This window comes from Pseudomonas sp. LAIL14HWK12:I7 (genome assembly GCF_000483465.1).
GTDB classification, from domain to species: domain Bacteria; phylum Pseudomonadota; class Gammaproteobacteria; order Pseudomonadales; family Pseudomonadaceae; genus Aquipseudomonas; species Aquipseudomonas kermanshahensis.
Genome location: NZ_KI519605.1, coordinates 659,596 through 714,184 on the forward strand (window position 1 = coordinate 659,596; position 54,589 = coordinate 714,184).

The window sequence follows — 54,589 nt, forward strand, 5'->3', positions numbered from 1 at the left end:
CGCCGGGGGTGGTGGCGCGCAAGCTGACCCCGGCGCACCGGGTGCTGGTGGCAGCGCCTGCCTACCTGGACCAACAAGCGCCGATTGAGGACCCACAGGCGCTGCAGCGCCACGCCGGCATTCTGATTCGCTCACCGCAGACCGGCCGGGTGCGCTCCTGGCCGCTGACCAGTCGCTGGCAGGAGCAGCAGCCGTTGGTGCTGCGCCAAGCAATGACCATGAGCGATTCGGATGCGGCCTGCGCGGTGGCGCAGCAGGGGTTGGGGGTTGCCTTGGTCAGTCTGCCGTTTGCCGTGCCTTACCTGCAGGCCGGGCGGCTGCGGCGGGTGTTGCCGGATTGGTATGTGGACGATGGGCATATCAGCGTGTATTACGCCCAGCACAAATTGTTGCCCGGGAAGACGCGGGCGTTTATCGATTTTGTCGTGGAGCAGTTCGCGCAGCAGGGGTTGGCGGGGCAGTTCGATGCGCTGCAGGGCCTTTAGATTGATGCTACCTGATCCGGCCTCTTCGCGGGTAAACCCGCTCCCACAGGGATGGCGCAATACCTGGGCACAGATTTCAGGCCTGCAGTGATCCTGTGGGAGCGGGTTTACCCGCGAAGAGGCCTGTTCAGACAACATCAACAATGAAGAATACCTGCGTCCCCAAGCTCACCTCGTCATCCACCCGCTTGCCCACCAGCTGCTGCCCCAGCGGCGAGCGCGGTGTGATCACGGTCACCAGTTCATCTCCTTCACCCACTTTCAACCCCGCCGCCTCAGGCCCGAGGAACAGCCTACGTTGCTGGCCATCCTCGTCCTCAAGGGTCACCAGGTTACTCACCTGCACGCCACGCGCAGGGTCGTAGTCACGCAACAGCAGTTGCTGGTAAATCTGCAACGCCTGGCGAATCTCGGCAGTACGCCGCGCCTGGCCGGTGGCCAGGTACGAAGCTTCAAGGCCCAAGGTGTCATACTTGTTTTCGGCGATGTTCTCTTCCGCGGTGGCGGCTTCGTACGCGGTCTGGGCGGCGCGGCTCAGCACGTCTACGTCATGTTCGAGGGTCGCGACGATGCGCGTGAGTAGCAGGGGCTTGTCCATCTTCAGTAACAGAACTCCAGCACATGGGCCTGGCTTTTTTCGGTGGGCGCGGTGCGGTTCTGTTGCAGCCAGAACTGGCACTTGGGGCTGTTGAGGTTGCGAGGGTTGCCTTGGGCAGCCTCGGCGGCCTGTTGCAGTTGCTGCTGGTGCAGGATGTCCTTGTAGCGCTCGAACATTTCGCCCTGGGCATCTACCGGTGGCGGCGCGGCGGGTTGGCTGCGGGCAGGGGCCACGGCCTGGGCGACCGGCTGCACCTGCTCTGGCCACAGCTGCAACGCCAACCACAGGCTCATGGCGATGGCCACGGCGCCCAGCCACAGGCCAAAGGCCACGCAGAGGATCAGTTGCAACGGCTTGAGGGTGATTTTCAGTTCACGGTGGCGGGGCATGGCAGCCTCCTGGCAGGGCAGTTCGAGGTGCATTGTCGCACGCTGTCGGCGAATTTTACCTGTGGGTGCTTTTGTCCACGGCAATTAATCCGCAGAATTCGCGGTTTTGGGCACCATGAGGGGGAGGGCACATGAAGGCCACCTGGGACATCTTTTGCACCGTCGTCGACAATTATGGCGACATCGGCGTCACCTGGCGCCTGGCGCGGCAACTGGTGGACGAGCACGATCTGGCGGTGCGCCTGTGGGTGGACGACTTGAACGCCTTCGTGCCGATGTGCCCCGGCGCCGATGCCACGGCGCTGCAACAATGGCAGCACGGTGTCGATGTGCGCCAGTGGCCTGCCGAGTGGCTGCCGGTGGAGCCTGCCGAGGTGGTGATCGGCGCGTTCGCCTGCCAGCTGCCGGCGCACTATGTCGAGGCCATGCGTGCGCAGCCCAAGCCGCCGCTGTGGCTGAACCTCGACTACCTCAGCGCCGAGGACTGGGTTGAGGGTTGCCACGGTTTGCCGTCGCCCCAGCCCAACGGCTTGCGCAAAGTGTTCTTCTTCCCAGGCTTTACCGAGAAAACCGGTGGCCTGTTGCGTGAGGGCGATTTGCTGGCGCGGCGCGAAGCCTTCGCTCAATCTGCCGAAGCCCGGCAGGCGTTCTTGCAGCGCCTGGGTGTACACCCCGAGGCGCAAGCGCGGCTGATCTCGCTGTTCGCCTATGAGAACACCCAGCTGGGCAACTGGCTGGATGCGTTGGCAGCAGATACCCAGCCGACCCACTTGCTGGTACCGCAAGGGCGCATCCTGGCTGACGTCGCCCATTGGCTGGGCGAGCCGGGGCTGGCGGTGGGCGATGTGCGCCTGCGCGGGTCGCTGACGGTGCAAATTTTGCCGTTCGTCAGCCAGGACGATTATGATCGCCTGCTGTGGGCCTGCGACTTCAATGCCGTGCGCGGGGAAGACTCGTTCGTGCGTGCGCAGTGGGCCGGGCGGCCGATGCTGTGGCACATCTACGTGCAGGACGAGAACGCCCACTGGGAAAAACTCGAAGCGTTCCTTGCGCATTATCGACAAGGCCTGTCAGACGATGCCGCTGACGCACTGGTTGCGTTGTGGCGTGCCTGGAACATGGACAACGACGTCGGCCAGGCGTGGCAAGCGGCCCAGCGGCACTGGCCAGAACTGCAGCAGCATGCCCGAGATTGGGCGGCCCGGCAGGCCACTCGGCCGGACCTTGCCATGACGCTGGTACAGTTTTACCGAAATTGGCTATGATATGCGGCCTCGATTTTTATAAATCCATCCAGATTCGGATACTTCGTAATGAAAACTGGTAAAGAACTGAAACCCGGTACCGTACTGCGGATCGACAACGACCCGTGGCTGGTTCAAAAAGCTGAGTTCACCAAATCGGGCCGTAACAGCGCGATCATGAAAACCAAGCTGAAGAACCTGCTGACCGGCTACAAGACCGAAACCGTCTACGGTGCGGACGACAAGCTGGACGACGTGATCCTGGATCGCAAAGAAGCGACCCTGTCGTTCATCAGCGGTGACTCGTACACCTTCATGGACACCACCGACTACACCATGTACGAACTGAACGCCGAAGACATCGACGCCGTTCTGCCGTACATCGAAGAAGGCATGGATGACATCTGCGAAGCCGTCTTCTTCGAAGGCCGCCTGGTCTCGGTAGAACTGCCGACCACCATCAGCCGTCAAGTTTCCTACACCGAAAACGCTGCCCGCGGCGACACTTCGGGCAAGGTCATGAAGCCTGCCAAACTGAAGAACGGTACCGAGATTCAGGTTGCCGACTTCATCCAGATCGACGAGTGGATCGACATCGACACTCGCGACAACAGCTTCAAAGGCCGTTCCAAGAAGTAATTCTTCTTGTGATGCGCACAAAAAACCCGGCCTCGGCCGGGTTTTTTTATGCCTGCATTCAGACCGTCACGTGCAGCCTTACATCCACATTGCCGCGGGTGGCGTTGGAGTAAGGGCAGACCTTGTGCGCCTTCTCCACCAAACCTTCGGCATCGGCCTGGGCCAGGCCCGGCAGGTTGATGTGCAGGTCGATGTCCAGGCCGAAACCACCCGGGATCTGGCCAATGCCCACGTTTGCAGTGATCGAGGCATCGGCCGGCAGGGCTTTTTTCTCTTGCCCGGCGACAAATTTCAGTGCGCCGATGAAGCAGGCCGAGTAACCGGCCGCGAACATCTGTTCAGGGTTGGTGCCGTCACCGCCCGCGCCGCCCAGTTCTTTGGGGGTGCTCAGCTTGACTTCCAGCTTGCCGTCGCTGGAGCGGGATTTACCGTCGCGCCCGCCAGTGGAGGTGGCTTCTGCGATGTACAGCGGAGTGACCTTTTGCATCTTGAGCCTCGCTAATGTGCTGTGCGCAACCGGGTGTCGGTGGCGCTGGGTAGGTGTGGGATTTAAATTAGCGCGCAATTAGTTTGCGCGCAAGATAAATCATCACCGTTCATCCGAACGGCCATCACACAGCATAGCGCTCAGAGGTTTTTCTGCAGGTTATCGCGCAGTTCGAGCAGGTCGGCTTGCAGCTGTTTCAGGCGTTCCAGGCTGCGCCCGCTGGCCTTGAGGATGCACGGGGGCACCTGTTTGGCCTGTTGTTGCAAATCACGGCCCTTGTCGGTCAGTTGCACCAGTACCACCCGTTCGTCCTCGCGGCTGCGGGTGCGCTTGAGCAGGCCTTCGCTTTCCAGGCGCTTGAGCAGCGGGGTCAGCGAGCCAGGGTCGGTGAGCAGGTGCTGGCTGATCTCGCCCACGGTCAGGCCATCCCGCTCCCACAGCACCAGCATGGCCAGGTACTGCGGGTAGGTCAGGCCCAGCGCTTGCAGCAGCGGCTTGTAGACCTTGGTCATCAGCAACGAGGTCGAATGCAGGGCGAAGCAGACCTGGTTGTCCAGCAGCAGCTCGTCACAGGAGGCTTGGGTGTCGGCGTTCATGCAGGTCCTTGGAATAATCAATGGGGAAATCTAGCACGCTGATCATTAGTGCGTTCATTGCCAGCGCAGTTCACTGCGCAGGGCCAGGTCCCAGGGTGGAATGGGGCTGAAACGGCTCTTGAGAAATTCGAGCAGCAAACGGCTGCGAGAGTTCGTTTCATGTGCCAGGCGTAACGCATAAATGCCACTGGACTCGGCGGCTGGCAGGCCACCTTCGCAAAACAGCGGGACCAGTTCGCCGCGCAGCAGGTAGTCGCTGATCAGCCAGGTGGGCAGGTGGGCAATGCCCAAACCTGCCAGGGCGCCGAACAGCAGGGTTTCGGCGTTATTGGCGGCCATGCGCATGCGCGATGGCCGGTACAGACGGGCCTGGCCGGCCACGCTGAAGCGCCAGGCAAACGGCGGCGCCAGGCCGTCCCAGTCGAGGCCGTCGTGCGCAGGCAACTCGCTGGGGCACGCCGGTACGCCTCGGCTGGCCAGGTAGGCCGGGCTGGCGCAGGCGATGCGGACCATGTAGGCCAGCGGTGTGGCGACCAGGCGCGTGTCGGCCAGGGGGCCTGCACGCAATACCAGGTCGACTTCGCCGAGGTGGCTGCCTTGCAAGTCGACGAAGCTGTCGATCAGGCGCAGGTGCACGTCAAGCCCGGGGTAGGCCACGAGGAAGTCGGCGATGGCCGGGGCGAGGTGGCGGCGGCCAAACGCGGCGGGGGCGTCGATGCGGATGAGGCCTTCTGGGGCGCTGCTCAACGAGACGGCTTCGGCGCGGGCCAGGCGCAGCTCCTCGATGATGCGTCGTGCGCGTTCGGCAAAGGCGTTGCCGGCCGGGGTGGCACGCACAGCGTGGGTGCTGCGGGTGAACAGCCGGCTGCCCACGGCGCTTTCGAGGTTGTCGATGCGCCGGGCCACGGCCGAGGGCGTCAACGGGTGGCGCCGCGCGGCGGCAGAGAAGCTGCCGGTTTCCAGCACGTCGAGAAACAGGCTGAGTTGGTCGGTGAGGATATCGGGGTTCATGGTGGCTCGGCTTTGCATAAAACGCACAGCCATTGTGCGCTGCTGTGCGTTTCCCCACCAGCCCCGACTCGGTAGCATGCCCACCATTGCAAGCGAGAGGCGCAGAGGCCCCTGATGATTGAGTGGTTGTTGTATATCGCGTTGGGCGCTGCCCTGGGCACCATGGGTGGTTTGTTCGGCATAGGCGGCGGGTTGATTGCAATCCCGGCGCTGGGGGTGTTGTTCGGCTTGGACCAACAGCTGGCGCAGGGCACTGCGTTGGTGATGGTCGTGCCGAATGTGTTGCTGGCGCTGTGGCGCTACCACCAGCGCAACCGCATCGAGCTGCGCCATGCGCTGCCGTTGGCACTGTGCAGTTTCCTGTTCGCCTGGCTGGGGTCGATTTGGGCGGTGGGCATCGATGCCCAGTCCATGCGGCTGGGCTTTGTCGGCTTTCTGGTGGCGCTGGCGGTGTGGAACGTGGCGCGGATGTTCCTCAAGGTCGCGCCGCCCAGCCCTGAACTGCGTTACGCCTGGCCGTGGCTGGGCGTGCTGGGCAGTTTTGCCGGGACCATGGGTGGGTTGTTCGGGGTAGGGGGCGCGGTGGTCGCCACGCCTATTCTGACCAGTGTGTTCGGGACCACGCAGGTGGTGGCGCAGGGGTTGTCGCTGGCGTTGGCGGCGCCCAGTACGACGGTGACCTTGTTGACCTATGGCGTGCACCAGAGTGTTGACTGGGGGATAGGGATCCCCTTGGCGGTGGGTGGGCTGCTCAGCATCAGCTGGGGGGTGAAGTTGGCGCATGCCCTGCCAGAGAAGGTGCTGCGGGCGATGTTTTGTGCGTTTCTGGTGGTGTGTGCGGTGATGTTGGGGTTTGAGCTTTAAGCGCACATGCAGCAGCCGTCTCCCTGTAGGAGCAGCCTTGCGCTGCGAAGAGGCCCGTTCAAGCTTCGCAAAATGTCGCTGAAATCACCGGCCTTTTCGCAGCACAAGGCTGCTCCTACACAAAGCGATGGCTGCCACTGATCTATTTGAACCCTTCGACGATGTAGTCGGCCATGCAATCGGTGATCGGGGACGGGTGCTGCGTGCTGCGCACCAGCATCACATTGGCCACCGGCAACTGCGGCAGCCCGTCGCTCTCCCCCAAAATCCGTATGTTGCCGCCGATCAGGCTCTGTAACTGCGCGGTTACCGCCAACCCGGCAGTGACGATGGCAAAGATCGCCGCCAGGCTTGGGCTGGTGTAGGCAATGCGGTAGTCGATGCCTTGCGCTTCTAGCGCATTGCAGGTCCAGGCGCGGCAAAAACAGTCGGTGTTGAACAGCGCCACCGGCATGGGCCGTTGCTCCTGCGGGCAAAACCCTTCGGCTGCTGCCCACACCAGCCGTTCCTGGCGCAACAGCTGGCCGACTTCGTTGCCCGGTTCGCGGGTGACGATGGTCAGGTCCAGGTCCTGACGCAGCATCAATTGCTTTGACGAATCGCAATGCACCTCCACCTGCACCAGCGGGTAAGCCTGGGCAAAACTCGACAGGATGGTCGGCAGAAAGCGCATGGCGTAATCGTCGGGTGTGCCGATGCGTACAACCCCGACCATGTGCGGCATGCGCAAGGTATTGAACACTTCGCCGTGCAGCTTGAGGATGCGCCGGGCATAGCCAAGCAGTACCTGCCCTTCAGCGGTGAGGCGTACCTGGCGGCCCTCGCGCTCGAACAGCTGGCGCTGCAGGATGTCTTCCTCCAGGCGTTTCATTTGCATGCTGACCGCCGACTGGGTGCGGTTGACCACCTCGCCGGCGCGGGTGAAACCGCCTTGCTCGGCAATGGCGACGAAGGTGCGCAACACGTCGGCATCAAGGCTTTGATACTGGGACATTGCATCAATCTCCGAGATGCATGGCATCAGAAACATTCGTTGGATTGATCTTAAGCCCGGCGCGAGACTGGAGCCATCAACACGGAGGGCTTCACGATGAAAGGTCATGTCAGCAGCATCCAGCAACCTGCCTTTTCCCTGAACCACCTGTGGCACGCAGCCCTGCAGCGCCCGGCGCGTTGGTGGGAGCTGTACCGTCAGCGCCAGGAGCTGGCCAGCCTCAGCGATGCGACATTGCACGACCTGGGCTTGAGCCGGGCGGATATCCAGCAAGAGGCCGAGCGGCACTTCTGGGATGATCCGCTGCGCAAATAGGCCGCTTTTTTGTAGGTACAGCGGTTTAGCGGCGCACCTGCTTGAGGGTTTCGGCAATCAGAAACGCCAGTTCCAGCGACTGATCGGCATTCATGCGCGGGTCGCAGTGGGTGTGGTAACGGTCCGACAGGCCGTCTTCGGTGATCGGGCGGGCGCCGCCGATGCATTCGGTGACGTTCTGCCCAGTCATCTCGATGTGGATCCCGCCCGCATGGCTGCCTTCGGCCTGGTGCACCTGGAAGAACTGCTTCACCTCGTCGAGGATCTGCGCAAAGTCACGGGTCTTGTAGCCGCTGCTGGCCTTGATGGTGTTGCCGTGCATGGGGTCGGAGCTCCACAGCACCTTGCGCCCCTCGCGCTCGACAGTGCGGATCAACCCTGGCAGGTGGTCGCCGACCTTGTTGGCGCCCATGCGCACGATCAGGTTGAGCCGGCCGGGGTCGTTGCTCGGGTTGAGGGTGTCGATCAGGCGGATCAGTTCTTCGGGGTTCATGCTGGGGCCGACCTTGACCCCGATGGGGTTGTGCACGCCGCGCAGGAACTCGACATGGGCGCCGTCGAGCTGGCGCGTGCGGTCGCCGATCCACAGCATGTGCGCCGAGCAGTCGTAGTAGTCGCCGGTCAGGCTGTCCTGGCGCACGAAGGCTTCTTCATAGTTGAGCAGCAGCGCTTCGTGGGCGGTGAAGAAGCTGGTCTCGCGCAGTTGCGGCGCGCTGTCCAGCCCGCAGGCACGCATGAAGGCCAGGGTCTCGTCGATACGGTTGGCCAATTGATGGTACTTGTCGGCCAGCGCCGAGTTGGCGATGAAGTCCAGGTTCCACTTGTGCACCTGGTGCAGGTCGGCAAAGCCACCTTGGGCAAAGGCGCGCAGCAGGTTGAGGCTGGCGGTGGCCTGGTGGTAGGCCTGCAGCAGGCGGTCCGGGTCGGGGATGCGGCTTTTTTCGTCAAAACCGATGCCGTTGACGATATCGCCACGGTAGGCGGGCAGGGTGACGTTGCCGATGGTCTCGTCGCCCGCGGAGCGCGGCTTGGCAAATTGCCCGGCCATGCGACCGACCTTGACCACCGGGCAGCCGGCAGCAAAGGTCATGACGATGGCCATCTGCAGCAGCACCTTGAACGTGTCGCGGATCTTCGCGGCGGAAAACTCGGCAAAGCTCTCGGCGCAGTCGCCGCCCTGCAACAGGAACGCGCGGCCTTCGGTGACTTCGGCGAACTGCCGGCGCAGCTCGCGGGCCTCGCCCGCGAACACCAGCGGCGGGTAGCTGGCCAAGGTCTGTTCGACCTTGAGCAGGTGCGCGGCGTCGGGGTAAGTCGGTTGCTGCTGGATAGGCAGGGCACGCCAGCTGTCAGGGCTCCACGGTGCGTTCATTTCGGGCTCGATCTTGTGGGTTGTAGGCTTTGGGTCATGGTAACAGTTGCCGCCGCGCTTGTTGCATCGGGGGTGTTGGCGGACAATGCGCGTTTTTGCACGGGCGAGTGGCGAACATGACGGCGGAACGGGAAGAGCGGCTACTGGCACGGGTCGAAGATGCCTTTGGCGTCATCAGCGTGTACGAGGTGGACGACTACCGTTTTCTCGAATTCGGCGATGCGATCGAGCAGAGCTGCGTATTCACTGCCGACCCCAGCTGGCTGGAATATGACTACACCCGCGCCATGCTGCTCGGCGCCTTGTGCCACGCGCAGCCCGAGAGTGCGCTGTTTCTGGGCCTGGGCGCCGGCACGCTGACCCAGGCCTGCATGAAGTTTCTGCCGCTGGACGATATCGAAGCCATCGAGCTGCGCCCGGACGTGCCGCGCCTGGCCATGGAATACCTGGGCCTGGACGATGACCCGCGCCTGTATGTGCGGGTGGGCGATGCCATTGAGCTGCTGCCCAGCGCAGAAAAGGCCGACCTGGTCTTCGTCGACCTGTACACCGACTTTGGCCCGGGTGTCGGGCATTTGGCCTGGGGGTTTCTGGACAACTGCCAGAAGCAGCTAAACCCTGGAGGGTGGCTGGTGATCAACCAGTGGGCCAGTGATGACGGCAGGCCGCTGGGCGCGGCGCTGCTGCGCGGCTTGTACCACCGGCATTATTGGGAGTTGCCGGTGAAGGAGGGCAACGTGATCCTCTTGGTGCCGGCGGACCTTGAGCAAACGCTGGACATGCAAGGGCTGCGGGCGCGGGCCGAGGCGCTGGCGCCGCAGTTGGGGTATAGCCTTGACGGGCTGATCAAAGAAATTCGGCCTGCTACCTGAGCTGCTGACATCCCTTGGAGCAGCCTTGCGCTGCGAAGAGGCCATTGCAGGCTGCGTAGATGCTTGCTGCTTTCACCGGCCTCTTCGCAGCGCAAGGCTGCTCCTACAAGGGGATGTGAATTAACGATTCAGCCCGTCGTCGCTAGTGGCTACCTGGTGGCTCCGGTCTACCGAAAATTTTCCTCACGTAACCCGTTAATTCGGGTATAGTACGCGCCGGTCTTTTAGCGGACCTCAAAATCAGGTGGTGCAAATCCTCCGAGTCCAGCTTCGGCTGCACGTCCGCTAGGCGGACCTTCCCAAGTTTTTCTTTTTCAATCGTTTTCGCAAATCCCCGCCGCCAAAGCTGCCTGGGTGACCTTCTGGTCTTTCAAGGCATGTGCAGCTTTGGAGCATGGGTCTTTGCGGATGCACCTAGAGGCAGACCCATGACCCAGGAAACCGGCGGATTCGCCGCTCTCGATCTCAATCCGAATATTGTTGCTGCTGTACTGGCTACCGGCTATGAAGAGCCGTCCGCCATTCAGCATCAGTCGATCCCGATCATCCTCGCCGGTCACGACATGATCGGCCAGGCGCAGACTGGCACCGGCAAGACCGCTGCCTTCGCCCTGCCGATCCTCAACAAGATCGACGTGAGCAAGCGCGAACCGCAAGCCCTGATCCTGGCGCCAACCCGTGAGTTGGCGCTGCAAGTTGCTACCGCTTTCGAAACCTACGCCAAGCAGATGCCGGGCGTTAACGTGGTCGCTGTTTACGGTGGTGCCCCGATGGGCCCACAGCTGCGTGCCATCCGTAACGGCGCGCAAATCGTCGTCGCTACCCCAGGCCGTCTGTGCGACCACCTGCGTCGTGACGAAAAAGTCCTGTCGACCGTACAGTACCTGGTACTGGACGAAGCCGACGAGATGCTCAAGCTGGGCTTCATGGATGACCTCGAAGTGATCTTCGACGCAATCCCAGCTAGCCGTCAGACCGTTCTGTTCTCCGCAACCCTGCCGTCGTCGATCCGCTCGATCGCCGAACGTCACCTGCGTGAACCCAAGCACGTCAAGATCCAGAGCAAGACCCAGACCGTTACCGCGATCGACCAGGCTCACCTGATGGTCCATGCCGACCAGAAGATCCCGGCTGTTCTGCGTCTGCTGGAAGTTGAAGAGTTCGACGCGCTGATCGCCTTCGTGCGTACCAAGCAAGCCACCCTGGACCTGGCCGCCGCGCTGGAAGCCAAGGGCTACAAGGCTGCTGCGCTGAACGGCGACATCGCCCAGAACCAGCGTGAGCGCGTTATCGACTCGCTCAAGGATGGCCGCCTGGACATCGTCGTCGCCACCGACGTCGCTGCCCGTGGTCTGGACGTACCGCGCATCACGCACGTGTTCAACGTTGACATGCCGTACGACCCAGAGTCCTACGTTCACCGTATCGGCCGTACCGGCCGTGCCGGTCGCGAAGGCCGTGCACTGCTGCTGGTCACCCCGCGTGAGCGCCGCATGCTGCAAGTGATCGAGCGTGTTACCGGGCAGAAAGTTGCCGAAGCACGCCTGCCGAATGCCCAGGCCGTTCTGGATGCTCGCATCAAGAAACTGACCTCGAGCCTGGCGCCGCTGGTGGCCGAATCGGAAGCCAGCCATGGCGACCTGCTCGACCGTCTGACCACCGACCTGGGTTGCAGCCCGCGTGCCTTGGCTTCGGCCTTGCTGCGCAAAGCCACCAATGGTCAGGCGCTGGACCTGGCTGCCGTAGAGCGCGAGCAGCCGCTGGTACCGGGCGTTGGTGCACCGCGTGAGCGTACCGGTGAGCGTGCCGAGCGTGGCGAGCGCAGTGACCGTGGTGACCGTGAGCGTCGTGCGCCAATGCCGCTGGCTGAAGGCCGCGTGCGTTGCCGTACTGCCCTGGGTGCCCGTGACGGCATTGCTGCCAAGAACCTGTTGGGTGCCATCCTCAACGAAGGCGGCCTGGCCCGTGACGCTATCGGCCGTATCCAGGTACGCGACAGCTTCAGCCTGGTTGAGCTGCCGGAAGATGGCCTGGAGCGTCTGCTGTCCAAGCTCAAGGACACCCGCGTGGCTGGCAAGCAGCTGAAGCTGCGTCGCTACCGCGAAGATTGATCCTGGCGTAATAAAAAAATCCCCGGCCTGAGCTGGGGATTTTTTTTGCCTGCATGAAGCGCACACGGCCCCTTGTAGGAGCAGCCTTGCGCTGCGAAGAGGCCAGTGCAAGCAGCGAGCATTCACTGTGCTTGCACCGGCCTCTTCGCAGCACAAGGCTGCTCCTACAGGGGATCGGTGTTTCAGTCGAACCTGTAGATATCCATCCCCAGTGCGCCCAAGGTGAACCCCTGGTGGACGATGCTGAACGTGCCCCCAGCCCCGAGGGCAAAAAACAGCGGTAGCAAATGCTCATCACTGGGATGGTTACGCACCGCAAACGGTGCCGCTTGCCGGTAACCCACCAGCGCATCCCGGTCATCCTCCTGCAGCCGCGCCACCACCCAATCCCGAAACGCCAGCGCCCAAGGCTCTATCACATCCGGCCCGGCGTGCCAGTCCAGTTCGCCTAGGTTATGGGTAATGCTTCCCGAGCCCACCAGCAGTACCCCCTGCGCGCGCAACCCTGCCAGTGCCTGGCCAACCTTGAGCTGCAAGGCAGGCCCTAGCTGACTGGGTAGCGACACCTGGAGCACCGGGATGTTGGCGCCCGGGTACATCAGCGATAACGGCACCCAGGCGCCATGGTCGAACGGCCGGTGCGCATCGGTGCGCGCCGGCAAGCCGGCAGCGCCCAGCAATGCGCACACCTGCTCGGCCAGCGCAGGGGCACCCGGTGCCGGGTACTGCACGGCATACAGCGCCTGGGGGAAACCGTGGAAGTCGTGCCAGGTCTCGGGCTGTTGGCTGCCGGTCACCAGCAGCTCACGGCTTTCCCAGTGCGCCGACACCACTACGATCGCCTTGGGTTGCGGCAGGGCGTTGGCCAACCCGGCCAGGGCCGGCCCGCTGGCGCCCGGCTGCAGGGCAAGCATGGGGGAACCATGGGAAATGAACAGGCTGGGCAGCATGGTGATGTCCTGAGGGTTAAGATGCAGTCATCTTCGATCAGTTACCGATCGAAATCCAAACCAAGTTTTCTGCGCTATGTATCGAAGCGCTTGATAAGTACGGGAGCAACCATGGAGCCAGCGTTCTGGCACAAACGATGGGCCGACAACCAGATCGGCTTCCATCAAGCGCAGGTCAACCCCTACCTGCAAGCGCACTGGCCAGCGCTGGCGCTGCCGGCTGGCAGCCGTGTGCTGGTGCCGTTGTGTGGCAAGAGCCTGGACCTGGCTTGGCTGGCAGGGCAGGGGCATCGGGTGCTGGGGGTGGAGCTGTCGCGGCGGGCAGTGGAGGGCTTTTTCCAAGAGCACGGGCTTGAGGCTGAAGTCTCGCAGAAGGGCGCGTTCGAGGTTTGGAGAAGCGCCGAGGTGGAGCTGTGGTGCGGGGACTTCTTTGCCTTGCAGGCCCAGGATGTAGCCGATTGCGCGGGGTTCTATGACCGTGCGGCGTTGATTGCGTTACCGCCCCAGATGCGCCTGCGCTACATGCGGCTGTTGGCTGACATGCTGCCAGCGGGGTGCCAAGGGCTGTTGGTGACGCTGGATTATGATCAGGCGCTGTTGGCTGGCCCGCCGTTTTCGGTGGCCGATGATGAGGTGCGGCACGGCTTTGCCGGTCGGCAGGTGGAGCCGCTGGAGGTGCTGGAAATCATCGAGCAGAGCCCGAAATTTGCCCAGGCCGGTGCTACCAGCCTGCTCGAGCGGGTGTATCGCATAGGCCTCTGAAGGTGATACCCACAAAAAAGGGCGACCGAAGTCGCCCTTTCTTGTTTTTGCCGGGTGGATCAACCGCGACGGCGCAGCGCCTCGATACGGTCTTCCAGCGGCGGGTGGCTCATCAGCAGCCCGGCCAGGCCGTGCTTGAGGCCGCCATTGATGCCAAAGGCCTTCATGGTGTCCGGCATATGGACTGGCAGGCCTTGCTCCACACGCAGGCGCTGCAGGGCACCGATCATCGCGGCCGTGCCGGCCAGTTGTGCGCCGGCTTCGTCGGCACGGTACTCACGGCGGCGCGAGAACCACATGACGATCATGCTGGCCAGGATGCCCAGGATCAGCTCGGCAACGATGGTCGCGACGTAGTAGGCAATACCCTGGCCTTCTTCGTTCTTGAAGATGACCTTGTCGACGAAGTTGCCGATGATGCGGGCAAAGAACATCACGAAGGTGTTCACCACGCCCTGCACCAGCGCCAGGGTGACCATGTCACCGTTGGCCACGTGGCCGATCTCGTGGGCCAGCACCGCACGCACTTCATCGGGCGAGAAACGCTCCAGCAGGCCCTGGGACACCGCTACCAGGGCGTCGTTGCGGTTCCAGCCGGTGGCGAAGGCGTTGGCCTCGTAGGCCGGGAAGATACCCACTTCGGGCATCTTGATGCCGGCCTCGCGCGACAGCTCCTCGACCGTTTGCAGCAGCCACTGTTCGTGGCGGGTGCGCGGCTGCGAGATGATCTGGGTGCCGGTGGTCATCTTCGCCATCCACTTGGAGATGAACAGCGAGACAAGGGAGCCGGCAAAGCCGAACACGGCGCAGAACACCAGCAGGCTGCTGAGGTTGAGGTCGACCCCGTTGGCGGCCATGAACCCGTTGAAACCGAACAGGCTCAGGGTAATGCTTGCAACCAGCACCACCGCGAGGTTGGTGGCTACAAACAACAGAATGCGCATCATGGTTGTTACGTTCTCCTGACGGATGAGTGTGTTGCTTACTGCGGGGTATATAAGGTGCAAGCCGTGCCGATTCAATCGGGCGACTATTTCAAACTGTGTACGGCGGAGTATGGCAGAGGATGCGGTGGGGGCTGTGAGGTAGAGCGTTGCAGGATGTAAGAAACGTTTGGGGCTGCTTTGCAGCCCATTCGCAGCGCAAGGCTGCTCCTACAGGAGAACGCGTACACCTGTAGGAGCAGCCTTGTGCTGCGAAGAGGCCTTCAGTTACTGCGAATAAGTCCGCAGGAAATTCCCGATCCGCCCGATCGCCGCTTCCAGGTCGTCCACCCGCGGCAAGGTCACCACGCGGAAGTGGTCCGGCCATGGCCAGTTGAACGCTGTACCTTGCACGATCAGCAGTTTTTCCGACAGCAGCAGGTCTAGCGCGAACTTCTCGTCATTGAGGATCGGGCAGACCTTCGGGTCGATCCGCGGGAATGCATACAGCGCGCCCATCGGCTTCACGCAGCTCACGCCCGGGATGTCGTTGAGCAGCTCGTAGGTGCGGTTGCGCTGCTCCAGTAGGCGGCCTTGTGGTAGCACCAGGTCGTTGATGCTCTGGTAGCCGCCCAGGGCGGTCTGGATGGCATGCTGGGCCGGCACGTTGGCGCACAGGCGCATGTTGGCCAGCATGTCGATGCCTTCGATGTAGCTATGGGCGTGGTGCTTGGGCCCCGAGATGATCAGCCAGCCGGAACGGAAACCCGCCACCCGGTACGACTTGGACAGGCCGTTGAAGGTCAGGCACAGCAGGTCGGGGGCCAGCGAGGCGGTGCTGATGTGCACGGCTTCGTCGTAGAGGATCTTGTCGTAGATCTCGTCGGAGAACACCACCAGGTTGTGCTGGCGCGCCAGCTCCAGCATGCCCAGCAGCAGCTCCTTGGAGTACACCGCGCCGGTCGGGTTGTTCGGGTTGATGATCACCAGGGCCTTGGTGTTCGGGGTGATCTTGGCCTTGATGTCTTCAAGGTCAGGGAACCAGTCGGCCTGTTCGTCGCACAGGTAGTGCACCGGCTTGCCGCCAGCCAGGCTCACTGCGGCGGTCCACAGCGGGTAGTCGGGGGCCGGGATCAGCACTTCGTCGCCGTTGTTGAGCAGCGCCTGCATCGACATGACGATCAGCTCGGACACGCCGTTACCGAGGTAGATGTCCTCGATGGTGACGCCTTCGATTTCCTTCTGCTGGCAGTACTGCATCACCGCCTTGCGCGCGCTGAACAGCCCTTTGGAGTCGCTGTAGCCCTGTGCGGTGGGCAGGTTGCGGATCACATCCTGGAGGATTTCGTCCGGCGCCTCGAAGCCAAACGGCGCCGGGTTGCCGATGTTCAGCTTGAGGATGCGGTGGCCTTCCTCCTCCAGGCGTTTGGCGTGCTTGAGCACTGGGCCGCGAATGTCGTAGCAGACATTGGCGAGCTTGTTCGATTTGCTGAACTGCATGATGGGGTCCCGGTTGAGAATACGCACCGCGCCCTTTCGAAAGGTTTGAAAGGGCAGGAAGCGGGTGCCAGACTGAACGCCTGGCACACGAAGCCAACTAATATACGTGCCACCCGCGTTACGGAAAAGACGGCGCGGGGTGAAATTAAGCCTGTCGAGGTCCCTACATGCAAAAGATCGAGAAGACACTTGAACAATGGCGGTCGATGCTCGACCCCGAGCAGTACCAGGTGTGCCGCCTCAAAGGCACCGAGCGGCCGTTCAGCGGCAAGTACAACAGCGAGCGCCGTGATGGTATCTACCATTGCATCTGCTGCAGCCTGCCGCTGTTCGATGCGCAAACCAAGTTCGATTCTGGCTGCGGCTGGCCGAGCTTCTACGCGCCGATCGAAGACAGCGCGATGATCGAGATTCGCGACACCACCCACGGCATGATCCGCACCGAAGTCACCTGCGCCCGCTGCGATGCGCACCTGGGCCACGTGTTCCCCGACGGGCCACCCCCGACCGGCCTGCGCTATTGCATCAACTCGGTGTGCATCGACCTTCGACCACGTGACTGACCGGAGCCTGAACATGGCTGGATCGATGCTGGACATCCCTTGCGTGACCCTGGGGGGCGAGCACAAGAAGCTCGGTGACTTCCCGGGCAAAGTCCTGTTGGTGGTCAACACCGCCAGCCAGTGCGGCTTTACCCCGCAATACAAAGGCCTGGAGCAGCTGTGGCAGGCCTACCGCGAGCGCGGCCTGGTGGTGCTGGGCTTCCCCTGCAACCAGTTTGGCAAGCAAGAGCCGGGCGAAGCGCGTGACATCGCGCAGTTTTGCGAGCGCAATTTCGGCGTGAGCTTCCCGCTGTTTCGCAAGGTCGAGGTCAACGGGCCGGGTGCTCACCCGCTGTTCGTCGAGCTCAAGCAGCGCGCCCCCGGCCTGCTGGGCAGCCAGAAGATCAAGTGGAACTTCACCAAGTTCCTGGTCGACCCTGCCAGTGGCCAGGTCACGCGCTATGCGCCGACCACCAAGCCGCAGGCACTGGAAGCAGACATCGAGCGCCTGCTCAGCCGCTGATCGGCACCCAGTGCTCGACCAGCGCCAGCAGCTCTTCGCGGCGGAACGGCTTGGCCAGGTAGTCGTTCATGCCCGCCGCCCGGCAGCGCTCGCGCTCTTCGGGCATGGCATTGGCGGTGAGCGCGACGATTGGCAAGTCTGGCCAGCGGCCGCTCTGGCGGATACGCCGGCTGGCTTCGTAGCCGTCCATCACCGGCATGTTGCAGTCCATCAGCACCAGGTCGAAATCCTCTTGTTCTAGCAACGCCAGGGCTTCGGCGCCCTGGGTGGCCAGCTGTACCTGGCAGCCGAGCTTGGCCAGCATGCCCTTGGCCACCAGTTGGTTCACCGGGTTGTCCTCCACCAGCAGAATCCGTGCACGGCCTTGTTCCGGGGGGGTGTGCGGGTTGGCCAGCGGGTGCTCGGGCTCGTGGCCTTGCAGGATGCGCCGTAGCGTCTGGTACAGCGCATTGCGCGCCAGTGGCCGGGCCAGTTGGTGCAGCGGCGCAAGGTTGATGGATTGCTCATTGGGCAGGAAATTGCCGTAGGCCGTCACCAGCAGGATGGGCGTTTTCAGTGCAGGGCGCAGCGCCAGCAGGTGCTCCAGGTCGTCGGTGATCAGCAGGTCGAACGTCGCAGTGTGCAGGCCTGCGCTGCTGTCGTGGCGTTGGTACGCCAGGCCCCAGGCGGGCAGCAGGTCTTGCAGCAGCTCATGCAGCCCGCTGCTGGCATCGCTCAGGGCCACCACGCGGCCCTGCAGCGGCGCCGGCGGGATGGCTTCAGTGTGCACGGCCAGTGGCAGCTCTGCGCTGAAGCGGCTGCCAAAGCCTGGTTCGGACTGGATATGCAGGTGCCCCTGCATCGCCTTGCACAGGTTGCGCGTCAGTGCCAGGCCCAGGCCGGTGCCGCCGTACTGGCGGGTGATGCCAGCGCCAGCCTGGGTGAAGGGTTGGAAAATCCTCGCCTGCGCCTCCTCGGGGATGCCGATGCCGGTATCGCGCACTTCCAGGCGTACACCGCCGACAATCGTCACCAGGCGAATGTCGACGCGGCCGAAGCGGGTGAACTTGAGCGCGTTGGACAACAGGTTGCTGACGATCTGGCGCACCCGTGTCGGGTCGCCAAGCACGCTGCTGGGGAAGTCGCGGGCGATCAGGCAGGTCAGCTCGACGCTTTGCGCGGTGTTCTGCGACAGCAGGTTGGCGGTGTCCTCGACCATCGAACCCATGTCGAAGGCAATGCGTTCGAGCTCCAGCTGGCCGGCATCGAACTTTGACAGGTCGAGAATATCGTTCAGCAGCTCCACCAGCACCTTGCCCGAGTCGTGGGCGATGGTCATCTGTTGGCGCTGCTCGCTGGGCAGCGGGCTGTCCAAGGCCAGGGCGATCATGCCGAGCATGCCGTTGAGCGGGGTGCGGATCTCGTGGCTCATGTTGGCCAGGAAGGCCGCGCGCGCCTGGGCCATGTCAAGGGCCCGGCGCCGGGCTTCTTCGAGCTCTTGGTTGGACAGGCTCAAGCTGCTGTTGCTGGCCTTGAGCTGGTCGGTGCGCGCCGACACGATGTCTTCCAGCTCGTTCAGGTACTGGGTCAGGCGGTTTTCGGCGTTACGCCGCTGCTCGATCTCGGTGGCCATGCTGATGAACTGCTGGTTGGCGACTTTGACCAGCACGCCGATCTCGTCGTGTTCGTGGCCATGGGGGCATTCCAGCCGTGTTTGCCGCGGCTTGCGCGGGTCGCTGCCGCTGAGCGCGCCAATCACGGTCACCAGCGGTTTGGTCAGCATCATGTAGAACAGCGCCAGCAGGATCCCGGTCAGCACCAGGCTGCGGGCGAAGCCGTTGAGCAGGGTGATGCTGGCGCGGTCGAGGAAGCGGCTGCCGAAGGCGTAGGTGTCGACGTCCAGGTACAGGGTGCCCAGATATTCATTGGGCATATGGGCGAGAAACAGGCGGTCTTGAAGCTGGCGCTGCTCGCCGAACAGGAAGTCGCTGAGCGGGCGGTAGCGGTCTTCAAGGCGTGGGCGCTCGACGTCGGCCAGCACGGTATCGTTGTTGTCGATCAGCCGGGCGCGGATCACCGCTGGCGATTGCAGCAGGCCGCGGGTCAGCTCCAGGGCCAGTTCGGCATCGATGTTGTAGGCGATGCGCGAAGCCGGGTTGTGGCTGATTTGCAGCAGTGCACGCACTTCACGGTTGATGGATGCGTCTTCGCTGGCATAATCGATGCCGATCTGGATGAGACTGAGCAATGTTCCCAGGATGAAGCCGACCAGGACTGTCAGCCGGGCTTGCTTGTATGACAGGCGATTGGTGAACTTGATATCCATGAGTCCCGAGCCGGTTTCACGTCCCTTGCGCTGCGCAAGCATAGCCGAATAGCCCCGGCTGCTGGCGGGTCTGTCACACATTCAACCTTGATTGCTTGTATGCAGTGCCGGCCTCTTCGCGGGTAAACCCGCTCCCACAGGTTATTTCGCAGCCTTCAGCGCTGTGCAGTACCTGTGGGAGCGGGTTTACCCGCGAAGAGGCCGGCACTGCATCCCAGAATCTGAATTTGTAGGAGTCGTCATGGACGCTCGCTTGATTGCTTTTCTGGACCGCGCCGAATCGGTACTGGCGCGCCTTGAGCCGCTGTTGCCCGCACCACGCCCAGACATCGACTGGCACACCACCTTGGCCGCCCGCTGGCAGCGCGATGGCCGCACCGGTTACCTGATGCCCCTTGAAGTCAGCCTGGACATCCGCCTGAGCGACCTGATCGGGGTCGACCAGCAACGTGACCAGCTGGGCCGCAACACCCACCAGTTCATCAATGGCCTGCCCGCCAACCATGCCTTGCTGTGGGGCTCGCGTGGCACCGGCAAGTCGTCGCTGGTGCGCGCCTTGCTGGCCGAGCACGAAGGTGCCGGCCTGCGCCTGATCGAAATCGAGCGCGACCACCTGGCCGACCTGCCGCGGGTGGTCGAGCAACTGCAAAAACTGCCACAACGCTTCATCCTGTTCTGCGACGACCTGTCGTTCGAAGCCGGGGAGGGCGACTACCGGGTGCTCAAGAGCGTGCTCGACGGTTCGCTGGAGCAAGCCCCCGACAATGTCTTGCTGTACGCCACCTCCAACCGTCGCCACCTGGTGCCGGAGAAAGAGAGCGACAACGAGAACTGGAAGCGCGTCGACGGCGAGCTGCACCCCAGCGAAGCCGTGGAAGACAAGATCGCCCTGTCTGACCGCTTTGGCCTGTGGCTGTCGTTCTACCCCTTCACCCAGGACCACTTCCTTAATGTGGTCGAACACTGGATCGGCCAGTTGGCACGTCCTGCCGGGTTGAACTGGCAGCGGGACGAAGCCCTGGACATCCTCGCCGTGCGCTGGGCCACTGGCCGCGGCAACCGTAATGGCCGTTGTGCCTATCAGTTCGCCCGCTACTGGGTCGGGCTGCAATTGCTGGAGCAAAAGTAAATGATCGACCTCAATGCCAGTGGCGCCGGCCTCGATGGCTATAACCTGCTGGCCGCGCAAGTGCAGGCGCTGTTTGCCGACGAGCGTGACTTCATCGCCAACGCCGCGCAGTTTTCGGCGTTTCTTTATAACCAGGTGGACGACCTGAACTGGGCGGGGTTTTACCTGAACCGCAACGAAGAGCTGGTGCTCGGGCCGTTTCAGGGGCAGGTGGCGTGTGTGCGTATTCCGTTCAGCAAGGGTGTGTGTGGCGCGGCTGCGGCCACGCGGCAAACCCAGCGGGTGGAAGACGTGCATGCGTTCCCGGGGCATATCGCCTGTGACAGCGCATCCAACAGCGAGCTGGTGATTCCGTTGGTGAAGGCGGGCAGGTTGATTGGGGTGCTGGACCTGGACAGCCCGAAGGTGGGGCGCTTCAGTGAGGCGGACCAGGTGGGGTTGGAGCGGTTGGCGGCGATCTTTCTGGAATTGACCGACTGCTGATAATTGTGTTGCCTGTTCCGGCCTCTTCCCGGGCAAGCCCGCTCCCACAGGGGGCGGCGCGGTCCCTGTGGGAGCGGGCTTGCCCGGGAAGAGGCCAGTGCAGGTTTAGCAATCAGTCGTACATCGCCTTCTTCTTCCAGGTCTCTTCCTCGTCGGTCTTGAGCCCGTCGGTCAGTTCGTTGTGCTCGTCCTCCGCCGGTGCCATGCGGTCCATCACCTGGGCGTTGGCCCGTGCCAGCAGTTTCTCCAAGTAGGTCAGCTGCTCTTCATACACCTTCGGCTCAGGCTGCTTGCGCAAATACTGCACACCCCGCTCGAAGGCGAGGCGTGCCTGGCCCGGCTGAGCTTTCTGCAAGGCCAGCTGGCCAAGGTTGTTGAAGAACTCGATGTGCAGCAGCACCAGGATATGACGGATCTCCTTGACCCACTGCTTGGCCTCGTTGGCAGGCAGGAAGCCCTCCTGTGCGGCGCGGGCGACCTGCGTGTGCAGCGCTTCGAGCAGAAAACGCACGTCCTTGGCCTTGGCCTCGGTCTGGATCGGGTTAGGCGGGTTGTTCACCGGGATCTTTTCGCCCAGGGCGATCTGGCCTTCCAGCTCGGCGATGCGCGCTTTGAGTTCAGCATTGTGTTTGTCCACCGTCAGCTGGCGCTGGTTGAGGTTCAGCTCCAGGCGGGCCAGCAGCAGCTTGAGGGCCGGGGTCATGAACTGGCCGGGGAAGGTCTCGGTGATTTCGCCGCAGCGGCGCAAGCGGTCGGCCAGCTCGATCTTCAACCGTGCGCGTTCCAGCTTGCTGTTCTCGACCACATTGTTGAGGTAGCCGATCACGATCAGCAACGCGATACCCGCCACGATGAGCAGAGTGATCAGAAGTGGTGTCACCGTTAATGCCTCATGAATAGGTTTGCATTATTGAGTGTAGGCGCGAGCTTGCTCGCGAGAGGCCCTGACAGGCATTCTCTTTCTATCGGCAAACTATGCCATGGCTGGATGCTGGCACATTAATGCTGACTTGACGCCAGAAAATCAACGCCAAACCCCTGCGGGCTGCCTGAAACAGCGCGCGGCACACCCGGAAGTCATTGATTTAAATAAATTTCTACAAAGGGGTTGACGCATCTTCGAAGCATCCATAGAATGCGCGCCACTTGCAGCGTAAAGCACACAGCGAAACGCGGCAGGGAGTGAAAGCAGCATGTAAGTGCTTGCAGCGTGTCCCCTTCGTCTAGTGGCCTAGGACACCGCCCTTTCACGGCGGTAACAGGGGTTCGAGTCCCCTAGGGGACGCCATATTGCGGGAATAGCTCAGTTGGTAGAGCACGACCTTGCCAAGGTCGGGGTCGCGAGTTCGAGTCTCGTTTCCCGCTCCAGTTTCTCCGGCAACGCTTAATGGCGGGGCAGGAAAAGAAAGCCCAGGTTGAATCGTGAGGTTCAATATCTGGCGCACTGAAAAGTGTTGTGTGTCCCCTTCGTCTAGTGGCCTAGGACACCGCCCTTTCACGGCGGTAACAGGGGTTCGAGTCCCCTAGGGGACGCCATTTGCGGGAATAGCTCAGTTGGTAGAGCACGACCTTGCCAAGGTCGGGGTCGCGAGTTCGAGTCTCGTTTCCCGCTCCAAACATGAAAAACGCCACTCTTTCGAGTGGCGTTTTTTTTTACCTTTTAAAAGGTCTACTAAAAAATCTACCGGTGCTCAAGCGTAGCCGCCGCATAGGGGTATTTCAGCCAGCTCTTTTTATCGTCGAACGAGACCTCTACCGATACGTGGAACTGATAGTTCAGCGCCAGTTTCATCAGGTCGGTCTTGCTCACTGCGCCCAGTGTCAGGATGCCGGCCTCGGTGGGTACCGGGAGTTCATTGGCGATGGCAAGCCTGATGACCTTGGAGACGTCGCCGCGCTCCACCCCTTCAATCCAGGCGTTGACGTATTGCGACGTGTGCCGGAGTAGCCAGTCTCCCAATGTGAACGCAGCGCTTTCCCACTGGGGGCGCAGGTTAATTGCGCCATCCTGGATTTTGTTGCACTGCACGATTGGAAGGCCTTCGATTGGCCTCACCGCGACATAATGCGAAGGAGAGACCGGCACATCAGGATTGTTGATCTGATAATACAATTCGACCCGGCTGTTCATATGCGGTGGGATATACACACGTGGGATACGGACCTCACGCACGCCTGGTGGCATGATGGCCGAGGTCCCCCCCAGTGTGCCTGGTTCGCCCCAGATGGCGGTGACAGTCTCGTTAGGCCTGATTTCTACCTCTTCTGGGATGATGAATGTCACGCCATTGATCGCGTCGCGTACATCCAAGGTGCTGAATGACGCGTTGCCTTTTGCTTCTTTGATGAAAGGTGGCAGCAAGATTCGCGGAGGGGGATTGGGATTGGACTTCACATTGCGCATCTCAGCACGCTGGGCTGCTGTGCCCGCCCGGTCTTGAATGATATAACGGGCAAAGCAGACATCCGTCGAAAACTGGCGGATGACGGTACCGGGGTAACTCACTTTGATAGGTTTGCTTTCGAGGCCATCAGGATTGAGATCGTCCGGGTTTAATTTACGGATGCCGGCTGTCTGCCACTCACCGGGGTATCCCTGCCATTGCCATTCCAACGTATCACCCACCTCGGCACCTGTATAGGGAGGGATCGTCGCTTCGGCCTGGTCGCCGTTGTCCTTCAGATAATCGTCAGTGATGCCATATTGTTTGACATAGTCTGAGAAGCTCAGTTTTTCATCATGCTGGTTCAGCAAGGGTGGGGTCTTGTCGATGTAGATATCCAGCGGCCGCGAAGCCGCTTGGGTGTCATTGAAAATGGTGACCTCGTAGTGCAACTGGTGCGGGCCTTCGACCATAGTGCGAACGGGTACAAGGATAAAGAGTTCTTCAGGCTTGATGGGCTGGTTGAAGGTCTTCTTTTCAACCAGCACGCCGTTCCAGTACAGGCTTAGATATTCTTCGTCCGTCTCGCTGGGGTTCGAGTGAGCCCACAGGGGGAATTCGACCCGCAAGGGCAGATAGGTTGCCAGGAACGACACCGTGTTCGGTATTCCTCCTTCTATATCGGGCACCAGGTCTGGCACGTTTGGAGGTACGAGGAGGGCTGTGTCCTTGGCGGTCGCTTTCTTTGCAGGTGCCTTCCTGGTAGACGTTTTCGCTTCAACGGAGCTTTTTTTCTGTGTCATCGACCTTCCCTTCCTCTGATGCATGAATGAAAAAGGGAAGGCGCTTAGGCCTTCCCTTCGTTGTCACCAGTTGTAACGCACGCCGAAATTAACGCCCCACGGCTGTTCTATCTTGCTGCCGTTGCTGTAGTCGAAGTCGGCGTGTGCTTGCCATTTATCGTCCCAGGCGACTGCCATCCCGACCCCCACTTCGCCGCGCGAGCCTGACAGGTCGGTGCCGAAGCGGTTGTCGTTCACTTTCACCTGGTTGTCATTGACGAATTCGTGAACGGCGGCAACCCGCAGGTAAGGTTGCACGCTGCGCCCTTCGCCGGCTGTGAAGGTGCGCCCTACGGTGCTGCCCACTTTGCCCAGCACCGAACGGGTGCGTTCGCTTTCGGCACGCATGCCGTTATCCAGGGTGTAGTCCTTGCCTTGCACCACAAGCCCGGACAACTGCGCGAAGGGTTCGACGAACCAGCCATCTGCCAGGGCCAGTTGGCGCCCCACTTCCAGCGATACGCCGGCACCCAGGGCGGCATAATCGCCCTTGGCCTTGCTGTCGTCGCTCATGCGCACGTCAGCCTGGTTCTTGAACCGGTTGAGCCGAGCCACGGCGTCGAAGTAGTAGCCGCTGTCGGGATCGAGCCAGGTGGCATAAGCGCCGGCATGGTAGCTGTCGACGCTGGCCGACGAGCCCCGGGTGAGGTTGAGGTCAGAGTTGCTGTAGCCAGCCGTGACCCCGACCAGCCAGTTACCGTCGCCAGCAGCCACGGGTGTGTCGGTACCGATCGACAGCCCTTGCTGCTGTTGCTGGTAAGCGGCGCCAGAGGTGCCCGAAACGTTGTACTGGTTGGCGTAGGTGCGTACCCAGCCACCGGCTTTGCGCGGGTCACGGCGCACCTCGCCCATGCGGCTGCGCAAGGTGCCCAGCTCGCCATACCAGATGGTGGGTGCCACATTGGCCAGTGCCATGACCGACTGTGTGCCAGGGCTGACCGTGCGGGTAGCTACGTCCAGGTACCAATCGTTGCTGTCTCGTTGCACCAGGTCGTAGGAATACGCACCCAGGTCCACAGCGCCCCCCGCCAGTGAGAACTGCGCATCGCCCGCGGCGGTGTGCACCACATGAAGGCTGTTGTCGGCAAGCGGGTCATTGCCGCTGGGGCTGATCAGCAACTGATGAGTGCCGCTGGCGGTGCCCGTCACCTCAAGGAAGTCCGACTGAGCGGTGCTGAAGTCTGCCTCCATGATAAAGGTGCCGTTGCCTGCCAGCTTGTCCACCGACAGGGTGAAGAAGTCCCCTGGCCCGCCGAAGCGCACTGCACCTTCATTGAGGGTGAGGTCGCTGGTGTGGCTGTTCTCGATCAGGACCCACTCGGCGCCGCTGTTGATTCCCAGGCTGGCGACGTTATCCAGGCGGCCCGTGAGGGTGGCGCGATTCTCCAGCAACACGTTCGCGGTGCCGCCGGCGGCCGCGACGATATCGCCGTGCAAGTGGCTGTCATTGACCCGTAGGTTGGCGGAAGCGTCGTCCGCCACCTCCAGCAATACGCCATTGCCACCGCTCAAGGTAGCGCCGTTGAGCACGTCGATCTGTGCGGAAGCTGCGAAGCCCGCACCGCGTCCTACCATGATTGCTGGGCCGTTGCGCCCTTCGACCAGGCTGTTGTCCACGACCAGCGTGGAGCCGCCGCGGCCATTGTCCTCAAGGATGCGCGCACCATAGCTGCCACCACTGAGGGTGCTGCCCTCTTTGGCAGTCAGGGTGCCCGCCACCATGCGCACCCCTTCGCTCGCAGCATCGGTACCCCTCAGCGCGCTGCGTTGCAGTTCGGCAGTGCTGGCGTTGATGGTTGCGCCCTGGACGCCACCCTCGACCACGCTGTCGCTGATCACGGCGGTCGAACCGTTGCTCAAGCCAAGGCCGCGAGTGTTGCTGCTGATGGTGGTACGTTGCACGGTGGCGCTGGCGCTTCTGAGCGACAGGCCATTGGCGTTGGTTTCGGCGGTGACCTGGCTGTCGGACAGATTCACGGTGGAGCCTGCCTCGGCGGCGATCTGCAGGGTCGTCGCACCCTCGGCGGTAAGTGTGGCTGGGCCGATTACCCGGTAGCTGTCCAGCGTGCTGCCTGCACCGAGCTGGGTATCGTCGCTGATCAGGGTTTCGCCCCAGGCAGAGGTGGCGAACAGCAGGGGGCCGAACAGCATGAACCCAGCCGCTGGTGAACGGCGGCGGGGAGGGAAGGGAGGGCGACTTGGCATGAGGGCACCATCAAAGTGAGTGTTTTCCTGTAAGACCCTTCTCTTATTTGTGAGGGACGGATCTGTTAAGCCGCGAGGTTAGTCACGGTTGGTCGCGAAAAATGTAGGAAAACTCCTACTCAATGGATGGAAAATTCGTCACCAGGCAACGGCCCTGGAGGCAGGCCGTTGCGGGTGCAGGATCACGGCCTGGTCAAGTCGCAAGAACCGTTGGTGCCCTGATCGGACATGCTGATCCTGTTCTCGGTTGGTCTGGATATGCCAGAGATAGGAATGCCACGGAATATATCGCTGTCGGTGAATGTTTCCCCGACTGTTAGGTTGGCGCGGGTCCCGGGGATATCGCGTTGCGCGTAAGTCTGGGCCCTGGTCCATTCACGGTTACCCTGTTGGTCCTGACGCCAGGACTGAGTGCTGCGCAAGCGCCATTCGCCAAGGTTGACGCCGCTGTTCAAGTGCAGGTCGTCACTGCTGTAATTGCCCGTGTAACGGCTGCGGCCTTGCAGGGTTGAGGCTTGATAGCTGACGAAGGCAGCGTTGATACCGCTGTCCCAGTGCGCGGGGTCGACCTGGCCGCTGGCGTCTCGGCGCATGGCGATTTGCGGAATCGAAATGGCCACCCGCAATTCGCTGGCCCTGAAGTCGATTTGCGCGCCGGGCACAACAGCCTTCAGATCCAGACAGGCGCGATGCTGATCCTCGATGTTGGCCAGTGCATCAAGTCGCAAACCCCATTCACCCAGCAACTTGGCGGGCAGGCAAGGTTGCAGCTCACCCTCGGCGGTAGGCTGGAAATCCAGTTCGTGCTCGCCCTGTGGTTCAAGGTTGACGTGCACGCTCACCCGGTAGAGGCCTGGTGCAAGGTCCTGGTCGCGGGTCAACATGCCCAATGACCAGGCGCCTACGTCTTCGGACTGGCCCGGCACCTGGCGGAGAAAGCCGCTCTGGAAGCCGGTCTCCGCTTTAACAGTGGGCACCAGTATCAATGCCGAGCTACCTAGCAGGCACAGCAATGCGCCGCGCTGATGGCGTGACGCACGCCAGCGTGATAAGGGGAGGAACATCATGACGATTCCTTGCGACTTGCGTGGTGGCTGGCTCTAGTTAGGCAGGTGGATCGGCAGCGTCAGAGGTTCGGTGTAACCGCCATAGTCATTGATGACGGAAAACTGTGCCTGCAAGCCTGGAGCTGGCTTGATTCCCGTGAGCGGGTAGGCATGCTCGGCGAAGGGTTCCAGCATGTCGGTGTTGTTCAAGGTGTGCTGCTGCCCCTGGCCGCTGACCTCGAGTCGAACGAAGGTGATGTGAAACGGCGATGGGTTGCGAACCAGCAAAGAGGGGGTGCCATTTTTCTCGCTCAGCGAGAACACCAGAGACTTCAATTGGCCTGTGGGCGTGCCCTTAAGCGCTGGCGGCCGATAGAACAGTTTGATTCGCGTGCGCAGGGCGATATTGAGTTGGTTGCCGGGTTCGGTGCTGGCTTGGGGGATTTCTTGCATATTGAAAAAAAACAATGATTCACGGTCATTCGGTAATGTGTGGGGTAAACCACTTATTTGAATAAGTTGTTCGTTGGCCGCGTTAAGTTTGAATAAGATGGGGGAGACGGCAAACGGAACAGCCGTGGTGGTGTCATCCGCGACGGTATTGATCCAGGTTTGTACCGCGTACGTACTCTTGGACGGGTTTTTCACGATGACGGACGTGCTTCGCTTATCGCCATTGAAAACAATGCGGGTATTATTCAATGTCAAAGCGGCCTGGCTGATGGCAGGGGCGGCGAGCATGCTTATGGCCAGGGAAATACAAGCGGCAAAACGTAAGCCAGCCGTGAATCTGAGTGGATTGATCATAACGGTTACCCATTGCACCCAGGCGTATCATTAACGCCTGGATGGTTTAGCGAGGTGCGCAAGGCACCGGGTGACACGCGTTGCTTACTTATAAGCAACCGAATAGCGGACGTGAGCCGATGCTAGACCTGCGGTTACGGTAGCGGCGGTGGAGCGGTAGTAGGCATCAAACCTCAGGTCGGTGGGCCCAGTTTGGTTGAGTGCATAGTCAACCGACGTTCCGCCAGGCGCGATCGATGCATTGCTGCTGTCGCGGATCACGATCGAGACACCCGTGGCGGCGCCGCTCACAGGGTTGACCTTGAAGTAGCTTCCGCTGCCGTCCGGATCACCGTTAAAGGTGACATTCGCATTGTTTTCGGTAATGCCGCAGCTAGCTTTAGGCGGTACGCGGACGGCAAAAGTGGCACCACGTACTTCGGTGCCGGCGACGCCACCGAACCTGCCCATCGGGACGTCACCCATTGCAACCCGATTGTCCACGCTACCGTCGCCTGGGTTAACAATTTCGATCGGGCATGTTTCAGAAGTGATGGTGCCTTCGAAGAAAACGGAACTGGCGAAGGCGGAGCTGCCCATCAAGCTGGCAAAGAGGCCTAGGGGGAGTGCGATTAGTTTGCGTTTCATACTGTGGCTCATGGTTGAAGGGGTTAGTGAGGGTGAGGAAATTGCACGAAGCGTGCCTGTAACGCCTCGACGCAAATACTAACGGCCATGAGTTTTGCAGGATGTAGGAATAAGCTAATTGATTGTGGGATTTTTAACGGAGCGCCTTGATGCAAAGCAAGGCGCTGGGGAGGTGTTTCAGTTTAGTGCGTACTGCCTTTGTCAGTTTGACTCAGTAGTTGCTTTTCCAAGTGCCAGTCGAATGGCTCACCCTCTTGCTCAGCTTCATGGCGGCGCTCTTCCAGTTGCTGGTAGAGGTCGAGTTCATCGTCGGGCATGAAGTGCAGGCAATCACCACCAAAGAACCACAACAAATCGCGCGGCACGAGGTGAGCAATTTGCGGATAACGCTGGATCACTTGGCAGAGCAGGTCCTGGCCGAGGTACTGGCTTTCCAGCGGGTTCTGGGGCAGCAGGGTGAGCAGTTCGTCGAAACGCTCGAGGAATAGGGCGTGGCTTTCTTCCGGCACCTGCTCGGCTTCACCGAGGGCAGCCAGGATGGTGCGCAGGTGTTGCAGCAGTTGCAGGTGATACTCCAGGTGCGGGTTGGCCATGAAAGGGTCCTCGGTGTGTCTGAAAAACGGGGCCGGAGTATACGCTGGCAGGGACCGCTGTGCGGCCCCTTTTGCGCGAGCGTTCAACGTACCTTGCCAGGTGTAGGCCCCAGCTGCTCCTTATCGAAAGCATCGACATCGATCACTGCGCGCCGAGCCTGTTCGGCGGCATGAAGGCGCTGTGCCTCAGCAGGCTGCAGTGCGCCAGCCTCGACAGCAGCATCGATAGCCGATTGCCCAGCGGCAGGTTTTACCTTGCCGTCCTTCAGGGCCTGATGCAGTGCCTTGTGCAAAGGTGCGGCGTCATCCAGCAAGTCGCTCGCACGCTGCAGCGCAGCGACCGGATCACCCTCAGCTTGTGGTCGATAACACCCAGCCAGCAGTTCTTCCAGCGCCGGGTCGCCCTTTTGCCGGCCAATCAGATCCGCCACTTCGGCGTCCAGTTCATCGCTGGGGCCGGTGTGGCAGCGGCCGAAGGGGAAGACCAGTACGCGCAGGGCGCAGCCGACGAAGCGGTTGGGGAAGTTGTCGAGAAGCCGGTCGAGCGCCTGCTCGGCCTTGCCCAGGCTCTCTTCCATGGCCCAGCGCAGAAGAGGTTGCATGTGCTCCGGCGAGCCGAGGTCGTGATACCGCTTGAGTGCCGCGCTGGACAGATACAGGTAGCTCAGCACGTCACCCAGGCGAGCGCTCAGGCGCTCGCGGCGCTTGAGTGCACCGCCCAACAGCATCATCGACAAATCTGCCAGCAGAGCAAACGCTGCAGCCTGGCGATTCAAGGCACGGAAATAGCCCTGGCTCAAGGCATCGCCTGGCACCCGTTTGAGGCGCCCCAGCCCCAGGCCGAGCACGATGGTGCTGGCGGCGTTGCCGGCAGCGAACATGATGTGCTTCATCAGCAGCTCATCGAACTCGACCAGCGCCTGCTCACGGTCTTCGCGGCCGGCCAGCGCCATTTCCTTGAGCACGAACGGGTGACAGCGAATGGCGCCTTGGCCAAAGATCATCAGGTTGCGCGAGAGGATGTTGGCCCCCTCGACGGTGATGAAGATCGGCGCACCCTGCCAATTGCGCCCCAGGTAGTTGTTCGGGCCCATGATGATGCCCTTGCCGCCGTGCACGTCCATGGCGTGCTGGATGCACTCGCGGCCACGTTCGGTCAGGTGATACTTGAGGATCGCCGACAGCACCGAAGGTTTTTCGCCCAGGTCCACCGCTTTGGCGGTCAGCAATCGGGCGCTGTCCATCAGCCAGGCATTGCCGCCAATGCGCGCCAAGGACTCCTGGATGCCTTCGAAGGCTGCCAGCGGCACGTTGAACTGTTCGCGGATATTGGCGTACTGGCCCGTCACCAGGCTGGTGTACTTGGCGGCACCAGTGCCCACTGCTGGCAGCGAGATGGAGCGGCCCACCGACAGGCAGTTCATCAGCATCATCCAGCCCTTGCCGAGCATGGCCTGGCCGCCGATCAGCATGTCTAGGGGCACGAACACGTCCTTGCCGCTGTTGGGGCCGTTCATGAAGGCGGCGCCGAGCGGCAGGTGGCGCTTGCCGATCTCCACGCCCGGGGTGTCGGTAGGAATCAGCGCCAGGCTGATACCCAAGTCCTCTTCGTCGCCCAGCAAGTGCTCCGGGTCGTAGGCCTTGAACGCCAGGCCGAGCAGGGTCGCGACCGGGCCGAGGGTGATATAGCGTTTTTCCCAGTTCAGGCGCAGCCCGATGACTTCTTCGCCTTGCCAATGGCCTTTGCAGATGATGCCGGTATCCGGCATGGCGCCGGCATCCGAGCCCGCCAGTGGGCCGGTCAGGGCGAAGCAGGGGATCTCGTCGCCGCGTGCCAGGCGCGGCAGGTAGTGGCTGCGTTGTTCATCGGTGCCGTAGTGCAGCAGCAGTTCGGCCGGGCCGAGCGAGTTGGGCACCATCACCGTCGAGGCCAGGTCGCCGCTGCGGGTGGCCAGTTTCATTGCAACCTGCGAGTGGGCGTAGGCCGAGAAGCCCTTGCCGCCGTATTCCTTGGGGATGATCAGGGCGAAGAAGCCCTGCGCTTTGATGTGCGCCCAGGCTTCAGGGGGCAGGTCCATGTCCTGGCCGATCTGCCAGTCGCTGACCATGGCGCACAGTTCTTCAGTGGGGCCGTCGATGAAGGCCTGTTCTTCTTCAGTCAGTTTCGGTGCCGGGTAGGCCAGCAAGGTGCGCCAGTCGGGGCGGCCGCTGAACAGTTCGCCATCCCACCAGACGGTGCCGGCGTCGATGGCTTCGCGCTCGGTCTGCGACATGGGCGGCAGGGTACGCTGGAACCACTTGAACACTGGGCCGGTGAACACCTTGCGCCGCCATTCCGGCAGGGCCACCAAGGCGATTTTCACGGCCAGCACGACCCACAGCAGGGCCAGCAGCCAGCCGGGTGCGCTGCTGAAAATACCCATCAGCAGCACGTAGGCTGCCATGATGCCCAGTATCTGCAAGGGCGCCAGGCGCCGGTGCGTGAGGTATGCCGCGCCGATCACCAGTACCACCAACCACAACAGCAACATAATCGGTCCTCCTTGGAACCAAGGGCTTGAGCCGTCCCAGACAGCTTAGACGCAACGCTGTGAACGGCCTGTTCAGAACAGTGACAGGGTGTGGCGGTGGGAGTTTCAGATCATTGTTGGCCTGTGCCGGCCCTTTCGCGGGCAAGCCCGCTCCCACAGGGATACCGTTGGTTTGAAGATTGTGGTGATTCCTGTGGGAGCGGGCTTGCCCGCGAAGAGGCCAGTACAGGCAATAAAACTCTGGAGTAGACTGTTCACCCTCTGCATTCCATAAGGACGTTGCCATGCTGAAGATCTGGGGCCGCAAGAATTCGAGCAATGTGCGCAAGGCGCTGTGGATCGCCCACGAGTTGGGCCTTGATTTCGAATCCATCGACGCCGGCGGCGCCTTCGGCGTGGTCAACGAGCCGCATTACCGCGCCCGCAACCCCAACGGCCTGGTGCCGATGCTCGAAGACGTCGACCTGACGCTGTGGGAGTCCAACACCATCGTTCGCTACCTGTGCGCCGAGTACGGCGCCGAGCAGGGCTGGTACCTGGAAGACCCGCGCCAGCGCGCCTTGGCCGACAAGTGGATGGACTGGACCACCTCGTCCTTCGCTACCCCCTTCCGCCCGCTGTTCTGGGGCCTGCTGCGCACGCCGGAAGACCAGCGCGACTGGGTGGCGATCAACGCCGCGCACAAGCAGTGCGCGCAATTGCTAGCCATCGCCGACGAAACCCTGGCCCAGCAGCCGTACCTGTCCGGTGACCAGATCGGCATGGGCGACATCCCACTGGGTAGCTTCATCTACGCCTGGTTCAAAATGCCTATCGAGCGCCCGGCCATGTATCACCTGGAGGCCTGGTATGCGCGCCTGAAGCAGCGCCCGGCCTACCAGGCGGCCGTGATGACCGCGCTGACTTGAACCTGCCTCGATAGTCATTATCAATACATGTGACTGTACTTGTGTGGCCGGGCCTTGCACCATGGCCGCACTCACTGCGCCAGTGACTTTGCCTGGCGTGTCCTGAACCTTTTTTCTCGGTAAATGGCCCGCTATGAGTTCCGCCCTGTCCATTCGACAGCTGACCAAGACCTACGGTAATGGCTTCCAGGCCCTCAAGGGCATCGACCTGGACGTTGCCGAAGGCGACTTCTTCGCCTTGCTCGGCCCCAACGGCGCCGGCAAATCCACCACCATCGGTATTCTTTCGACCCTGGTCAACAAGACCAGCGGCACGGTGAACGTATTCGGCCACGACCTGGACCGCGAGCCTTCGGCGCTCAAGCGCTGCCTGGGCGTGGTGCCGCAAGAGTTCAACTTCAACCAGTTCGAGAAGGTCTTCGACATCGTCGTCACCCAGGCAGGCTACTACGGCATCCCGCCAAAGCTTGCCAAGGAGCGCGCCGAGCAGTACCTCACCCAGCTGGGGCTGTGGGACAAGCGTGACGTGCCTTCCCGCTCGTTGTCGGGTGGCATGAAGCGCCGCCTGATGATCGCCCGTGCCTTGATCCACGAACCGCGCCTGCTGATCCTCGACGAGCCCACCGCGGGTGTGGACATCGAGCTGCGCCGTTCGATGTGGAGCTTCCTCACCGAGCTCAACCAGAAGGGCATCACCATCATCCTCACCACCCACTACCTGGAAGAGGCCGAGCAGCTGTGCCGCAACATCGGCATCATCGACCACGGCACCATCGTCGAGAACACCAGCATGCGCCAGCTGCTGGGCAAGCTGCACGTCGAGACCTTCGTCCTCGACATCAAGCAGGACCTGGCCTCGCCGCCTGTGCTGCAAGGCTACCCGTGCCGGCTGCTGACCCCGCACACCCTGGAAGTGCAGGTGGAGAAGGACATCGGCATTACCGCACTGTTCGGCCAGCTGGCGCTGCAGAACATCGAGGTGCAAAGCCTGCGAAACAAGACCAATCGACTTGAGGAGCTGTTCGTGTCCCTGGTGGAAAAAAACCTGTCGAAGGTGGCCGTATGAGTGTGGAACTGCGCACCAACTGGGTCGCCCTGAACACCATCGTCTACCGCGAAGTACGGCGCTTTTTGCGCATCTGGCCGCAGACCCTGCTGCCGCCAGCGATCACCATGGTTTTATACTTCGTCATCTTCGGTAACCTGATCGGCCGGCAGATCGGCGACATGGGCGGCTTCACCTACATGCAGTACATCGTGCCGGGGCTGATCATGATGTCGGTGATCACCAACTCCTACGGTAACGTGGTGTCGAGCTTCTTCGGCAGCAAGTTCCAGCGCTCCATCGAGGAGCTGATGGTGTCCCCGGTGTCGCCACACACCATTCTTGTGGGGTATGTGCTGGGTGGCGTGCTGCGTGGCTTGGCGGTCGGGGTGATCGTCACCATCCTGTCGATGTTCTTCACCGACCTGCAGGTGCATCACCTGGGTGTGACCGTGGTCGTGGTACTGCTGACGGCCACCATCTTCTCGTTACTGGGCTTCGTCAACGCGGTGTTCGCGCGCAACTTCGACGATATCTCGATCATCCCGACCTTCGTGCTGACGCCGCTGACTTACCTGGGCGGGGTGTTCTACTCGATCAACCTGCTGCCGCCGTTCTGGCAGACCGTGTCACTGGCCAACCCGGTGCTGCACATGGTCAACTCGTTCCGCTACGGCATCCTAGGGGTGTCGGATATCAGTATCGGGACGGCGATCACCTTTATGTTGGTGGCTACCGCAGTGCTGTACACCCTGTGCATCCGCCTGCTGGTCAGCGGCCGCGGCATGCGCGCCTGAGCCTTTGAGTTTGCGCCGGCGCCACTGCCGGCCCACCCACCAACGCCAGTACAGCAAGGTGCTGAAGTAGGCGAGGATGCCCAGCACCACGCCACACACCACCGAGCCGAGCAGGAAGGGTTGCCACAGGGTCGACAGCTGGTCGGTGATCCATTCGAAGGTCAGGTCGTCGGGCAGGGTGCGCGGCGGTATCTGCAGCAGCCAGGCGCCGGTCATGTAGGTGACGAAGAACACCGGTGGCATGGTCAGCGGGTTGGTCAGCCACACCAGGCTGACCGCGATCGGCAGGTTGCCGCGCACCGGGATCGCCAGCGCAGCGGCCAGCAGCATCTGCATGGGGATGGGGATAAGCGCCGCGAACAGGCCCACACCCATGGCCCGGGCCACCGAGTGCCGGTTCAGGTGCCAGAGGTTCGGGTCGTGCAGCAACGTGCCGAAAAAGCGTAAGGACTTGTGTTCCCGAATGCTGGTCGGATCCGGCATGTAGCGTTTGAAAAGTCGGCGCGGCATGTAGGCTCCCGGGGCGTTGATCGGGGCAGTATGCCTTGATTCCTTAACGGCCTCGTTTAGAGTTTGTGACAATTGTTGAGCAAGCTTTGCCGGCATTTGCGCTATGCCTGAGAAGGTCATTTCGCAGCGGAGCTCTACCTCATGCGCACAGGGATGTTTGCGCTCGCGCTCGGGCTGCTCTGCCTGGGCTTTCTCCCCATATTGCCATCGGTCGGATGGCTACTTCTGCTGTTTGTCGGTGGTGTTGCCAGCCTGTTCACGCGGTTTTGGCCAGTAGGCTGGTTTCTGTTGGGCCTGTGCTGGGCGTGCGGGTCGGCCCAGCGAGCGCTGGATGATCGACTCGCGCCTGAACTGGATGGCCGCACGTTGTGGCTGGAGGGCAAGGTTGTCGGCCTGCCGAGCCGTACCGCGCATGGCGTGCGCTTCGAACTGGAACAGCCCCACTCACGGCGCGGCGAACTGCCGCAACGCTTGCAACTGAGCTGGTTCAACGGGCCGGCTGTGCGGGCGGGCGAACAGTGGCGGTTGGCAGTGACCTTGCAGCGGCCTGCCGGCCTGCTCAACCCCCATGGGCCTGATCGAGAGGCACAGTTGCTGGCTCGGCGAGTGGGGGCTACTGGCACGGTCAAGGCCGGGCAGGTATTGAGCGCTGTAGCGGGCAGCTGGCGAGACCAACTGCGGCAACGGTTGTTGGCGGTCGAGGCCAATGGCCGGCAAGCGGCGTTGGTGGCCTTGGTGCTGGGCGACGGTGCGGGCCTGCCCCGCGAGGACTGGCAGACGCTGCAGGCCACAGGCACGGTGCACCTGCTGGTGATTTCCGGGCAGCACATCGGCCTGGTGGCGGGGTTGCTCTATGGCCTGGTTGCCGGGCTGGCACGCTGGGGCCTGTGGCCCGCGCAGCTGCCCTGGCTTCCCTCGGCCTGCGGCCTGGCGATGACCGCAGCGCTGGCCTACGGCTGGCTTGCCGGTGGCGGTGTGCCGGTGCAGCGGGCCTGCCTGATGCTGGCGGTAGTGTTGCTTTGGCGTCTGCGCTTTCGTCACCTTGGCGCAATGCTGCCATTGCTGCTGGCGCTGGTCGCGGTGCTGTTGTTCGAACCCTTGGCGGCGCTGTTGCCGGGGTTCTGGCTGTCGTTTGCCGCCGTGGCGACCTTGATCTACTGCTTCAGTGCCCGCTTGGGCGGCTGGCGGCCCTGGCAGGCCTGGACGCGTGCGCAGTGGGTGATCGCCATCGGCTTGCTGCCGGTGCTGCTGGCCACTGGCTTGCCAGTGAGCCTGAGTGCGCCCCTGGCCAACTTGCTGGCGGTGCCGTCGGTCAGCCTTGCGGTGTTGCCGTTGGCTTTGCTGGGCACGCTGCTGTTGCCCGTGGCGGGTGTCGGCGAAGCGTTGCTGTGGCTGGCCGGGGGCTTGCTGGAGGTGCTGTTCAGGGTCCTGGCCCTGGCCGCGAGCTGGCGCCCGGCGTGGGTGCCGCCAGCCTTGCCGCTGTGGGCCTGGTCAGTGGTGTGCCTGGGTGCGTTGCTGGTGCTGCTACCCCGTGGCGTGCCCTTGCGGGGGTTGGGCGGGCTCATGCTGCTGGCGTTATGGGTGCCCCGCGAGTCGGTGCCCTTGGGGCAGGTAGAAGTCTGGCAGTTGGATGTCGGCCAGGGGCTCGCGGTGCTGCTGCGTACCCGCCAGCACAGCCTGCTCTACGATGCGGGGCCAGCAAAAGGGGAGTACGACGCGGGGGAGCGGGTGGTGCTGCCGACCCTGCGCAAGCTGGGCGTAAGCCACTTGGATGCGATGCTGATCAGCCACGCCCATGCCGACCATGCCGGGGGCGCGCTGGCCATTGCGCAGGGCATCCCGGTCACGCGGGTGCTCGGTGGCGAGGGGCTGGAGGGTCTTGGGCTGCAGCCGTGTGTCACGGGTGAGCAATGGGAGTGGGATGGCGTGCGTTTTTCCCTGTGGCATTGGGCTGAAGGGCAGAGCAGCAACGACCGCTCATGCGTGCTGCTGGTCGAGGCGCAAGGGGAGCGCTTGCTGTTGGCAGGCGATTTGGAAGCCGCTGCCGAACGGGCCTGGCTGGCATCCACTGAAACACCCCGCATCGATTGGCTGCAGTCCCCGCACCATGGCAGTCGCAGCTCGTCCACCGAGGCATTCATCCGCGCCACGGCGCCACGTGGGGTGCTGATTTCGCGGGGGCGCAACAATGGTTTTGGTCATCCGCATGCCCAGGTGCTCGAGCGCTATCGGCGGCATGGGCTGGCGATTCATGATACAGCGGTGGAGGGCGCGTTGCGCTTGGTGCTGGGGGGGCAGGGTGACGTTGAGGGGGTGCGGGGGCAGCGGCGCTTCTGGCGTGAAGCGGGCAGTGGCTGATCGGGCCCTTTCGCGGGCAAGCCCGCTCCCACAGGTGCAGCACTGCTTTCAGGTTTGGTGATGTATCTGGACTGTCACCAAGGTGGTAAGTGGGTCCGGCCAATTCCCTGACCTTCGGCAGATGAGCCCCCGGCGGTCCTATGGTAGAGTGGCGGCCTTTTTCCGAAGGGGCGTTTACTGTGTGGGAATTGGTCAAGTCCGGTGGTTGGATGATGCTGCCGATCATTCTGAGTTCCATCGTTGCCATGGCTATCGTCGTCGAGCGCCTGTGGACCCTGCGCGCCAGTCGCGTGACCCCGCCACACCTGCTGGGCCAGGTCTGGATGTGGATCAAGGACAAGCAACTCACCAGTGACAAGCTCAAGGCCCTGCGCGCCGATTCGCCGCTGGGCGAAATCCTTGCCGCAGGCCTCGCCAACTCGCGCCATGGCCGCGAAATCATGAAAGAGTGCATCGAGGAGGCCGCATCGCGCGTCATCCACGAGCTGGAGCGTTACATCAGCACCCTTGGCACCATTGCCGCGATGGCCCCGTTGCTGGGCCTGCTGGGCACCGTGCTGGGCATGATCGACATTTTCAGCGCCTTCATGGGCTCGCAGATGACTGCCAACGCCGCCGTGCTGGCCGGGGGTATTTCCAAGGCCCTGGTCACCACCGCAGCAGGCTTGATGATCGGTATCCCGGCGGTGTTCTTCCACCGTTTCCTGCTGCGCCGCATCGATGAGCTGGTGGTTGGCATGGAACAAGAGGCGATCAAACTGGTGGAAGTGATCCAGGGCGACCGTGAAGTCGAAGTGGCCGGAGGCAAGGCGTGAAGTTTCGGCGCAACCGCCAGCGGGAAAACGTCGACATCAACCTGGCGTCGCTGATCGACGTGGTGTTCGTCCTGTTGCTGTTCTTCGTGGTCACCACCACTTTCACCCGCGAGACGCAACTGCGCGTCGAACTGCCCGAGGCCGCCAGCGCCGAGCAGCCACCGGCCGATGAGCGCAAACTGGTGGAAGTCACCATCAGCGCCGAGGGCGTGTATTCGGTCAACAACAACCTGCTGCCCAAAAGCGACCTGGCCACCTTGAGCGAGGCCATTGAGCGTGAGTCGGGCGGCGATCACACGTTACCGCTGGCGATCAGCGCCGACGGCAAGACACCGCACCAGGCCGTGGTGACTGCGATGGATGCGGCCGGCAAGCTCGGTTTCAGCCAGTTGCGCATGACCACCGTCGAGGCAGCCCAGGGGACGCCTTGATGGCCTTTGCCGACCGTTTGCTCGCCGCCTGGTACGCCGGGCACCCGGCCCTGGCGCTGCTGCGCCCGCTTGAAGCCCTGTACCGCCGCGTGGTGACGCGCAAGCGTGCGCGGTTTCTCAGTGGCGAAAGTGCCAGCTACCGCGCGCCGGTGCCGGTAATCGTGGTGGGCAACATTACCGTGGGTGGCACTGGCAAGACGCCGATGATCCTCTGGCTGATCGAGCATTGCCGCCGGCAGGGGCTCAAGGTCGGTGTGGTCAGCCGCGGTTATGGCGCCAAGCCAGCTCACCTGCCTTGGCGCGTTGAGGCCGACCAGGCTGCCGACCAGGCTGGTGACGAGCCGCTGTTGATCGTCCAGCGCACGGGCGTACCGCTGATGATTGACCCCGACCGCTCGCGTGCGGTGCAGGCGCTGCTGGCCAGTGAGCCGCTTGACCTGGTCCTGTGCGATGACGGCATGCAGCACTACCGCCTGGCGCGAGACCTGGAGCTGGTGCTGATCGACGCCGCCCGCGGCCTGGGCAATGGCCGCTGCCTGCCCGCCGGGCCGCTGCGCGAGCCGGCCGAGCGCCTGCAAGAAGCCGACGCAGTGCTGTTCAACGGTGCTCGCGCCGACTCACCCGCGGGCTTTGCCTTCAGCTTGCAGCCCTCGGCACTGGTCAATGTGCGCAGCGGTGAGCGGCGTGGCGTGAATCTGTTCCCGCCTGGCCAGCGCCTGCACGCGGTGGCGGGCATCGGTAACCCGCAGCGTTTCTTCAATACCCTGCAAGGGCTAAACTGGCAGCCGGTGCCGCACCCGTTCGCAGACCATGCGCAGTTCAGCGCCGAGCGCCTGTCGTTCACGCCGCCGTTACCGTTGGTGATGACTGAGAAAGATGCAGTCAAATGCCGTGCCTTCGCCGCTGACGACTGGTGGTACCTGGCCGTCGAGGCGCAGCCGTCGCCTGCCTTCAGCGCCTGGTTCGACAGCCAGTTGCAGCGCCTGCTGCCTGGGCACCCAACGCCCTGAGCCCCTTTTCAATTTCCGGCCACCTGGCCTCAAGGAAGCTTCCATGGACACCAAACTGCTCGATATCCTGGCCTGCCCGATCACCAAGGGCCCGCTCAAGCTCAGCGCCGACAAGACCGAGCTGATCAGCAAGGGCGCGGGCCTGGCTTACCCGATTCGCGACGGCATCCCGGTGATGCTGGAAAGCGAAGCGCGTACCTTGACCGACGATGAGCGCCTGGACAAATGAGCCCGGACTACACGGTAGTGATCCCCGCCCGCCTGCGCTCTTCGCGCCTGCCGGGCAAGCCGCTGGCGCTGATCGCCGGTAAGCCGATGGTCCAGCACGTGTGGGAACAGGCGCGCAAGAGCGCGGCCAGCCGTGTGGTCATCGCCACGGATGACGCCAGCATCGTCGAGGCCTGCCAGGCATTTGGCGCCGAAGTGCTGCTGACTCGCGCCGACCACGAATCCGGTACCGACCGCCTGGCCGAAGTGGCAGCGCACCTCGGGCTGCCCGCCGACGCCATCGTGGTCAACGTGCAGGGCGACGAGCCGCTGATTCCGCCGGTGATCATCGACCAGGTGGCGGCCAACCTGGCGACCCACCCGGAAGCTGGTATCGCCACCTTGGCCGAGCCGATCCACGAGCCACAGGTGGTGTTCAACCCTAATGCGGTCAAGGTGGTCTGCGACAAGAACGGCCTGGCCCTGAGCTTCAGCCGTGCGCCGCTGCCCTGGGCGCGTGATGCCTTCGCCGCCAACCGCGAGCAACTGCCGGAAGGCGTGCCTTATCGTCGCCACATCGGCATGTATGCCTACCGCGTGGGCTTCCTTCAGGACTTCGTCGGTTGGGGCCCGTGCTGGCTCGAGCAAACCGAAGCCTTGGAGCAGTTGCGTGCCTTGTGGCATGGTGTGCGCATTCATGTCGAAGACGCCCTCGAGGCGCCCGCGGTGGGTGTCGATACCCCTGAAGACCTGGAGCGCGTACGGCGCTTGCTGGAGGCCTGATGCGCGTCCTGTTCGTTTGCCTGGGCAACATCTGTCGCTCGCCTACCGCCGAAGGCGTGCTGCGCCATCAGTTGCAGGCCGCGGGGCTTGCCGAGCAGGTGCACGTGGCGTCTGCCGGTACCGGTGACTGGCATGTCGGCAAGGCGCCCGACAGCCGCACCTGCAAGGCCGCTCTGGCGCGGGGCTACGACCTTTCGCAGCAGCGCGCACAGCAGGTCAATGTGGCCCACTTTGCCGAGTACGACCTGATCCTGGCCATGGACGAAAGCAACTTGAGCCATTTGCGTGCCATGCGCCCGCAGTCTTCGCCCGGCGAGCTCGACCTGTTCCTGCGCCGCTATGGCGCGAAACTCGATGAAGTGCCAGACCCGTACTACGGCGGCGCGGAGGGTTTCGAGCAGGTCCTGGACCTGATTGAGGAAGCGTGCAAAGCGTTGGTCGCGGAAATCAAGGGGCGGTTATGACAGCGCTGTGGCAGGAGCACGTTTCGCTCAAGCCTTACAACACCTTTGGCATTGACGTCAGGGCCCGGCATTTCAGCCAGGTGCATGATGACGACGAGGTGCGTGATGCGCTGGCCGAAGCGCACCGCCGAGGCGTGCCGGTGCTGGTTATTGGCGGTGGCAGCAACCTGCTGCTGACCGGTGATGTCGACGCGTTGGTGCTGCACATGGCCAGCCGTGGCCGCCGCGTGCTCAGCGATGACGGTGAGCACGTTGTGGTCGAAGCCGAGGCGGGCGAGCCCTGGCACCCGTTCGTGCAGTGGACGCTGGCACAAGGTTTTTGCGGGCTGGAGAACCTCAGCCTGATCCCGGGCACGGTGGGCGCTGCGCCCATGCAGAACGTGGGCGCCTATGGCGTCGAGATCAAGAACGTGTTCGCCGGCTTGACTGCGCTGGACCGCCAGACCGGCGAGCTGCGTGACTTTGGGCTGGAAGAATGCGCCTTTGGCTACCGCGACAGCCTGTTCAAGCGTAACCCTGGGCGCTGGCTGATCTTACGCGTGCGCTTCATGCTGACCCACACGCTGCAAGCCCACCTGGACTATGGCCCTGTGCGCCAGCGTTTGGTGGAGCAGGGCGTAGTGCAGCCGAGTGCGCAGGCGATCAGTGATGCCATCTGCAGCATTCGCCGCGAGAAGTTGCCGGACCCCGCCGAGTTGGGCAATGCCGGGAGCTTTTTCAAGAACCCAGTGGTGTCTGCCGCGCTTGTCGAGCGTATACGGGGGCAGTTCCCGGGTGTCGTGGCTTATCTCCAGGCCGATGGCCAGGTGAAGCTGGCGGCAGGGTGGTTGATCGAACAGGCGGGGTGGAAGGGCTATCGCGATGGCGATGCCGGCGTGCATCGGTTGCAGTCGTTGGTGCTGGTCAATTATGGCCAGGCGAGCGGGGCGCAGCTGCATGACCTGGCGCGGCGGATTCAGGCAGATATCCACGAGCGATTCGGGGTTGAGCTGGAAATGGAGCCTAACCTGTACTGAGGCGTGCTGTAGGAGCAGCCTTGCGCTGCGAAGAGGCCGGTGAAATCACCGCAGATCTTTGGTGTTTACACTGGCCTCTTCGCAGCACAAGGCTGCTCCTACCTGTTTCGGGTTGAGGCCTGAATAGAGGCAAGCAAGAAAAAGCCCCGCCAGTTCGCACTGGCGGGGCTTTTTCATTCAGCCTTGGCTATCAGCCGTGATGAGGTTTGTGCTCATCAGCGGTTTCCAGGGCAGTTTCCTGCGTCGATGCAGCAGCTTCCTGCGCGGCTTTGGCAGCAGCCTCGGCTTCACGCTTGCGGCGACGCACTTCGCGTGGGTCGTTAGGCGCGCGGCCGTTTGCCAGCATCACAGTGGCGGTTTCGACCGCCGCAGGTGCTTCGACCGGTGCAGGCTCTACCGCAACTGGAGCAGGCTCAACGACCACTTCAGGCTGGGCTTCGGCAAGCGGAGCAGGTGCTTCGATGACCGGTGCTTGTTCGATGAAGGCCGGGGACTTTTCGATTTCACCGGCTTCGACCGCTGCAGCTTCCGCTGGGGCTTCGGCAACCACTGCAGGTTCGGCCGCGGGGGCTTCTTCCACGACCGGCTGTGGCGCAACTTCAACCACAGGTTCGGCAGTCGCTTCCACCACTACGGGTTCGCTGACAGGTTGTTCGACCACCGGAGCAATGGTGACTTCCTCGGCCTGCACAACGGCTTCGACCTGCTCGGCGGGCTTGGCGACTTCGCGGGTGTCGGTTTCGGCGACTTCAGCGGTGGCGCGCTCGGCCTGCTGATTGGCTTGGGCTTCGGCATCGGCACTGATGCTGCTGCTGGCAACAGCCGCGGTCACAGCCAGGCCGGCAGCCAGTTCGGCACCCAGCTCGCTGGCCTGGTGCTGTTGTGGCTGCTCTTCGCTGCCGTCGTCTTCGCTACCTTCGATCAGCTCACCGTTGGCATTGCGCTGACGCTCGCGACGGTTGCTGCGACGACGCTGGCCGCGGGAACGGCGGCGCGGACGCTCGCCATCGGCGCCTTCCTGCTCGTCTTGCAGCAGCTCTTCGTTCGGCAGTTGCTCTTCGGCAAGCTCTGCAGCCTGCTCGGTGGCTTCTTCGCTGGCACGTGGCTGGCGCTCTTCACGCGGTGGGCGTGGGGCACGCTCTTCACGTGGTGCGCGTTCTTCGCGAGGTGCGCGTTCTTCACGCGGGGCACGCTCTTCACGCGGAGCACGTTCTTCACGTGGCGCGCGCTCTTCGCGAGGGGCACGTTCTTCACGCGGTGCACGCTCTTCGCGTGGGGCGCGTTCTTCACGGGCTACACGCTCTTCACGTGGCTGGCGCTCTTCACGGGCAGCGGGCGCCGGCGTGGCTTCCAGCGGCTCGCGCAGTTCGCGTACCGGGCGTTCTTCGCGGTTGCCACGACGGTCTTCGCGAGGCTGACGTGGTTGGCGCTCTTCGCGCGGTGCACGTTCTTCTCGCGGGGCACGTTCTTCACGTGGTGCGCGTTCTTCGCGAGGCTGACGCTCTTCGCGTGGTGCGCGCTCGGCACGCTCTTCGCGTGGCTTGCGCTCTTCATCGCGGCGGCCGTTACGGTTGCGGGTCTGCTGGCGGCCGTTGCGACGCTCTTCGTTGCGCGGGGTGCGTTCAGCGGCTGGTTTTTCGGCAGTGACGGCCGGTGCGGCGACCGGTTCGTCCTTGCCGGCGAACAGGCTGACCAGCGACTTGACCAGGCCTTTGAACAGGCTTGGCTCTGGGGCGCTTGGCGCTGGGGCTACCGGTGCGGCAGGCTGCTGCGGCTCTTCGACAGTGCTCGGCACCGGCGCGTTGGCGCGGGCCGGGGCAGTCTTCACCGCGGCTTCCTGGCGAACCAAGGTGCGGGTGGCGGTCGGCTGCGGCGCTTCTTCGGTTTCGGTGGCAGCGATCTCGTAGCTGGACAGGTTGTTCAGCACTTCCGGGTTGTCGTCGCGCAGGCGCTGGACTTCGAAGTGCGGGGTTTCCAGGTGATCGTTCGGCAGGATGATGATGCGTGCACGGGTGCGCAGTTCGATCTTGGTGATCGAGTTGCGTTTCTCGTTCAGCAGGAAAGCAGCGACCGGGATCGGCACCTGGGCGCGCACTTCGGCAGTGCGGTCCTTCAGCGCTTCTTCCTCGATCAGGCGCAGGATGGCCAGCGACAGCGACTCGACGTCACGGATGATGCCGGTACCCGAGCAGCGTGGGCAGACGATGCCGCTGCTTTCGCCCAGCGATGGGCGCAGGCGCTGACGGGACATTTCCAGCAGGCCGAAGCGCGAGATGCGGCCAACCTGAACGCGGGCGCGGTCGGCCTCAAGGCACTCACGCACACGCTCTTCGACGGCGCGCTGGTTCTTGGCCGGGGTCATGTCGATGAAGTCGATGACGATCAGGCCGCCGATATCACGCAGACGCAGTTGGCGGGCGATTTCTTCGGCCGCTTCCAGGTTGGTCTGCAGGGCGGTTTCCTCGATGTCGCTGCCTTTGGTGGCGCGCGCCGAGTTGATGTCGATGGAGACCAGGGCCTCGGTCGGGTCGATCACGATCGAACCGCCGGACGGCAGGTCGACGACGCGCTGGAAGGCGGTCTCGATCTGGCTTTCGATCTGGAAGCGGTTGAACAGCGGGACGCTGTCTTCGTACAGCTTGACCTTGCTGGCGTACTGCGGCATCACCTGGCGGATGAAGGTCAGGGCTTCTTCCTGAGCGTCCATGCTGTCGATCAGCACTTCGCCGATGTCCTGGCGCAGGTAGTCGCGGATGGCGCGGATGATGACGTTGCTTTCCTGGTAGATCAGGAATGGCGCGGCGCGGTCAAGGGAGGCTTCCTTGATGGCGGTCCACAGCTGCAGCAGGTAGTCGAGGTCCCATTGCATTTCTTCGCTGCTGCGGCCAAGGCCGGCAGTGCGCACGATCAGGCCCATGTCGCCCGGCACGGTCAGGCCGTTCAGGGCTTCGCGCAGCTCGTTGCGCTCTTCGCCTTCGATGCGGCGGGAGATGCCGCCAGCGCGTGGGTTGTTGGGCATCAGCACCAGATAGCGGCCGGCCAGGCTGATGAAGGTGGTGAGGGCGGCGCCTTTGTTGCCGCGCTCTTCCTTCTCGACCTGGACGATGACTTCCTGGCCTTCGCTGAGGACGTCCTTGATGTTGACGCGGCCTTCGGGGGACTTCTTGAAGTACTCGCGGGAGATTTCTTTCAGCGGCAGGAAGCCGTGACGTTCGGAGCCGAAGTCGACGAAGGCGGCTTCGAGGCTAGGTTCGATGCGGGTGATCTTGCCTTTGTAGATGTTGGCCTTTTTCTGCTCACGGGCGCCGGACTCGATGTCCAGGTCGTAGAGGCGTTGGCCGTCCACCAGGGCTACACGCAACTCTTCGGGTTGAGTTGCGTTAATCAGCATTCTTTTCATGTTGTACCGTCGGTTTCCGGGCTGCCGGAAACGGCGTTCGGCACACACGACGTCTCATGGTCGGTGCCAAGGTGCGCAAAGGGTGGCGGGGCCACCCCCGTGTCGAGCGACGTTCGGCACCAGCCGGTTGCCCAGCCTGCCGTTGTCACGACGACGCGTCCTGTTTGCTGCGGTGCCTACCAGGCCCTTGTGGCTTTCGAATAGGTATCCGAATCAACCCAGCGGGCCAAGTGCACTCAGTCAGGAGGAGGAATCAACCTTCAGCCGTGGACGCCCGGAGGCATCTGTTTCAGGACCTTATCCGCTCGCCGCCCATGTCAGTGGGCCGGTGGCCGGACGCGGTGCTACACGGTCCGAGGGCTGTGCATCTCCACCCTGCACGTATCCCTGATAATTCGGGTGCTGCCGCGCGCTGAATCCGCAACGGGTTGCATTTTTCGCCAGCGCGGGTTCCGCGCTGGCGCCATTCATGTCCAAGGCAGGTATTTCCGAAGCATTCGCCGTGCGTTGCGTGGAAGCGACGAGGCGGGCAGAGGTGCAGCGAAAAGAATCGGGTAAGCAGGTGAAACACCGCACTTGTCGTTTTTTTTCGGTCTTCTCTACACAGCGCTGGTGGCGATTCCAGGCAATTCGGTAAACTGGCGAAAACCCCGTAGGACGGCCTCGCGTCCTGGAGAATTGCGAAGGTCAGGGACCGGCGAAGAGCCTGGTGCCGCTGGCCTGCCGCTTTTGGCGGCGTTCGCGACTATAGCAGCAATGATTAAGTGCTTCAATTCCATAAAAAATTGTTATGATCCCTTGATGACGACCAATACCCCTCCGACTTCCGGCGTTCAGCTGATCGAAGTCGCGCCGGAGCTTGCCGGCCAACGCATCGACAATTTCCTCATCACGGCCCTCAAGGGCGTGCCCAAGACGCTTGTCTACCGCATCCTGCGCAAGGGTGAAGTGCGGGTCAACAAGGGGCGCGTCAAGCCTGAGTACAAGATTCAGGCCGGCGATATCGTGCGGGTGCCGCCCGTCCGCTTGCCCGAGCGTGATGCGCCTGCGCCGGTGGCGCAAGGCCTGTTGCAGCGCCTGGAAGCGGCGATTGTCTATGAAGACAAAGCGCTGATCGTGATGAACAAGCCGGCCGGTATTGCCGTGCATGGCGGCAGTGGCCTGAGCTTTGGTGTGATCGAGGCGCTGCGCCAACTGCGCCCGGACGCCAAGGAACTTGAACTGGTGCACCGCCTGGACCGCGACACGTCCGGCCTGCTGATGATCGCCAAGAAGCGCAGCATGCTGCGCCACCTGCATGCCGCATTGCGTGGCGACGGTGTCGACAAGCGCTACATGGCCTTGGTGCGCGGCCATTGGCCGACCGCCAAGAAGCAGGTCAACGCACCGTTGCTCAAGAGCAACCTGCGTTCTGGCGAGCGTATGGTCGAGGTCAATGACGAGGGCAAGGAAGCGCTGACCCTGTTCCGCGTGCTGCGCCGTTTTGGCGAGTTCGCAACCATTGTCGAGGCGCGCCCGATCACCGGTCGTACTCACCAGATTCGTGTGCACACCTTGCATGCTGGGCACATGATCGCAGGCGACAGCAAGTACGGCGATGAAGACTTCAGCCGCGAAATCCGCGAGCTGGGCGGCAAGCGCTTGTTCCTGCATGCCTACGCCCTGACTGTGCCGCTGCCTGATGGCGGTGAGCTCAAGCTCGAGGCGCCGGTGGATGAGGTGTGGGCTAAGACGGTTGAGCGTTTGAGTGCGTCCTGATCTATGAAAAAGCCGTATGAACTGCTGATTTTCGACTGGGATGGCACCCTGGCCGACTCCATTGGCCGCATCGTCGAGGCCATGAATGCCGCCGCTGAGCGTGCCGGTGAGGCGCCAAGCCACGAAGAGGCGGTCAAGGGCATCATTGGCCTGGCCCTGGGTGAGGCGATCCATACCCTGTACCCGCACCTGACGCCGGCAGCGCTCGAGCGCTTCCGGCAGCACTATGCCGACATCTACATGGCGCTCGATCAGCAGCCCTCGCCGTTGTTCGAGGGCGTGGTCGAATCGCTGGATGCCTTCCGTGCCGAGGGTTACCGCCTGGCGGTGGCGACCGGCAAGGCGCGTCGCGGCTTGGATCGGGTGCTCAAGGCCAATGGCTGGGAGCAGTTCTTCGACATCACCCGTGCTGCCGACGAGACCCGTGGCAAGCCGCACCCGCTGATGCTCGAGGAAATTCTCGGCCATTGTGGTGTCGAACCAGGACGTGCGCTGATGGTCGGCGATTCGGCGTTCGACCTGCAGATGGCCAGCAATGCTGGCATGCATTCGGTGGCTGTCGGGTATGGCGCGATGTCGTTGCAGGCATTGGCCGAATTCGGCCCGCAGCTGTGCATCGATCATTTTTCCCAGTTGCGTGAGTGGCTGGGCCGTTCCGCGTAATTTCACGCCCAAGGCAGGTAAGCATGGCAGACGAATGGAAAGCCCCTGAGTCCGAACCCGAGGAGCGCGAAGAGCGCAAGAGTTGGAAGCTGTTGGAGAAGACCCTGCTGGCGGGCGTCCAGGAGCAGCGTCGCGCGCGGCGCTGGGGGATCTTCTTCAAGCTGCTGACCTTCGTTTACCTGTTCGGCATGCTGGTGCTGTTCACGCCGCTGATGGACATGGACAAGGCGGCTTCGCGCAGTGCCAGCCATACAGCGCTGATCGAAGTACGAGGCGTGATCGCCGACCAGGAGGCTGCCAGTGCCGATAACCTCGTCAAGAGCCTGCGTGAGGCGTTCAAGGACGCCAAGACCAAGGCGGTGGTGCTGCGCATCAATAGCCCAGGCGGCAGCCCGGTGCAGGCGGGTTATGTCTATGACGAGATTCGTCGCCTGCGTGCCGAGTACCCGGCCATCAAACTGTATGCGGTAATTACCGATCTGGGCGCTTCCGGTGCTTACTACATTGCCAGTGCGGCGGACGAGATCTATGCCGACAAGGCTAGCCTGGTCGGCTCCATCGGGGTGACGGCAGCGGGTTACGGGTTTGTCGGGTCGATGGAGAAGCTTGGGGTCGAGCGACGCACGTACACTGCAGGCGAGCACAAGGCCTTCCTGGACCCGTTCTCGCCAGAAAAGCCGGAAGAGCGGGCGTTCTGGCAGGGTGTGCTGAACACCACGCACCAGCAGTTCATCGCCATGGTCAAGCAGGGGCGGGGTGACCGCCTGAAAGACAAAGAGCACCCGGAGCTGTTCAGTGGCCTGATCTGGACCGGCGAGCAGGCCAAGGCGCTGGGGCTGGTGGATGGCCTGGGCAGTGCCAGCTATGTCGCGCGGGAGATTGTCGGCGAAAAGGAGTTGGTGGATTTCACGGTCGAGGAATCGCCGTTTGATCGCTTCTCGAAGCGGCTGGGCGCCAGCGTGGCGGAGCATCTGGCGATGTACATGGGGTTCCAGGGGCCGTCGTTGCGCTGAAGGTTCGCCGTCGCAGTTTTGGTGCCTGTGAGATCGAGCGCCGCCCGCGCGGCGCTCGATCTCACAGGCACCAAAAGTGTTGAGCCTAAGGTATCTCCACCCCTTCCTTCATCAGCATATCCACCAGCCGAATCAGCGGCAGCCCCACCAGGCTGGTCGCATCGCACCCGTGCGTGCTTTGGAACAGGCTCACCCCCAGTCCCTCCGCCTTGAAGCTCCCAGCGCAATCCAGTGGCTGCTCTGCCGTTACATAGCGCTCGACCCGATTGCGGTCCAATTCACGCATGGTGACGGTAAAGGGCACGCAATCGACCTGGCAGTGCCCCGTGGCGCTGTTCAGCAGTGCCAGCCCGGTCAGGAAGGTCACTTGCTGCCCGCTCGCCTCCAGCAGCTGCTCGCAGGCGCGGGCGAAGGTGTGTGGCTTGCCCAGGATCTGTTCACCCAGCACGGCGACCTGATCAGAGCCGATGATCAGGTGCCCAGGGTGGCTGCCCGCCAATGCTTCAGCCTTTTGCCTGGCCAGGCGCCGTACCAGCTCCACGGCAGGCTCGTCACCCAGCCGCTGCTCGTCTATATCGGGGCTTGCGCAGGTGAATGGCAGGCGCAGGCGGGCGAGCAGTTCGCGTCGATAAGGGGAGCTGGAAGCCAGTAATAAGGGAAGCATGGTAGACTCCTGGTCAGTTGAACCAAATTCTAACATGCAACATGCCGCCTAATTTCCTTTGACAGGTGCGGGGGGCATCCCTAGAATGCTGCGCCTATGTTGAATGACCCGATTCCACCTCACGTTGACCCGCGCAAATTAGCCGATCGTGGCGTAACCCTTAACGGTTCGCTGCAACTCGCTGATTTGGAAAGACTCTGCGACCCGCTTTCCGACAATGTCGGTACGGTGCAGGCGAAGTTAAATTTTGAACGAGATGAACAGCACGTGGTGGTTATCCACAGCGAGCTCGACGTCGAGGTCAAGATGGTTTGCCAGCGTTGTCTTGAGCTGGTCACCCTGCCGATCCACAGCGAATGTACTTACGCCGTGGTGAAGGAGGGTGCGAATACCCAGTCGTTGCCGAAAGGCTATGACGTGCTGGAACTGGGCGAAGATCCATTGGATCTGCAGGCGCTGGTCGAGGAGGAGCTTCTGCTCGCCTTGCCAATCGTGCCTGCTCATCATCCGGAAGAATGCCAGCAGCCGGCGGGCGCAGACGAGCCCGATTCGAGCAAGGACGAGGTATCGCGGTCCAACCCGTTCAGTGTTTTGGCGCAGTTAAAGCGTGACCCAAACGTTTAGGAGTTAATCAATTATGGCTGTTCAGCAGAACAAAAAATCCCGCTCTGCCCGTGACATGCGCCGTTCGCACGACGCTCTGTCGGAAAACGCGCTGTCGGTAGAGAAAACCACCGGTGAAGTTCACCTGCGCCACCACGTATCGCCAGAAGGCGTATACCGTGGTCGCAAAGTGGTCGACAAGGGCGCTGACGAGTAATCCTTGTCCGCTCAGATCATCGCGATCGACGCAATGGGCGGGGACTTCGGTCCCCGCAGCATTGTCCAGGCTAGCATTGCCTGCCTTTCGGCTACTCCCTCGCTGCACCTGACCCTCGTCGGTCAACCCTCCCTCCTTGAAGATCTTGTCAGCGGCCTTGCGGCGGCGGATCGCGCGCGCCTGCAGATTGTCGCGGCCAGCGAGGTGATTGGCATGGACGAGCGGCCATCCCAGGCGTTGCGTGGCAAACCGGATTCGTCGATGCGCATTGCGCTCGAACTGGTGCGTGACGGCAAGGCCCAGGCCTGCGTGAGTGCCGGCAACACCGGGGCGCTGATGGCGTTGTCGCGTTTCGTGCTCAAAACCCTGCCGGGTATCGATCGGCCGGCCATGGTGGCGGCGATCCCGACCCAGGCGGGGTACTGCCAGTTGCTCGACCTGGGTGCCAATGTCGATTGCAGTGCCGAGAACCTCTTCCAGTTCGCCGTGATGGGCTCGGTGGCCGCCCAGGCGCTGGGTGTGCATCGGCCGCGCGTGGCGCTGTTGAATATCGGCACCGAGGACATCAAGGGCAACCAGCAGGTCAAGCTGGCGGCCACCTTGCTGCAGAACGCCCGTGGGCTTAACTATGTGGGCTTCGTCGAAGGCGATGGCCTGTACCGCGGCGAGGCTGACGTGGTGGTGTGTGACGGTTTTGTCGGCAACATCCTGCTCAAATCCAGCGAGGGCCTGGCGACGATGATCGCTGCGCGCATCGAGACGCTGTTCAAGGGTGGCGTGTTGTCGCGCGCTGCCGGCGCGCTGGCCATGCCACTGCTCAAGCGCCTGCAGGCCGACCTGGCGCCGGCGCGGCACAACGGTGCGAGTTTCCTGGGTTTGCAGGGGATCGTCATCAAGAGTCACGGTTCGGCAGGGGTGCAGGGCTTTCAGAGTGCGATTCAGCGGGCGCTGATCGAGATTCAGGAAAACTTGCCGCAGCGGCTGCATGGCCGCCTTGAAGACCTGTTGCCTTAGGCAATTCGCCGATGAAGTGCTTAAATGTGACCGCTTGGTCCGCGTCTCCATCCAAGTTTTCAGATTCCGCGTCAGGCTGATGCCCGGCGCACCCTATCCGACGACAAGATCATAAGGGCTTGTTCAATGTCTGCATCCCTCGCATTCGTCTTTCCCGGTCAAGGTTCCCAGTCGCTCGGCATGCTCAAAGAATTGGGCGCCGAAAAGCCGGTGATCGTTGAGACCTTCAAGGAGGCCTCCGAGGCTCTGGGCTATGACCTGTGGAAGCTGGTCCAGGAAGGCCCGGAAGAACAACTCAACCAAACCGACAAGACCCAGCCGGCCATCCTCACTGCCTCGATCGCCCTGTGGCGCCTGTGGTTGGAAGAGGGCGGCGCGCAGCCGGCGTTCGTTTCCGGCCACAGCTTGGGTGAATACAGCGCCTTGGTTGCCGCTGGCAGCCTGTCGCTCAAAGATGCAGTGAAGCTGGTCAAGCGCCGTGGCGAACTGATGCAGGAGGCCGTGCCTGCCGGTCACGGCGCCATGGCCGCGATTCTCGGCCTGGACGATGCCGTAGTGGTCGATATCTGTGCCAAGGCCGCCGAAGATGAAGTGGTCAGCGCGGTGAACTTCAACTCGCCAGGTCAGGTCGTGATCGCGGGCAACACGGCTGCCGTGGACCGTGCCATGGCGCTGTGCAAAGAGGCCGGTGCCAAGCGCGCCCTGCCGTTGGCGGTCAGCGTGCCGTCGCACTGCGCCTTGATGAAGCCGGCTGCCGAGCGTTTTGCCGAATCGGTCAACGCCATCGAATGGAAGGCCCCGCAGATCCCGGTGGTGCAGAACGTCACCGCCGCTATCGCCGCCGACCTCGATGCGCTCAAGCATGACCTGCTGGCACAGCTTTACCAGCCCGTGCGCTGGGTCGAGTGCGTGCAGACCCTAGCCGCCAATGGCGCGGTCAACCTGGTCGAGTGCGGCCCGGGCAAAGTCCTCGCCGGCCTCAACAAGCGTTGCGCCGACGGTGTCACCACCTACAACCTCAATACCCCTGACGCCGTCGCCGCCACCCGTGCGGCGCTGGCCTGAATTGGAGAAGCTTGCATGAGCCTGCAAGGTAAAGTTGCACTGGTCACCGGCGCTAGCCGTGGCATCGGCCAGGCCATTGCCCTCGAACTGGGCCGCCAGGGCGCGACCGTGATCGGCACCGCCACGTCGGCTTCCGGCGCCGAGCGCATTGCCGCCACCCTCAAAGAGCACGGCATCGCCGGCACCGGCATGGAGCTGAATGTGACCAGCGCCGAGTCCGTGGAAGCGGTGCTGGGTGCCATCAGCGCACAGTTCGGTGCGCCGACCATCCTGGTCAACAACGCCGGCATCACCCGCGACAACCTCATGCTGCGCATGAAGGACGACGAGTGGTTCGATGTGATCGACACCAACCTGAACAGCCTCTACCGTCTGTCCAAGGGCGTGCTGCGCGGCATGACCAAGGCGCGTTGGGGTCGTATCATCAGCATCGGCTCGGTTGTCGGTGCCATGGGCAACGCCGGCCAGGCCAACTACGCGGCGGCCAAGGCCGGCCTCGAAGGCTTCAGCCGCGCCCTGGCGCGTGAAGTGGGCTCGCGTGGTATCACCGTCAACTCGGTGACCCCGGGCTTCATCGACACCGACATGACTCGCGAGCTGCCAGAAGCGCAGCGCGAAGCCCTGCAGACCCAGATTCCGCTGGGCCGCCTGGGCCAGGCTGAGGAAATCGCCAAGGTGGTTTCCTTCCTGGCCTCCGACGGCGCAGCCTATGTGACCGGCGCTACGGTGCCGGTCAACGGCGGGATGTACATGTAACAACTGCAACTCAATGTGACGGATTTCGTAAAAAAAGAGTCATACTGCGAGCCTAAAATCCGTTATAAAGCTGCAACCAGATTCCAGGCAGCGGGTGCGGTGACTAATCCGAAGGTGCGTTTAGCTTGAAAAGCGAACGTCTTTCTATAAAATTGGTCACCGGCCAGCTGCCTGACATATGTCCATTAGGAGTGAAAACTAGGTATGAGCACCATCGAAGAACGCGTCAAGAAAATCGTCGCCGAGCAACTGGGCGTCAAGGAAGAGGAAGTGACCAACGAGAAGTCCTTCGTCGATGACCTGGGTGCCGATTCGCTTGACACCGTTGAGCTGGTGATGGCTCTGGAAGAGGAATTCGAGACCGAGATTCCTGACGAAGAAGCCGAGAAGATCACTACCGTTCAAGCCGCTATCGACTACGTCAACAGCCACAAGGCCTAAGACGCAGTAGTCGACGCTTCTTGTCGGGAAAAACCGCACTGCCTTTGCTGGCGTGCGGTTTTTTCTTTGCGAGCCCCCTGCCTTCAGCTCAAGGGTATCGTTCACCGCGCACCGAGAGCCTGTTGTCATTCCATTCCATCGCATGAATGCAATGCCAAGAGACTCTGTTATTAGAAAAGGAGAGTACTGTGTCGCGTAGACGCGTCGTGGTCACCGGTATGGGTATGCTGTCGCCACTGGGTACCGATGTACCGAGCACCTGGCAGGGCATTCTGGCTGGCCGCAGTGGCATCGGTCCGATCGAACATACGGATCTGTCTGCCTACTCCACCCGTTTCGGCGGCTCGGTGAAAGGCTTTGAGGTCGAACAGTACCTGTCGGCCAAAGAGGCCCGCAAACTTGACCTGTTCATCCAGTACGGCCTGGCGGCCGGGTTCCAGGCCGTGCGTAATGCGGGCCTGGAGGTCAACGACAGCAACCGTGAACGCATTGGCGTGGCCATGGGTTCGGGTATTGGTGGCC

55 protein-coding genes and 4 tRNA genes (2 of these 59 running past the window's edge) are annotated in these 54,589 nt (G+C 62.5%); 37 read left to right on the plus strand and 22 right to left on the minus strand.

From position 1 onward, the window contains the following. A protein-coding gene (locus D886_RS0122370) for a LysR family transcriptional regulator (protein ID WP_027596033.1) crosses the window boundary here: on the plus strand, nt 1-485 show its 3' portion. Its footprint begins 454 nt before the window's first position; 485 of the gene's 939 nt are visible here — the last part of the coding sequence; the start codon falls outside the window, past its left edge; the stop codon is at nt 483-485. 127 nt (nt 486-612) lie between these two features. On the opposite strand, the gene D886_RS0122375 is transcribed toward D886_RS0122370, so the two are convergent. Both D886_RS0122375 and D886_RS0122380 read right to left on the minus strand, forming a co-directional pair. Further along, nucleotides 613-1,083 (minus strand): GreA/GreB family elongation factor, encoded by a 471-nt coding sequence (locus D886_RS0122375; protein WP_027596034.1) that lies wholly within the window; start codon nt 1,081-1,083, stop codon nt 613-615. A gap of 2 nt (nt 1,084-1,085) precedes the next feature. Then, nucleotides 1,086-1,472, minus strand: coding sequence for a hypothetical protein (locus D886_RS0122380; RefSeq protein ID WP_027596035.1), 387 nt, complete (start codon nt 1,470-1,472; stop codon nt 1,086-1,088). Between the two features lie 131 nt (nt 1,473-1,603). Between D886_RS0122380 and earP the strand changes: the two genes are divergently transcribed. Continuing rightward, a complete protein-coding gene (gene earP, locus D886_RS0122385) occupies nt 1,604-2,737 on the plus strand; it encodes an elongation factor P maturation arginine rhamnosyltransferase EarP (protein ID WP_027596036.1) in 1,134 nt (377 codons plus the stop codon). Between the two features lie 48 nt (nt 2,738-2,785). Beyond that, complete coding sequence (gene efp / locus D886_RS0122390) at nt 2,786-3,355, plus strand: elongation factor P (RefSeq protein ID WP_027596037.1); 570 nt, start codon at nt 2,786-2,788, stop codon at nt 3,353-3,355. Nucleotides 3,356-3,413: 58 nt separating this feature from the next. On the opposite strand, the gene D886_RS0122395 is transcribed toward efp, so the two are convergent. The 3 genes from D886_RS0122395 to D886_RS0122405 all read right to left on the minus strand — a co-directional run bounded on the left by D886_RS0122395 (nt 3,414) and on the right by D886_RS0122405 (nt 5,449). Next, complete coding sequence (locus D886_RS0122395; protein WP_027596038.1) at nt 3,414-3,842, minus strand: organic hydroperoxide resistance protein; 429 nt, start codon at nt 3,840-3,842, stop codon at nt 3,414-3,416. Between the two features lie 140 nt (nt 3,843-3,982). Continuing rightward, the gene (locus D886_RS0122400) at nt 3,983-4,438 is read right to left on the minus strand and encodes a MarR family winged helix-turn-helix transcriptional regulator (RefSeq protein ID WP_027596039.1); all 456 of its coding nucleotides are present in this window, start codon (nt 4,436-4,438) and stop codon (nt 3,983-3,985) included. 54 nt (nt 4,439-4,492) lie between these two features. Then, nucleotides 4,493-5,449, minus strand: coding sequence for a LysR family transcriptional regulator (locus D886_RS0122405; RefSeq protein WP_027596040.1), 957 nt, complete (start codon nt 5,447-5,449; stop codon nt 4,493-4,495). Between the two features lie 114 nt (nt 5,450-5,563). Between D886_RS0122405 and D886_RS0122410 the strand changes: the two genes are divergently transcribed. After that, nucleotides 5,564-6,313, plus strand: a complete 750-nt coding sequence (locus D886_RS0122410; protein ID WP_027596041.1) for a sulfite exporter TauE/SafE family protein — start codon at nt 5,564-5,566, stop codon at nt 6,311-6,313. 142 nt (nt 6,314-6,455) lie between these two features. Here D886_RS0122410 and D886_RS0122415 read toward each other — a convergent pair whose 3' ends face one another. Then, nucleotides 6,456-7,307: a LysR substrate-binding domain-containing protein gene (locus tag D886_RS0122415; RefSeq protein ID WP_027596042.1), complete on the minus strand. Its 852-nt coding sequence runs from the start codon at nt 7,305-7,307 to the stop codon at nt 6,456-6,458. 96 nt (nt 7,308-7,403) lie between these two features. Here D886_RS0122415 and D886_RS0122420 point away from each other — a divergent pair, with 96 nt between their 5' ends. Further along, nucleotides 7,404-7,622 (plus strand): DUF1127 domain-containing protein, encoded by a 219-nt coding sequence (locus tag D886_RS0122420; RefSeq protein ID WP_027596043.1) that lies wholly within the window; start codon nt 7,404-7,406, stop codon nt 7,620-7,622. 25 nt (nt 7,623-7,647) lie between these two features. Here the strand turns inward: D886_RS0122420 and D886_RS0122425 are convergent, their stop codons facing one another. Continuing rightward, nucleotides 7,648-8,994, minus strand: coding sequence for a class II 3-deoxy-7-phosphoheptulonate synthase (locus D886_RS0122425; RefSeq protein ID WP_027596044.1), 1,347 nt, complete (start codon nt 8,992-8,994; stop codon nt 7,648-7,650). Nucleotides 8,995-9,110: 116 nt separating this feature from the next. Between D886_RS0122425 and D886_RS0122430 the strand changes: the two genes are divergently transcribed. Both D886_RS0122430 and D886_RS0122435 read left to right on the plus strand, forming a co-directional pair. Continuing rightward, nucleotides 9,111-9,866 carry a spermidine synthase gene (locus D886_RS0122430; protein ID WP_027596045.1) on the plus strand — a complete coding sequence of 252 codons (756 nt, stop codon included), beginning with the start codon at nt 9,111-9,113 and terminating at the stop codon, nt 9,864-9,866. Between the two features lie 428 nt (nt 9,867-10,294). After that, nucleotides 10,295-11,977 carry a DEAD/DEAH box helicase gene (locus D886_RS0122435; RefSeq protein WP_027596046.1) on the plus strand — a complete coding sequence of 561 codons (1,683 nt, stop codon included), beginning with the start codon at nt 10,295-10,297 and terminating at the stop codon, nt 11,975-11,977. A gap of 182 nt (nt 11,978-12,159) precedes the next feature. On the opposite strand, the gene D886_RS0122440 is transcribed toward D886_RS0122435, so the two are convergent. Next, complete coding sequence (locus D886_RS0122440) at nt 12,160-12,927, minus strand: class III extradiol ring-cleavage dioxygenase (RefSeq protein WP_027596047.1); 768 nt, start codon at nt 12,925-12,927, stop codon at nt 12,160-12,162. A 111-nt stretch (nt 12,928-13,038) separates the two neighbouring features. On the opposite strand from D886_RS0122440, the gene D886_RS0122445 reads away from it, so the two are divergent. After that, entirely contained in the window at nt 13,039-13,689 is a 651-nt protein-coding gene (locus D886_RS0122445) for a thiopurine S-methyltransferase (RefSeq protein ID WP_027596048.1), read from the plus strand. Nucleotides 13,690-13,748: 59 nt separating this feature from the next. Here the strand turns inward: D886_RS0122445 and htpX are convergent, their stop codons facing one another. Further along, a complete protein-coding gene (gene htpX / locus D886_RS0122450) occupies nt 13,749-14,636 on the minus strand; it encodes a protease HtpX (RefSeq protein WP_003259721.1) in 888 nt (295 codons plus the stop codon). Between the two features lie 264 nt (nt 14,637-14,900). Then, the gene (locus D886_RS0122455) at nt 14,901-16,112 is read right to left on the minus strand and encodes a pyridoxal phosphate-dependent aminotransferase (RefSeq protein WP_027596049.1); all 1,212 of its coding nucleotides are present in this window, start codon (nt 16,110-16,112) and stop codon (nt 14,901-14,903) included. 167 nt (nt 16,113-16,279) lie between these two features. Here D886_RS0122455 and msrB point away from each other — a divergent pair, with 167 nt between their 5' ends. Next, complete coding sequence (gene msrB / locus D886_RS0122460) at nt 16,280-16,675, plus strand: peptide-methionine (R)-S-oxide reductase MsrB (protein ID WP_027596050.1); 396 nt, start codon at nt 16,280-16,282, stop codon at nt 16,673-16,675. A 13-nt stretch (nt 16,676-16,688) separates the two neighbouring features. Then, nucleotides 16,689-17,177 carry a glutathione peroxidase gene (locus D886_RS0122465; RefSeq protein WP_027596051.1) on the plus strand — a complete coding sequence of 163 codons (489 nt, stop codon included), beginning with the start codon at nt 16,689-16,691 and terminating at the stop codon, nt 17,175-17,177. Here the strand turns inward: D886_RS0122465 and D886_RS0122470 are convergent. After that, complete coding sequence (locus D886_RS0122470; RefSeq protein ID WP_027596052.1) at nt 17,167-19,524, minus strand: response regulator; 2,358 nt, start codon at nt 19,522-19,524, stop codon at nt 17,167-17,169. The genes D886_RS0122465 and D886_RS0122470 overlap by 11 nt on opposite strands. Nucleotides 19,525-19,723: 199 nt before the next feature. Here D886_RS0122470 and D886_RS0122475 point away from each other — a divergent pair, with 199 nt between their 5' ends. Together D886_RS0122475 and D886_RS0122480 are read left to right on the plus strand one after the other, a co-directional pair. Beyond that, a complete protein-coding gene (locus D886_RS0122475) occupies nt 19,724-20,611 on the plus strand; it encodes an ATP-binding protein (RefSeq protein ID WP_027596053.1) in 888 nt (295 codons plus the stop codon). Beyond that, nucleotides 20,612-21,094, plus strand: a complete 483-nt coding sequence (locus D886_RS0122480; RefSeq protein ID WP_027596054.1) for a GAF domain-containing protein — start codon at nt 20,612-20,614, stop codon at nt 21,092-21,094. Nucleotides 21,095-21,206: 112 nt separating this feature from the next. Here the strand turns inward: D886_RS0122480 and D886_RS0122485 are convergent, their stop codons facing one another. Next, on the minus strand, nt 21,207-21,974 hold the full coding sequence (locus D886_RS0122485) for a hypothetical protein (RefSeq protein WP_027596055.1): 768 nt from the start codon (nt 21,972-21,974) through the stop codon (nt 21,207-21,209). A gap of 332 nt (nt 21,975-22,306) precedes the next feature. Between D886_RS0122485 and D886_RS0122490 the strand changes: the two genes are divergently transcribed. The 4 genes from D886_RS0122490 (at nt 22,307) to D886_RS0122505 (ending at nt 22,709) form a co-directional block, all read left to right on the plus strand. Further along, a tRNA-Glu gene (locus D886_RS0122490) sits at nt 22,307-22,382 on the plus strand. Between the two features lie 4 nt (nt 22,383-22,386). After that, a tRNA-Gly gene (locus tag D886_RS0122495) sits at nt 22,387-22,462 on the plus strand. 92 nt (nt 22,463-22,554) lie between these two features. After that, a tRNA-Glu gene (locus tag D886_RS0122500) sits at nt 22,555-22,630 on the plus strand. A 3-nt stretch (nt 22,631-22,633) separates the two neighbouring features. After that, nucleotides 22,634-22,709, plus strand: a tRNA-Gly gene (locus D886_RS0122505). A 66-nt stretch (nt 22,710-22,775) separates the two neighbouring features. Here D886_RS0122505 and D886_RS0122510 read toward each other — a convergent pair. The 7 genes from D886_RS0122510 to D886_RS0122540 all read right to left on the minus strand — a co-directional run bounded on the left by D886_RS0122510 (nt 22,776) and on the right by D886_RS0122540 (nt 32,129). Then, nucleotides 22,776-24,281 carry a hypothetical protein gene (locus tag D886_RS0122510; protein WP_256215265.1) on the minus strand — a complete coding sequence of 502 codons (1,506 nt, stop codon included), beginning with the start codon at nt 24,279-24,281 and terminating at the stop codon, nt 22,776-22,778. A gap of 63 nt (nt 24,282-24,344) precedes the next feature. Beyond that, nucleotides 24,345-26,471 (minus strand): autotransporter outer membrane beta-barrel domain-containing protein, encoded by a 2,127-nt coding sequence (locus tag D886_RS0122515; RefSeq protein ID WP_155951458.1) that lies wholly within the window; start codon nt 26,469-26,471, stop codon nt 24,345-24,347. 236 nt (nt 26,472-26,707) lie between these two features. After that, on the minus strand, nt 26,708-27,592 hold the full coding sequence (locus D886_RS0122520) for a FimD/PapC N-terminal domain-containing protein (RefSeq protein ID WP_027596058.1): 885 nt from the start codon (nt 27,590-27,592) through the stop codon (nt 26,708-26,710). Nucleotides 27,593-27,625: 33 nt separating this feature from the next. Beyond that, nucleotides 27,626-28,378, minus strand: coding sequence for a molecular chaperone (locus tag D886_RS0122525; RefSeq protein ID WP_027596059.1), 753 nt, complete (start codon nt 28,376-28,378; stop codon nt 27,626-27,628). 84 nt (nt 28,379-28,462) lie between these two features. Then, nucleotides 28,463-29,005: a fimbrial protein gene (locus D886_RS0122530; RefSeq protein ID WP_027596060.1), complete on the minus strand. Its 543-nt coding sequence runs from the start codon at nt 29,003-29,005 to the stop codon at nt 28,463-28,465. A gap of 182 nt (nt 29,006-29,187) precedes the next feature. Further along, nucleotides 29,188-29,598: a PA2817 family protein gene (locus D886_RS0122535; protein ID WP_027596061.1), complete on the minus strand. Its 411-nt coding sequence runs from the start codon at nt 29,596-29,598 to the stop codon at nt 29,188-29,190. An 83-nt stretch (nt 29,599-29,681) separates the two neighbouring features. Beyond that, entirely contained in the window at nt 29,682-32,129 is a 2,448-nt protein-coding gene (locus D886_RS0122540; protein ID WP_027596062.1) for an acyl-CoA dehydrogenase, read from the minus strand. A gap of 284 nt (nt 32,130-32,413) precedes the next feature. On the opposite strand from D886_RS0122540, the gene D886_RS0122545 reads away from it, so the two are divergent. The 3 genes from D886_RS0122545 (at nt 32,414) to D886_RS0122555 (ending at nt 34,879) form a co-directional block, all read left to right on the plus strand. Then, the gene (locus D886_RS0122545; protein ID WP_027596063.1) at nt 32,414-33,037 is read left to right on the plus strand and encodes a glutathione S-transferase; all 624 of its coding nucleotides are present in this window, start codon (nt 32,414-32,416) and stop codon (nt 33,035-33,037) included. 133 nt (nt 33,038-33,170) lie between these two features. Then, on the plus strand, nt 33,171-34,103 hold the full coding sequence (locus tag D886_RS0122550) for an ABC transporter ATP-binding protein (protein ID WP_027596064.1): 933 nt from the start codon (nt 33,171-33,173) through the stop codon (nt 34,101-34,103). Next, entirely contained in the window at nt 34,100-34,879 is a 780-nt protein-coding gene (locus D886_RS0122555; protein WP_016500910.1) for an ABC transporter permease, read from the plus strand. Before D886_RS0122550 ends, D886_RS0122555 begins: the two co-directional genes overlap by 4 nt. Here D886_RS0122555 and D886_RS27205 read toward each other — a convergent pair. Continuing rightward, nucleotides 34,763-35,389: a DUF2062 domain-containing protein gene (locus tag D886_RS27205; protein ID WP_143491078.1), complete on the minus strand. Its 627-nt coding sequence runs from the start codon at nt 35,387-35,389 to the stop codon at nt 34,763-34,765. The genes D886_RS0122555 and D886_RS27205 overlap by 117 nt on opposite strands. Before the next feature lie 141 nt (nt 35,390-35,530). Between D886_RS27205 and D886_RS0122565 the strand changes: the two genes are divergently transcribed. The 8 genes from D886_RS0122565 to murB all read left to right on the plus strand — a co-directional run bounded on the left by D886_RS0122565 (nt 35,531) and on the right by murB (nt 42,473). Next, complete coding sequence (locus D886_RS0122565; protein ID WP_027596065.1) at nt 35,531-37,747, plus strand: DNA internalization-related competence protein ComEC/Rec2; 2,217 nt, start codon at nt 35,531-35,533, stop codon at nt 37,745-37,747. Nucleotides 37,748-37,926: 179 nt separating this feature from the next. Continuing rightward, the gene (locus D886_RS0122570; RefSeq protein WP_027596066.1) at nt 37,927-38,562 is read left to right on the plus strand and encodes a MotA/TolQ/ExbB proton channel family protein; all 636 of its coding nucleotides are present in this window, start codon (nt 37,927-37,929) and stop codon (nt 38,560-38,562) included. Next, the gene (locus tag D886_RS0122575) at nt 38,559-38,993 is read left to right on the plus strand and encodes a biopolymer transporter ExbD (protein WP_027596067.1); all 435 of its coding nucleotides are present in this window, start codon (nt 38,559-38,561) and stop codon (nt 38,991-38,993) included. The genes D886_RS0122570 and D886_RS0122575 overlap by 4 nt, the downstream gene beginning before the upstream one ends. Then, a complete protein-coding gene (gene lpxK / locus D886_RS0122580) occupies nt 38,993-40,003 on the plus strand; it encodes a tetraacyldisaccharide 4'-kinase (protein ID WP_027596068.1) in 1,011 nt (336 codons plus the stop codon). The genes D886_RS0122575 and lpxK overlap by 1 nt, the downstream gene beginning before the upstream one ends. Before the next feature lie 43 nt (nt 40,004-40,046). After that, nucleotides 40,047-40,232, plus strand: a complete 186-nt coding sequence (locus tag D886_RS0122585) for a Trm112 family protein (protein WP_003247142.1) — start codon at nt 40,047-40,049, stop codon at nt 40,230-40,232. Then, nucleotides 40,229-40,993, plus strand: coding sequence for a 3-deoxy-manno-octulosonate cytidylyltransferase (gene kdsB, locus D886_RS0122590; RefSeq protein ID WP_027596069.1), 765 nt, complete (start codon nt 40,229-40,231; stop codon nt 40,991-40,993). Before D886_RS0122585 ends, kdsB begins: the two co-directional genes overlap by 4 nt. Continuing rightward, entirely contained in the window at nt 40,993-41,457 is a 465-nt protein-coding gene (locus tag D886_RS0122595; RefSeq protein ID WP_027596070.1) for a low molecular weight protein-tyrosine-phosphatase, read from the plus strand. The genes kdsB and D886_RS0122595 overlap by 1 nt, the downstream gene beginning before the upstream one ends. Continuing rightward, the gene (murB, locus tag D886_RS0122600) at nt 41,454-42,473 is read left to right on the plus strand and encodes a UDP-N-acetylmuramate dehydrogenase (protein ID WP_027596071.1); all 1,020 of its coding nucleotides are present in this window, start codon (nt 41,454-41,456) and stop codon (nt 42,471-42,473) included. The genes D886_RS0122595 and murB overlap by 4 nt, the downstream gene beginning before the upstream one ends. A gap of 190 nt (nt 42,474-42,663) precedes the next feature. Here murB and rne read toward each other — a convergent pair whose 3' ends face one another. Continuing rightward, complete coding sequence (rne, locus tag D886_RS0122605; protein WP_027596072.1) at nt 42,664-45,873, minus strand: ribonuclease E; 3,210 nt, start codon at nt 45,871-45,873, stop codon at nt 42,664-42,666. A gap of 801 nt (nt 45,874-46,674) precedes the next feature. Between rne and rluC the strand changes: the two genes are divergently transcribed. Genes rluC through sppA form a run of 3 tightly spaced genes read left to right on the plus strand, consistent with a single transcriptional unit; the run spans nt 46,675 to nt 49,307 of the window. Next, the gene (rluC, locus tag D886_RS0122610; protein ID WP_027596073.1) at nt 46,675-47,631 is read left to right on the plus strand and encodes a 23S rRNA pseudouridine(955/2504/2580) synthase RluC; all 957 of its coding nucleotides are present in this window, start codon (nt 46,675-46,677) and stop codon (nt 47,629-47,631) included. A gap of 3 nt (nt 47,632-47,634) precedes the next feature. Further along, a complete protein-coding gene (locus tag D886_RS0122615; protein WP_027596074.1) occupies nt 47,635-48,294 on the plus strand; it encodes an HAD family hydrolase in 660 nt (219 codons plus the stop codon). Nucleotides 48,295-48,317: 23 nt separating this feature from the next. Next, entirely contained in the window at nt 48,318-49,307 is a 990-nt protein-coding gene (gene sppA, locus D886_RS0122620) for a signal peptide peptidase SppA (RefSeq protein WP_027596075.1), read from the plus strand. 85 nt (nt 49,308-49,392) lie between these two features. Here the strand turns inward: sppA and D886_RS0122625 are convergent, their stop codons facing one another. Next, a complete protein-coding gene (locus D886_RS0122625; protein ID WP_027596076.1) occupies nt 49,393-49,971 on the minus strand; it encodes a nucleoside triphosphate pyrophosphatase in 579 nt (192 codons plus the stop codon). Between the two features lie 96 nt (nt 49,972-50,067). On the opposite strand from D886_RS0122625, the gene D886_RS0122630 reads away from it, so the two are divergent. From D886_RS0122630 to fabF, 7 genes are all read left to right on the plus strand, one after another. Beyond that, entirely contained in the window at nt 50,068-50,595 is a 528-nt protein-coding gene (locus D886_RS0122630; RefSeq protein WP_027596077.1) for a YceD family protein, read from the plus strand. A gap of 13 nt (nt 50,596-50,608) precedes the next feature. Continuing rightward, nucleotides 50,609-50,791 (plus strand): 50S ribosomal protein L32, encoded by a 183-nt coding sequence (rpmF, locus tag D886_RS0122635; protein WP_003247154.1) that lies wholly within the window; start codon nt 50,609-50,611, stop codon nt 50,789-50,791. 3 nt (nt 50,792-50,794) lie between these two features. After that, nucleotides 50,795-51,805: a phosphate acyltransferase PlsX gene (plsX, locus tag D886_RS0122640; protein ID WP_081717536.1), complete on the plus strand. Its 1,011-nt coding sequence runs from the start codon at nt 50,795-50,797 to the stop codon at nt 51,803-51,805. A 126-nt stretch (nt 51,806-51,931) separates the two neighbouring features. Next, nucleotides 51,932-52,870 carry an ACP S-malonyltransferase gene (fabD, locus tag D886_RS0122645; protein WP_027596079.1) on the plus strand — a complete coding sequence of 313 codons (939 nt, stop codon included), beginning with the start codon at nt 51,932-51,934 and terminating at the stop codon, nt 52,868-52,870. 15 nt (nt 52,871-52,885) lie between these two features. Next, a complete protein-coding gene (gene fabG / locus D886_RS0122650) occupies nt 52,886-53,626 on the plus strand; it encodes a 3-oxoacyl-ACP reductase FabG (protein ID WP_027596080.1) in 741 nt (246 codons plus the stop codon). 204 nt (nt 53,627-53,830) lie between these two features. Beyond that, a complete protein-coding gene (acpP, locus tag D886_RS0122655) occupies nt 53,831-54,067 on the plus strand; it encodes an acyl carrier protein (protein WP_008096410.1) in 237 nt (78 codons plus the stop codon). A 188-nt stretch (nt 54,068-54,255) separates the two neighbouring features. Beyond that, nucleotides 54,256-54,589, plus strand: partial view of a beta-ketoacyl-ACP synthase II gene (gene fabF, locus D886_RS0122660; protein WP_027596081.1) — the beginning only. The gene runs 911 nt beyond the window's last position; only the first 334 of its 1,245 coding nucleotides appear in the window; it begins with the start codon at nt 54,256-54,258; its stop codon lies off the right edge, out of view.

What these genes read in the sequence shown, in the direction of transcription:
- D886_RS0122375 (WP_027596034.1), bottom strand. Translation starts at nt 1,083, where the DNA reads ATGGACAAGCCCCTGCTACTCACGCGCATCGTCGCGACCCTCGAACAT.
- D886_RS0122380 (WP_027596035.1), bottom strand. Translation starts at nt 1,472, where the DNA reads ATGCCCCGCCACCGTGAACTGAAAATCACCCTCAAGCCGTTGCAACTG.
- earP (WP_027596036.1), top strand. Translation starts at nt 1,604, where the DNA reads ATGAAGGCCACCTGGGACATCTTTTGCACCGTCGTCGACAATTATGGC.
- efp (WP_027596037.1), top strand. Translation starts at nt 2,786, where the DNA reads ATGAAAACTGGTAAAGAACTGAAACCCGGTACCGTACTGCGGATCGAC.
- D886_RS0122395 (WP_027596038.1), bottom strand. Translation starts at nt 3,842, where the DNA reads ATGCAAAAGGTCACTCCGCTGTACATCGCAGAAGCCACCTCCACTGGC.
- D886_RS0122400 (WP_027596039.1), bottom strand. Translation starts at nt 4,438, where the DNA reads ATGAACGCCGACACCCAAGCCTCCTGTGACGAGCTGCTGCTGGACAAC.
- D886_RS0122405 (WP_027596040.1), bottom strand. Translation starts at nt 5,449, where the DNA reads ATGAACCCCGATATCCTCACCGACCAACTCAGCCTGTTTCTCGACGTG.
- D886_RS0122410 (WP_027596041.1), top strand. Translation starts at nt 5,564, where the DNA reads ATGATTGAGTGGTTGTTGTATATCGCGTTGGGCGCTGCCCTGGGCACC.
- D886_RS0122415 (WP_027596042.1), bottom strand. Translation starts at nt 7,307, where the DNA reads ATGTCCCAGTATCAAAGCCTTGATGCCGACGTGTTGCGCACCTTCGTC.
- D886_RS0122420 (WP_027596043.1), top strand. Translation starts at nt 7,404, where the DNA reads ATGAAAGGTCATGTCAGCAGCATCCAGCAACCTGCCTTTTCCCTGAAC.
- D886_RS0122425 (WP_027596044.1), bottom strand. Translation starts at nt 8,994, where the DNA reads ATGAACGCACCGTGGAGCCCTGACAGCTGGCGTGCCCTGCCTATCCAG.
- D886_RS0122430 (WP_027596045.1), top strand. Translation starts at nt 9,111, where the DNA reads ATGACGGCGGAACGGGAAGAGCGGCTACTGGCACGGGTCGAAGATGCC.
- D886_RS0122435 (WP_027596046.1), top strand. Translation starts at nt 10,295, where the DNA reads ATGACCCAGGAAACCGGCGGATTCGCCGCTCTCGATCTCAATCCGAAT.
- D886_RS0122440 (WP_027596047.1), bottom strand. Translation starts at nt 12,927, where the DNA reads ATGCTGCCCAGCCTGTTCATTTCCCATGGTTCCCCCATGCTTGCCCTG.
- D886_RS0122445 (WP_027596048.1), top strand. Translation starts at nt 13,039, where the DNA reads ATGGAGCCAGCGTTCTGGCACAAACGATGGGCCGACAACCAGATCGGC.
- htpX (WP_003259721.1), bottom strand. Translation starts at nt 14,636, where the DNA reads ATGATGCGCATTCTGTTGTTTGTAGCCACCAACCTCGCGGTGGTGCTG.
- D886_RS0122455 (WP_027596049.1), bottom strand. Translation starts at nt 16,112, where the DNA reads ATGCAGTTCAGCAAATCGAACAAGCTCGCCAATGTCTGCTACGACATT.
- msrB (WP_027596050.1), top strand. Translation starts at nt 16,280, where the DNA reads ATGCAAAAGATCGAGAAGACACTTGAACAATGGCGGTCGATGCTCGAC.
- D886_RS0122465 (WP_027596051.1), top strand. Translation starts at nt 16,689, where the DNA reads ATGGCTGGATCGATGCTGGACATCCCTTGCGTGACCCTGGGGGGCGAG.
- D886_RS0122470 (WP_027596052.1), bottom strand. Translation starts at nt 19,524, where the DNA reads ATGCTTGCGCAGCGCAAGGGACGTGAAACCGGCTCGGGACTCATGGAT.
- D886_RS0122475 (WP_027596053.1), top strand. Translation starts at nt 19,724, where the DNA reads ATGGACGCTCGCTTGATTGCTTTTCTGGACCGCGCCGAATCGGTACTG.
- D886_RS0122480 (WP_027596054.1), top strand. Translation starts at nt 20,612, where the DNA reads ATGATCGACCTCAATGCCAGTGGCGCCGGCCTCGATGGCTATAACCTG.
- D886_RS0122510 (WP_256215265.1), bottom strand. Translation starts at nt 24,281, where the DNA reads ATGACACAGAAAAAAAGCTCCGTTGAAGCGAAAACGTCTACCAGGAAG.
- D886_RS0122515 (WP_155951458.1), bottom strand. Translation starts at nt 26,471, where the DNA reads ATGCTGTTCGGCCCCCTGCTGTTCGCCACCTCTGCCTGGGGCGAAACC.
- D886_RS0122520 (WP_027596058.1), bottom strand. Translation starts at nt 27,592, where the DNA reads ATGATGTTCCTCCCCTTATCACGCTGGCGTGCGTCACGCCATCAGCGC.
- D886_RS0122525 (WP_027596059.1), bottom strand. Translation starts at nt 28,378, where the DNA reads ATGATCAATCCACTCAGATTCACGGCTGGCTTACGTTTTGCCGCTTGT.
- D886_RS0122530 (WP_027596060.1), bottom strand. Translation starts at nt 29,005, where the DNA reads ATGAAACGCAAACTAATCGCACTCCCCCTAGGCCTCTTTGCCAGCTTG.
- D886_RS0122535 (WP_027596061.1), bottom strand. Translation starts at nt 29,598, where the DNA reads ATGGCCAACCCGCACCTGGAGTATCACCTGCAACTGCTGCAACACCTG.
- D886_RS0122540 (WP_027596062.1), bottom strand. Translation starts at nt 32,129, where the DNA reads ATGTTGCTGTTGTGGTTGGTGGTACTGGTGATCGGCGCGGCATACCTC.
- D886_RS0122545 (WP_027596063.1), top strand. Translation starts at nt 32,414, where the DNA reads ATGCTGAAGATCTGGGGCCGCAAGAATTCGAGCAATGTGCGCAAGGCG.
- D886_RS0122550 (WP_027596064.1), top strand. Translation starts at nt 33,171, where the DNA reads ATGAGTTCCGCCCTGTCCATTCGACAGCTGACCAAGACCTACGGTAAT.
- D886_RS0122555 (WP_016500910.1), top strand. Translation starts at nt 34,100, where the DNA reads ATGAGTGTGGAACTGCGCACCAACTGGGTCGCCCTGAACACCATCGTC.
- D886_RS27205 (WP_143491078.1), bottom strand. Translation starts at nt 35,389, where the DNA reads ATGCCGCGCCGACTTTTCAAACGCTACATGCCGGATCCGACCAGCATT.
- D886_RS0122565 (WP_027596065.1), top strand. Translation starts at nt 35,531, where the DNA reads ATGCGCACAGGGATGTTTGCGCTCGCGCTCGGGCTGCTCTGCCTGGGC.
- lpxK (WP_027596068.1), top strand. Translation starts at nt 38,993, where the DNA reads ATGGCCTTTGCCGACCGTTTGCTCGCCGCCTGGTACGCCGGGCACCCG.
- D886_RS0122585 (WP_003247142.1), top strand. Translation starts at nt 40,047, where the DNA reads ATGGACACCAAACTGCTCGATATCCTGGCCTGCCCGATCACCAAGGGC.
- kdsB (WP_027596069.1), top strand. Translation starts at nt 40,229, where the DNA reads ATGAGCCCGGACTACACGGTAGTGATCCCCGCCCGCCTGCGCTCTTCG.
- D886_RS0122595 (WP_027596070.1), top strand. Translation starts at nt 40,993, where the DNA reads ATGCGCGTCCTGTTCGTTTGCCTGGGCAACATCTGTCGCTCGCCTACC.
- murB (WP_027596071.1), top strand. Translation starts at nt 41,454, where the DNA reads ATGACAGCGCTGTGGCAGGAGCACGTTTCGCTCAAGCCTTACAACACC.
- rne (WP_027596072.1), bottom strand. Translation starts at nt 45,873, where the DNA reads ATGAAAAGAATGCTGATTAACGCAACTCAACCCGAAGAGTTGCGTGTA.
- rluC (WP_027596073.1), top strand. Translation starts at nt 46,675, where the DNA reads ATGACGACCAATACCCCTCCGACTTCCGGCGTTCAGCTGATCGAAGTC.
- D886_RS0122615 (WP_027596074.1), top strand. Translation starts at nt 47,635, where the DNA reads ATGAAAAAGCCGTATGAACTGCTGATTTTCGACTGGGATGGCACCCTG.
- sppA (WP_027596075.1), top strand. Translation starts at nt 48,318, where the DNA reads ATGGCAGACGAATGGAAAGCCCCTGAGTCCGAACCCGAGGAGCGCGAA.
- D886_RS0122625 (WP_027596076.1), bottom strand. Translation starts at nt 49,971, where the DNA reads ATGCTTCCCTTATTACTGGCTTCCAGCTCCCCTTATCGACGCGAACTG.
- D886_RS0122630 (WP_027596077.1), top strand. Translation starts at nt 50,068, where the DNA reads ATGTTGAATGACCCGATTCCACCTCACGTTGACCCGCGCAAATTAGCC.
- rpmF (WP_003247154.1), top strand. Translation starts at nt 50,609, where the DNA reads ATGGCTGTTCAGCAGAACAAAAAATCCCGCTCTGCCCGTGACATGCGC.
- fabD (WP_027596079.1), top strand. Translation starts at nt 51,932, where the DNA reads ATGTCTGCATCCCTCGCATTCGTCTTTCCCGGTCAAGGTTCCCAGTCG.
- fabG (WP_027596080.1), top strand. Translation starts at nt 52,886, where the DNA reads ATGAGCCTGCAAGGTAAAGTTGCACTGGTCACCGGCGCTAGCCGTGGC.
- acpP (WP_008096410.1), top strand. Translation starts at nt 53,831, where the DNA reads ATGAGCACCATCGAAGAACGCGTCAAGAAAATCGTCGCCGAGCAACTG.